The 57671-nt window shown below is 56.1% G+C and carries 40 protein-coding genes (1 of these 40 running past the window's edge); 24 read left to right on the top strand and 16 right to left on the bottom strand.

What is annotated here, in order from left to right:
• Nucleotides 1-774: the 3' portion of an ATP-dependent RNA helicase DbpA gene (dbpA, locus tag HNR75_RS14300; RefSeq protein WP_188027667.1), read on the top strand. The gene continues 636 nt to the left of window position 1, outside the view; the window shows 774 of its 1410 coding nt (coding positions 637-1410); its start codon lies off the left edge, out of view; its stop codon occupies nucleotides 772-774.
• A gap of 68 nt (nucleotides 775-842) precedes the next feature.
• Nucleotides 843-2291, top strand: a complete 1449-nt coding sequence (locus tag HNR75_RS14295; RefSeq protein ID WP_188027666.1) for a DEAD/DEAH box helicase — start codon at nucleotides 843-845, stop codon at nucleotides 2289-2291.
• 40 nt (nucleotides 2292-2331) lie between these two features.
• Here HNR75_RS14295 and HNR75_RS14290 read toward each other — a convergent pair whose 3' ends face one another.
• A complete protein-coding gene (locus tag HNR75_RS14290; protein WP_188027665.1) occupies nucleotides 2332-2820 on the bottom strand; it encodes a MarR family winged helix-turn-helix transcriptional regulator in 489 nt (162 codons plus the stop codon).
• A 132-nt stretch (nucleotides 2821-2952) separates the two neighbouring features.
• Here HNR75_RS14290 and HNR75_RS14285 point away from each other — a divergent pair, with 132 nt between their 5' ends.
• Entirely contained in the window at nucleotides 2953-4107 is a 1155-nt protein-coding gene (locus HNR75_RS14285; RefSeq protein ID WP_188027664.1) for an aminotransferase-like domain-containing protein, read from the top strand.
• Between the two features lie 88 nt (nucleotides 4108-4195).
• On the opposite strand, the gene metF is transcribed toward HNR75_RS14285, so the two are convergent.
• From metF to recC, 4 genes are all read right to left on the bottom strand, one after another.
• On the bottom strand, nucleotides 4196-5089 hold the full coding sequence (metF, locus tag HNR75_RS14280) for a methylenetetrahydrofolate reductase (RefSeq protein WP_188027663.1): 894 nt from the start codon (nucleotides 5087-5089) through the stop codon (nucleotides 4196-4198).
• A 162-nt stretch (nucleotides 5090-5251) separates the two neighbouring features.
• Nucleotides 5252-7165, bottom strand: a complete 1914-nt coding sequence (gene recD, locus HNR75_RS14275; RefSeq protein ID WP_188027662.1) for an exodeoxyribonuclease V subunit alpha — start codon at nucleotides 7163-7165, stop codon at nucleotides 5252-5254.
• The gene (gene recB / locus HNR75_RS14270) at nucleotides 7162-10758 is read right to left on the bottom strand and encodes an exodeoxyribonuclease V subunit beta (RefSeq protein WP_188027661.1); all 3597 of its coding nucleotides are present in this window, start codon (nucleotides 10756-10758) and stop codon (nucleotides 7162-7164) included. The genes recD and recB overlap by 4 nt, the downstream gene beginning before the upstream one ends.
• A complete protein-coding gene (gene recC, locus HNR75_RS14265) occupies nucleotides 10755-14225 on the bottom strand; it encodes an exodeoxyribonuclease V subunit gamma (protein WP_188027660.1) in 3471 nt (1156 codons plus the stop codon). The genes recB and recC overlap by 4 nt, the downstream gene beginning before the upstream one ends.
• 238 nt (nucleotides 14226-14463) lie before the next feature.
• Here recC and HNR75_RS14260 point away from each other — a divergent pair, with 238 nt between their 5' ends.
• Nucleotides 14464-15387, top strand: coding sequence for a L,D-transpeptidase family protein (locus tag HNR75_RS14260; protein ID WP_188027659.1), 924 nt, complete (start codon nucleotides 14464-14466; stop codon nucleotides 15385-15387).
• Nucleotides 15388-15639: 252 nt separating this feature from the next.
• Here the strand turns inward: HNR75_RS14260 and HNR75_RS14255 are convergent, their stop codons facing one another.
• Together HNR75_RS14255 and HNR75_RS14250 are read right to left on the bottom strand one after the other, a co-directional pair.
• On the bottom strand, nucleotides 15640-15888 hold the full coding sequence (locus HNR75_RS14255) for an LPP leucine zipper domain-containing protein (RefSeq protein WP_188027658.1): 249 nt from the start codon (nucleotides 15886-15888) through the stop codon (nucleotides 15640-15642).
• 217 nt (nucleotides 15889-16105) lie between these two features.
• A complete protein-coding gene (locus HNR75_RS14250; protein ID WP_188027657.1) occupies nucleotides 16106-18718 on the bottom strand; it encodes an ATP-binding protein in 2613 nt (870 codons plus the stop codon).
• A 145-nt stretch (nucleotides 18719-18863) separates the two neighbouring features.
• Here HNR75_RS14250 and HNR75_RS14245 point away from each other — a divergent pair, with 145 nt between their 5' ends.
• From HNR75_RS14245 to HNR75_RS14215, 7 genes are all read left to right on the top strand, one after another.
• Nucleotides 18864-20399, top strand: a complete 1536-nt coding sequence (locus tag HNR75_RS14245; protein ID WP_246358971.1) for a sugar ABC transporter ATP-binding protein — start codon at nucleotides 18864-18866, stop codon at nucleotides 20397-20399.
• Between the two features lie 25 nt (nucleotides 20400-20424).
• Nucleotides 20425-21414, top strand: coding sequence for an ABC transporter permease subunit (locus HNR75_RS14240; RefSeq protein ID WP_188027656.1), 990 nt, complete (start codon nucleotides 20425-20427; stop codon nucleotides 21412-21414).
• Between the two features lie 73 nt (nucleotides 21415-21487).
• Nucleotides 21488-22429, top strand: coding sequence for an ABC transporter substrate-binding protein (locus tag HNR75_RS14235; protein ID WP_188027655.1), 942 nt, complete (start codon nucleotides 21488-21490; stop codon nucleotides 22427-22429).
• Nucleotides 22430-22539: 110 nt separating this feature from the next.
• A complete protein-coding gene (gene xylB / locus HNR75_RS14230; protein WP_188027654.1) occupies nucleotides 22540-23988 on the top strand; it encodes a xylulokinase in 1449 nt (482 codons plus the stop codon).
• Entirely contained in the window at nucleotides 23989-24678 is a 690-nt protein-coding gene (locus HNR75_RS14225; protein ID WP_188027653.1) for a D-lyxose/D-mannose isomerase, read from the top strand.
• Nucleotides 24679-24690: 12 nt separating this feature from the next.
• Nucleotides 24691-25554, top strand: coding sequence for a ketose 1,6-bisphosphate aldolase (locus tag HNR75_RS14220; RefSeq protein WP_188027652.1), 864 nt, complete (start codon nucleotides 24691-24693; stop codon nucleotides 25552-25554).
• Entirely contained in the window at nucleotides 25551-26576 is a 1026-nt protein-coding gene (locus HNR75_RS14215; RefSeq protein WP_188027651.1) for a carbohydrate kinase family protein, read from the top strand. Before HNR75_RS14220 ends, HNR75_RS14215 begins: the two co-directional genes overlap by 4 nt.
• On the opposite strand, the gene HNR75_RS14210 is transcribed toward HNR75_RS14215, so the two are convergent.
• On the bottom strand, nucleotides 26577-27317 hold the full coding sequence (locus HNR75_RS14210) for a response regulator (protein ID WP_188027650.1): 741 nt from the start codon (nucleotides 27315-27317) through the stop codon (nucleotides 26577-26579).
• Nucleotides 27318-27449: 132 nt separating this feature from the next.
• Here HNR75_RS14210 and mak point away from each other — a divergent pair, with 132 nt between their 5' ends.
• Nucleotides 27450-28364, top strand: a complete 915-nt coding sequence (gene mak / locus HNR75_RS14205) for a fructokinase (RefSeq protein ID WP_188027649.1) — start codon at nucleotides 27450-27452, stop codon at nucleotides 28362-28364.
• Between the two features lie 201 nt (nucleotides 28365-28565).
• On the opposite strand, the gene HNR75_RS14200 is transcribed toward mak, so the two are convergent.
• From HNR75_RS14200 to malT, 3 genes are all read right to left on the bottom strand, one after another.
• Nucleotides 28566-28949: a hypothetical protein gene (locus HNR75_RS14200; protein WP_188027648.1), complete on the bottom strand. Its 384-nt coding sequence runs from the start codon at nucleotides 28947-28949 to the stop codon at nucleotides 28566-28568.
• On the bottom strand, nucleotides 28946-31084 hold the full coding sequence (locus HNR75_RS14195; RefSeq protein WP_188027647.1) for a VgrG-related protein: 2139 nt from the start codon (nucleotides 31082-31084) through the stop codon (nucleotides 28946-28948). Before HNR75_RS14195 ends, HNR75_RS14200 begins: the two co-directional genes overlap by 4 nt.
• Before the next feature lie 540 nt (nucleotides 31085-31624).
• On the bottom strand, nucleotides 31625-34345 hold the full coding sequence (gene malT / locus HNR75_RS14190; RefSeq protein ID WP_188027646.1) for an HTH-type transcriptional regulator MalT: 2721 nt from the start codon (nucleotides 34343-34345) through the stop codon (nucleotides 31625-31627).
• Between the two features lie 256 nt (nucleotides 34346-34601).
• Here malT and malP point away from each other — a divergent pair, with 256 nt between their 5' ends.
• Nucleotides 34602-37037 carry a maltodextrin phosphorylase gene (gene malP, locus HNR75_RS14185; protein WP_223157933.1) on the top strand — a complete coding sequence of 812 codons (2436 nt, stop codon included), beginning with the start codon at nucleotides 34602-34604 and terminating at the stop codon, nucleotides 37035-37037.
• A gap of 9 nt (nucleotides 37038-37046) precedes the next feature.
• A complete protein-coding gene (gene malQ, locus HNR75_RS14180) occupies nucleotides 37047-39137 on the top strand; it encodes a 4-alpha-glucanotransferase (protein WP_188027645.1) in 2091 nt (696 codons plus the stop codon).
• Nucleotides 39138-39171: 34 nt separating this feature from the next.
• Here malQ and HNR75_RS14175 read toward each other — a convergent pair whose 3' ends face one another.
• The 4 genes from HNR75_RS14175 to malE all read right to left on the bottom strand — a co-directional run bounded on the left by HNR75_RS14175 (nucleotide 39172) and on the right by malE (nucleotide 44021).
• Nucleotides 39172-40131 carry an MBL fold metallo-hydrolase gene (locus HNR75_RS14175; RefSeq protein ID WP_188027644.1) on the bottom strand — a complete coding sequence of 320 codons (960 nt, stop codon included), beginning with the start codon at nucleotides 40129-40131 and terminating at the stop codon, nucleotides 39172-39174.
• Between the two features lie 150 nt (nucleotides 40132-40281).
• On the bottom strand, nucleotides 40282-41172 hold the full coding sequence (gene malG / locus HNR75_RS14170; RefSeq protein ID WP_188027643.1) for a maltose ABC transporter permease MalG: 891 nt from the start codon (nucleotides 41170-41172) through the stop codon (nucleotides 40282-40284).
• An 11-nt stretch (nucleotides 41173-41183) separates the two neighbouring features.
• Nucleotides 41184-42770 (bottom strand): maltose ABC transporter permease MalF, encoded by a 1587-nt coding sequence (gene malF, locus HNR75_RS14165; RefSeq protein ID WP_188027642.1) that lies wholly within the window; start codon nucleotides 42768-42770, stop codon nucleotides 41184-41186.
• A gap of 69 nt (nucleotides 42771-42839) precedes the next feature.
• The gene (malE, locus tag HNR75_RS14160; RefSeq protein ID WP_223157932.1) at nucleotides 42840-44021 is read right to left on the bottom strand and encodes a maltose/maltodextrin ABC transporter substrate-binding protein MalE; all 1182 of its coding nucleotides are present in this window, start codon (nucleotides 44019-44021) and stop codon (nucleotides 42840-42842) included.
• Between the two features lie 470 nt (nucleotides 44022-44491).
• On the opposite strand from malE, the gene malK (HNR75_RS14155) reads away from it, so the two are divergent.
• The 10 genes from malK (HNR75_RS14155) (at nucleotide 44492) to HNR75_RS14105 (ending at nucleotide 56616) form a co-directional block, all read left to right on the top strand.
• Nucleotides 44492-45601 carry a maltose/maltodextrin ABC transporter ATP-binding protein MalK gene (gene malK, locus HNR75_RS14155; RefSeq protein WP_188027640.1) on the top strand — a complete coding sequence of 370 codons (1110 nt, stop codon included), beginning with the start codon at nucleotides 44492-44494 and terminating at the stop codon, nucleotides 45599-45601.
• Between the two features lie 72 nt (nucleotides 45602-45673).
• Nucleotides 45674-46903, top strand: coding sequence for a maltoporin (locus tag HNR75_RS14150; protein ID WP_188027639.1), 1230 nt, complete (start codon nucleotides 45674-45676; stop codon nucleotides 46901-46903).
• A 66-nt stretch (nucleotides 46904-46969) separates the two neighbouring features.
• Complete coding sequence (gene malM / locus HNR75_RS14145; RefSeq protein ID WP_188027638.1) at nucleotides 46970-47845, top strand: maltose operon protein MalM; 876 nt, start codon at nucleotides 46970-46972, stop codon at nucleotides 47843-47845.
• Nucleotides 47846-47992: 147 nt separating this feature from the next.
• On the top strand, nucleotides 47993-49102 hold the full coding sequence (gene malK / locus HNR75_RS14140; protein WP_188027637.1) for a maltose/maltodextrin ABC transporter ATP-binding protein MalK: 1110 nt from the start codon (nucleotides 47993-47995) through the stop codon (nucleotides 49100-49102).
• A 99-nt stretch (nucleotides 49103-49201) separates the two neighbouring features.
• Entirely contained in the window at nucleotides 49202-50155 is a 954-nt protein-coding gene (rfaD, locus tag HNR75_RS14135) for an ADP-glyceromanno-heptose 6-epimerase (RefSeq protein WP_188027636.1), read from the top strand.
• 243 nt (nucleotides 50156-50398) lie between these two features.
• On the top strand, nucleotides 50399-51490 hold the full coding sequence (locus tag HNR75_RS14130) for an O-antigen ligase family protein (protein WP_188027635.1): 1092 nt from the start codon (nucleotides 50399-50401) through the stop codon (nucleotides 51488-51490).
• A complete protein-coding gene (waaF, locus tag HNR75_RS14125) occupies nucleotides 51490-52515 on the top strand; it encodes a lipopolysaccharide heptosyltransferase II (RefSeq protein WP_188027634.1) in 1026 nt (341 codons plus the stop codon). The genes HNR75_RS14130 and waaF overlap by 1 nt, the downstream gene beginning before the upstream one ends.
• 103 nt (nucleotides 52516-52618) lie before the next feature.
• Nucleotides 52619-53686 carry a glycosyltransferase family 9 protein gene (locus tag HNR75_RS14120; RefSeq protein ID WP_188027633.1) on the top strand — a complete coding sequence of 356 codons (1068 nt, stop codon included), beginning with the start codon at nucleotides 52619-52621 and terminating at the stop codon, nucleotides 53684-53686.
• Nucleotides 53679-55496 carry a glycosyltransferase gene (locus HNR75_RS15565; protein WP_246358969.1) on the top strand — a complete coding sequence of 606 codons (1818 nt, stop codon included), beginning with the start codon at nucleotides 53679-53681 and terminating at the stop codon, nucleotides 55494-55496. The genes HNR75_RS14120 and HNR75_RS15565 overlap by 8 nt, the downstream gene beginning before the upstream one ends.
• A gap of 19 nt (nucleotides 55497-55515) precedes the next feature.
• Nucleotides 55516-56616 carry a glycosyltransferase family 4 protein gene (locus HNR75_RS14105; RefSeq protein WP_188027632.1) on the top strand — a complete coding sequence of 367 codons (1101 nt, stop codon included), beginning with the start codon at nucleotides 55516-55518 and terminating at the stop codon, nucleotides 56614-56616.
• A 17-nt stretch (nucleotides 56617-56633) separates the two neighbouring features.
• On the opposite strand, the gene HNR75_RS14100 is transcribed toward HNR75_RS14105, so the two are convergent.
• A complete protein-coding gene (locus tag HNR75_RS14100; protein WP_188027631.1) occupies nucleotides 56634-57428 on the bottom strand; it encodes a lipopolysaccharide kinase InaA family protein in 795 nt (264 codons plus the stop codon).
• Between the last annotated feature and the right edge of the window lie 243 nt (nucleotides 57429-57671).

Raw genomic sequence — 57671 nt, 5'->3', positions numbered from 1 at the left:
TTGAGTGTACGCGTGGAATCCACCCACAGCGCGCATCAGATCGAACAACGTTTCTTCGAGCTGCCGAATCAGGAAGCCAAGTTCCCGGCGCTGATCAAACTGCTGCAGCATTACCAGCCACGCTCCGCCGTCATCTTCTGCAACATGAAACAGCAGACGCAGCTGGTCGCCGACCAGCTGAAAGCCAAAGGCTACAGCGCACTGGCACTGCACGGCGATCTGGAACAGCGCGAACGCGATCAGGTGGTGGTGCGTTTTGCCAACCAAAGCTGCTCGGTGCTGGTGGCAACCGACGTGGCTGCTCGCGGGCTGGATATCAAAGAGCTGCAGGCGGTAGTGAACTACGACATCACGCCGGATCCGGAAGTACATGTGCACCGTATCGGTCGTACCGGCCGCGCCGGACAAACCGGTCTGGCGCTGACGCTGACCACCGCTACTCAAGGTAGTCGTGTGGTGGCGGTGGAAGATTACCAGCAGAGCCGCGCCGTGTGGGGCGATCTGGATGCGCTGAAAAAGAACCCCGACAACATGAAACCGGACATGGTGACGCTGTGCATCGACGGCGGCCGCAAGAGCAAAGTGCGTCCCGGCGATATCCTCGGTGCGCTGACCAAAGAAGCCGGTTTTAACGGCCAGCACATTGGCAAAATCAATATCGCCGAACTGCATGCCTATGTCGCGGTGCACCACAGTATCGCCAACAAGGCTTACAGCTATTTACAGGACGGCAAGATCAAGGGCCGTAAGGTGAAAGTCCGCAAACTGGTGTGATGCCTTATCACTGTAAACCACCGGCTTTGACGACTTTCATATTTATATAAAACAGGAATTTTTTATTAATGTCATTTAACGAACTGGGTTTAAGCGAGCCGCTGCTGCGGGCGATTCAGGATAAAGGCTACGACACGCCTTCCCCCATTCAGCAACAAGCTATCCCTGCCGTACTGTCTGGCAGTGATGTCATGGCGGCGGCGCAGACCGGTACCGGGAAGACCGCCGGTTTCACCCTGCCATTGTTGCACCGCTTATCCCATGGCCATCCGGCCCGTGCCAACGCGGTCCGAGCGCTGGTGCTGACCCCGACGCGTGAACTGGCGGCGCAGGTTGCCGACAGCGTCACCACTTACGGTAAATACCTGCCACTGAAATCGGTGGTGGTGTTCGGCGGTGTGAAAATCAACCCGCAGATGATGGCGATGCGCAAAGGCGCGGACGTACTGGTGGCGACACCGGGTCGTCTGCTCGATCTGTATAACCAGAACGCGCTGCATTTCCGCCAGCTGGAAGTACTGATTCTGGATGAAGCGGATCGCATGCTGGATATGGGCTTTATCCGCGATATCCGCAAGATCATTGATCTGCTGCCGAAACAGCGCCAGACGCTGATGTTCTCGGCCACCTTCTCCGATGATATCCGCACCCTGGCGCAGGGCCTGCTGAACGAGCCGCTGCAGATCGATGTGGCGCCGCGCAACACCACGGCAGAGACCATCAAGCAGACCATCTGCCCGGTGGACAAAGGCCGCAAACCGGCGCTGCTGACCCATCTCATCAAGAGCAACAACTGGCAGCAGGTACTGGTGTTTACCCGCACCAAGCACGGCGCCAACAAGCTGGTACAACAGCTGGAAAAAGCCGAGATTCAGGCGGCCGCGATCCACGGCAACAAGAGTCAGGGCGCACGTACCCGTGCACTGGCCGGCTTTAAAGATGGTTCGGTGCGGGTGCTGGTGGCGACCGATATCGCCGCGCGCGGTATCGATATCGCCCAGTTGCCGCAGGTGGTGAACTATGAACTACCGAATATCGCGGAAGATTATGTGCACCGCATCGGCCGTACCGGTCGTGCCGGTATGGAAGGCCATGCGATTTCGCTGGTCTGCGCCGAGGAACAGCCGCTGCTGCTGGATGTGGAAAAACTGATCAAGCAGATCCTGCCTCGGGAAGAGTTTGACGGCTTCCGTCCGCAGAATCCGGTGGCGATGACCACCGAAGCCCAGATCAGCAAGGCACCGAAGAAACCGAAAAAGCCGAAGATCAAGGCAGAGCAACCACAGACAGAACGGGAACCGCGCCAGCAGGCGGCGCATGGCGAGCAGTCGCACGAAAAACGCAAGGTGCTGTCGGTGCACACCGGTCAGCCACGGCCGCATCAGCCGAAGAAAGCACCGGAAGGAGCCAAAATGTCATCTCCGCGTGCCGGCACCGCCAGAAACGGCCAGCAGAAACGCAAACCGAATCCGGCAACGGGTCGTCCGGCGCAACCGCGTTCGGCACCGAAAGCGTAACTTGCATCCATCCTGCCGGGAATGTTGTTCCCGGCAGCGTCTATTCCTCTTCCGCCGTCTGCAGCATGGGGCTGTCCGGCTGCAGCAAACCGGCAAACTGCGTCTGGGCCAGCTTCATCATGATCGCCCGCCAGTGCAGTTCTGCATCCTCACCCACGTCATTGAACACGGCCGTCATCAGTTCCCGCTGACTTTGCGACAGACGATTTTCCAGTTCTCGCCCCTGCGGACTGAGCATCAGCCGTTTAACGCGCTTGTCACTGGCATCCGCGGTGGCGGTGATCAGCTGCAGGTCTTTCAGCGCCCGTAACGGCCCATTCAGCGCCTGCTTGCTGACGCCCAGGATCCGCAGCAGCGCATTGACGCTGATCGCCGGATTGCGCCCGACAAAATAGAGAATACGGTGATGTACCCGCTGCAAGCCCTGCTCGGCCAGAATGGTATCCGGACCGGTCGTGAAGGCCCGGAAGGCGAAATGGAACAACTCTAACGCTTCGTTGAGCGACTGCTGATTATTTGGGTCAACCATATTGACTTAACTTAGTGTGCTGGCAAGATAGGTCAACCTTGCTGACGTATTTACCGGTAATGTCGTAAAATTTATCGTCATGCATCCGAAATAGCAATTAAACAAACTCATGCCGGCATGACAGGAGGTCGCATGTTCGCTCAGCGTATTCAACACCTAACATCCTCAATCATCAGGGAAATCCTGGCCAGTGCCCAGAAACCGGACGTGATCTCTTTCGCCGGTGGCCTGCCGGCCGAAGGCAGTTTTCCGGATGTGGACTGGTCGGTGTTGCCGAATAAAGTCAGACAATACGGCATGAGTGAAGGTGAGCCGGAGCTGCGTGAAGCAATTGCGGCAGAAGCCCGGAAAAAAGGGATCGCTTGTGATGCCAACCAGGTACTGATCCTGTCCGGCTCCCAGCAAGGGTTGGATCTGGTTTCCAAACTGTTTATCGACCCGGAAAGCAATGTGCTGGTCGAGTCACCGACCTATCTGGCCGCCCTGCAGTGCTTCAATCTGTTTCAGGCGAATTGCCGTGGCGTCAAACTGGGCAGCAAGGGCCCGGATATCGCCAATTTTGAACATCAGATCCGCGATTACAAACCGCGTTTTACCTATCTGATCCCGAGCTTCCAGAATCCGTCAGGAACCTGTTATGACGTGGCCTCCCGTCAGGCCGTGGCCAACCTGCTGGATCAATACAATCTGCCTCTGATTGAAGACGAGCCTTATTGCGAACTGGACTACGACCAGCTGGAAAAACCGCCGATCTGTTCTTTCATGCAGAAAGCGCCGTGGATCTATTTCGGCTCCTTCTCCAAGGTACTGATCCCCGGCCTGCGTATCGGTTATCTGATTGCGCATCCCGATCTGATCACCCATCTGGTACGCCTGAAGCAGGCTTCGGATCTGCATACCAACCGTCCGGGACAGTGGCTGGCACTGGAATACATGAACTCGGCGGATAAACCACAGCGTCTGGAGCGGCTGCGCGAGTTTTACCGGGTGCGTCGTGATGCGTTTGCCGCGGCGCTGGAGAGTGAGTTCGCGGATCTGGCCGAATGGCAGGTGCCGTCCGGTGGTCTGTTCTTCTGGCTGAAGCTGAAGAAAACCGTGGATACCCGCCCGTTGCTGAAACGCGGTCTGGAGGCCGGCGTTGCCTTCATGCCGGGTGAAGCCTTCTTTGCCGAAGAGAATCCGCCGCACGGCTATATCCGCCTGAACTTCAGTCACACCGAACCGGAGAAGATCGTGGAAGGGTTGCGTCGTCTGCGTAAAGTGCTGGAAGAAGCCGACAACGCATAACCTGCGCGGTCAGCCCGGCCCGCCATCCGGCGGGCATTAAAAAAGGCGCCATCCGGTTAGGTATGGCGCCTTTTTTGTCACTGCGGTATTACGCTTTCGGACGTACCCCCAGGGTATGACAGATGGCGTAAGTCAGTTCAGAGCGGTTCAGCGTGTAGAAGTGGAAATCCTTCACCCCTTCGCGGGACAACACGCGCACCATATCGATCGCCACGCTCGCGCCGACCAGATTACGGGTGGTCTGATCGTCATCGGCAATACCTTCGAAACGCTGATGCAGCCACTGCGGGATCTTCACATTGGTGAAACCGGCGAATTTGACCAGTGTCTTGTAGTTCGAAACCGGCAGAATGCCCGGCACGATTTCCGCTTCGATGCCAATCGCGGCGCAGCGGTCACGGAAACGCAGGTAGCTCTCCACGTCGAAGAAGAACTGGGTGATCGCCCGGTTCGCACCGTTGTCGATTTTACGCTTCAGGTGCAGCAGATCCGCCTGGGCGCTTTTCGCTTCCGGATGCACTTCCGGATAGGCCGCCACGGAGATGTCGAAATCCGCCACGCTCTTCAGCAGTGACACCAGACCATCGGCATACATCGCCGGTTTGTCCGCGCCCGGTGGCAGATCGCCACGCAGTGCCACGATGTTGCGGATGCCGTTGTCCCAGTAGTCCTTCGCGATGGCACGCAGTTCATCCGGCGTGGCATCCACACAGGTCAGATGCGGCGCCGCTACCAGACCGGTGCGTTCCTTGATGTCCTTGATGATGCTGTGGGTGCGGTCACGGGTACCGGAGTTGGCGCCGTAAGTGACCGAAACAAACTTGGGCTGCAGTTTGCTCAGGCGTTCAATAGAGTTCCACAGCGTCTGTTCCATGCTCTCGGTGGTTGGCGGGAAAAACTCGAACGATACGTTAATGTCGCCGCTCAACTCGGCCAGATTCTGGTTCAGGGCTTCTACCTGACGTGCGCTATCAAAACTCATGATTACTCCTTGCCTGCCTTTCGGCCTGTTGGACGGAAGGCTCCGCTTCCCGCGTCATCGCAAACAGATGTTTGGACGTCTAAATGTCCATACATCTTATTTGAACCGTTCAGAATGTCAACATTCCTGAAATAAGGATATCCGACATTCCGTTCAGCGTCGTTATTCTGCGTCATGCAATCGCTGCATTGTCTCCAGCATGGTGACCAGCCCGCTGTAGCGTTCCGTCGCTTTGCCGGCCATCCGCGTCAGCACGTCCGGCGTGGCAAACAGATCCAGCCGCTGCCGCGCCCGAGTGATGCCGGTATAGAGCAGCTCGCGGGTCAGCAGCGGATTCATCTCCGGCGGTAGCAACAGCAGGGTATGACTGAACTCCGAGCCCTGCGATTTATGCACCGTCATCGCCCAGGCGGTATCGTGGGCCGGCAGGCGGCTTGGCAGGAAACCGTGAATATGGCCATCCGGCAACTGGAACCAGACCCGCAACCGCTCGCCGTCACTGGCCGCCACGCCGATATCACCGTTATACAGGCCGAGGCCGTAATCATTCTCGGTGATCATCACCGGCCGTCCGGCATACCAGTCGCCTTCGCGGACCAGATCCCCCTGCTGATGCAGTCGCTGCGCGATCGCTTCATTCATGCTGTTGATCCCCCACGGACCATCGTGTACCGCACACAGCACGCGAAGATCGTTGAAATCAGCCAGTAGCGATACCGCCCGCGTGGCATCCATCGGCTGATGCAGATGGGCGAGATAGCGCTGATAGCCGTTGGCAGCCAGTGCCACCGCATGGGCCAGACGCTGTTCATCGCTATGCAGCCGGATATCGGAAAAATCCTGTGACCATATCGCCTGTACCGCTGCCGCATTGCCCTGATTGACGGCTGCAGCCAGCTGACCGATCCCGGAGCGGGCATCAAAACGATAACTTTTGCGCAGCAGACAGAGCCGGTCGCGTAATGGATGGCCTGCAGTCTGTACATACGCCTGCAGCGCATAACCCGTGTCTTGCTGTAACCGTCCGGCCTGCGCCGCGCTGATCCCCTGCGTCACAAACTGACAGATATCACCCAGCACCGCCCCCGCCTCTACCGACGCCAGCTGGTCTTTATCCCCCAGCAGGATCAGTTTCGCCCGGGGAGGTAACGCTGCCAGCAGCCGCGCCATCATCGGCAAATCGATCATCGAGGCTTCATCGACCACCAGCACCTCCAGCGGCAACGGATTCTCGGCGCGGTGACGAAATTCCGGTTGCCCCGGGATCACCCCCAGCAAGCGGTGGAGCGTACTCGCTTCGGTCGGAATACCCGCCAGCCATGCGCCCGGAATGGTCGCGGCCAGGGACTGCCGGGCCTTGCTGATCGACTCGGTCAGTCGTGCCGCGGCCTTCCCGGTCGGCGCCGCCAGCCGGATCAGCAGCGGCTGTTCACTCTGCGCCACCAGCAGCGCCAGCAGCTTGGTTACGGTCGTTGTTTTGCCGGTACCAGGGCCACCGGAAATCAGGGTGAAACGACCCCTTGCAGCCGTCGCTACCGCAATGGCCTGCCAGTCGGTTTCGGTTTGGGGAGCAAACAGCTTTACCAGTTGCTGTGACAACCCCGCCGCCGCGGACGTCTCGTTCGTGACCGCCGCCCGCTGCAGCCAGCCCGCCACAAACTGCTCAAAGGCATAATAGCGGCTGAGATAAAGCCGTCCGGCAAAGAGAGTGAATGGCCGGCCATGTGCCGGTAATTCGGCCGGAGAGGTCACCGGGTACACCAGCGCACTGTCCGCGAACCGGGCTGACAGCACCGGCTCCGGGTGCGCAGCCACCTCTCGCGGCAGCAAAGAGGCCAGTGCCAGCGCCAATTCGGGTACCAGCGCCAGCCACTGTGTCAGCCGTTCCGGCCAGTGTGATAACGCCAGACAGACATGTCCCCGTCCCAGTTCGTTGCTGACCAGCGCGACCGCCAGCAGCATCATCGCATCCGGCTCGAACCGGGCGCAGGTACGGGCCAGTTCGATATCAATGTCACGCAACAAGCGCTGTTCCCGAAGCACCGGAAACAGCTGGCGGAATAACAGTTCGCTCATACGGCCACCTCCTCACCGGCAAACAGACGATCCAGCTGTTCGATATGCGCCTTCTCCGGTTTGGTTGCATAGACGCCACTGCCGGTTTCGCCCGTCATCCCGCGCAGGAAGAGATAACACACGCCACCGAACTGCCGGTCATAGTCATAACCGGGGATGCGGGTTTTCAGATAGCGGTGCAGCGCCAGCGTATAGAGCTGATACTGCACGTCATAACGGTGTTCAATCATCGCCTCTGCCATTGCCTCCCGGGTATAGGCCTGCGGCTGATCGCCGAGGTAGTTTGATTTGTAGTCCACCACGTAGAAACGGCCATCTTGTTCAAATACCAGATCGATAAAGCCCTTCAGCATGCCCTGCACCTCCTGGAAACTCAGCGGAGCGGCACGGGCAGAGAGCGGATCTCCCGCCGCCAGACACCGGTTCAGTGCCCCGGCCGACACGGTCGACAACGGCAGGAAAAACTCCATCTCGCTCAGGCACTGCGACGGCGCCAGCATCGCCAGCGATAATCCCGGGAACAGCTCGCTGTGCAGCATCTGGGTGAGCCAGCCTTCCAGCGTCGGGAACCAGTGTTCCGCCTGCCAGTCACGACACAGCTGCACTCCCTGCAGATGCTGTTCAATCCACTGGCGACGCGTGTCGGCATCACTGCGAAAATCCAGATCTTCCAGCAGACTGTGCAGGAAGGTCCCGGCGCGCGCGCCTTTCGGGAAATGGTAGACGTCGTATACCGGCGCGTCAGGTTCGGCCGCCATGACGATAACCGGTTCTGCCGTGTCCGCAGACGCTGCCGGCGGATTCTCTATTAGTGGACGCTCTTCCAACGGGCGCTCTGCCGATGGACTCTCTGCCGACGTACTGTGCGGCGCGGCCGCATGCTGCACCGTGAGTGCCGAGTAGGAAGTGACCCGCCAGTTGCGTTCAATCGTACCGGTGAAGCGACGCGCCTGCAGTACCGGTGTATTCTCTGCCAGCGGCTGATAGCGGATATCCGGATACGGCAGCGGATCGACCTCACAAACCTCATCCAGCCGGTTGTGCTGATGGATCCAGCGCTGCAGCCGCGATGTCAGCGGTGTCGCCGAGTCATCGGCAAACAGGTAATCCAGCGCCGCCGGCCGGTCATCCTTGCCTTTTTTCGTTATTTTCAAATCGGCCAGCCCCAGCCAGGTGACATAGATACCACGCGTCAGGGCGACGTAGAGCAGCCGCAAATCTTCTGCCAGCCGTTCTTCGGCGGCGCGCTCCCACGACGCATCCTGTTCGGACAGATCCCACACCACACCCTGATCGTCCGTGTGATAACGCGCGATGGCATTGGCGCGATAGGAACAGATAAACGGCAGCAGCACCAGCCCGTACTGCAGGCCTTTCGATTTGTGGATGGTGACGATCTGGACACGCTGCCGTTCGGAATCCAGTCGCAACTGCTGTTCGTCGGTATCGCCGTTCGGGGTCTCGCACCGATCCAGCAACCAGCGCAGCAGCGCATGTTCGCCATTTAACGTATTCGCAGCCGTCTGCAGCAATTCGCCGATATGGAGCACATCGGTCAGCATGCGTTCGCCCTGGGTCTGATTCAGCAACCGTTCCGGGATCTGATACCAGAACAGCCACTGGCGCAACATCGGCAGAATACCGCGTTGCTGCCAGATCCCAGCCGCTGTGCGCATGCGCTCGACGGTGTCCTCCCACAGCGTTTCATCATCATTGAGCTGCGCCAGTTGTGTCACCGTCCAGCCCATCAGAGTGGTTGCCATCGCCGAGCGTATCAGCATGTCATCCTGCAGATTGAGGCAGGCTTCCATCAGCCGGGCAATATCCTGCGCTACCGGCTGCGCAAACACCGACTCCCGGTTGGAGAGATAGACACTGGCAATACCACACGCCGACAGCTCCTGCTGCATCAGGCGGGCTTCATAGCCGCTACGGACCAGCACCGCAATGTCATTCGGCCGCACCACCTTGCCATCCAGCATCGCCTGTTGCGACTGGGCACAGGTCAGCCACTGGTGGATCTGCGCGGCGGCAGCTTTCGCCATCGTGGTCTGATATTCGCCCCCGATTACCGCCCCCTGTCCGGCCAGCGGAAAACAGCATTGCAAGGCGGGTTGCGGCCGCTGCAGCAACACGAACCCTTCCTCCTTGCCATTGGCATGCACCGCTTCAAACGGAATGCTGTGCTGATAGATGAAAGGAGCCGCCGATTGTGCAAACAACGCATTCACCCCGGCGACCAGCTCGGTGGTCGAGCGGAAATTCGTTTGCAGGGTGTAATGCGCTTGCACCTGCTGTTTGGCATGCATGTAGGTAAAAATGTCGGCACCCCGGAAGGCATAAATCGCCTGTTTCGGATCACCGATCATGTAGAAGCCGCACTCGGGATTGCGCTCATAGAGTGTCGCGAAAATCTGATACTGCAGCGGATCGGTATCCTGAAACTCATCGATCATCGCGACCGGATAGAGTTCGCGGATCTGCTCGGCCAGCGCCTGCCCGCGCTCACTCTTCAGCGCCCGCGCCAGATTCGCCAGCAGGTCATCGAACGAGAGTTGCTGTTTGCGCTGTTTCTGCTTCTGCAACCGTTCACGGATCGCGGTCAGCGCCTGTGCCAGCACGATGTCATCAATATCGCCGGGTTCAGCCAGCAACGTATCAATCAGCCGGAACAGGGGGTGCGACGGCGCTGTACCGGATTTGCTCTTCTCCGCCATGTCCGCAGTCGAAAAACGCCGGAGCTCTTTTTCCGGAAAGGCATACCCCTGTTGTGGCGTACTGGCCCAGGCGGTAATGGTCTCAACCCATTTCGCCACATAATCCTGGCGGTAACTCTGTTTTTTCAGGTCAGAATCCGCAATCAGCGCTTGCAGCGCCGCCAGATCGGTCTGCAACCAGGTACGGCGTAATCCGTCCAGGCGCTGCACAATCGCCTGATGACGCTCTGCCAGTGTTTCTGTGGTACGGACGCGACAGGTGATGTCCGGTAGCGCAAGCTGGGCACTGAGGTCACGCAATAAATCCGCCGGCCCCTTCCAGTGTTTCAGCAAACCCTCGGCCAGCGTTACTTCCGCCTGCCAGGTGATCTGGCGCCAGAAGTCAGCGACGGTCTGCGCCCGGAGTTGCTGTTCTTCGGTCAGAAACTCGTTATCAAACAATGAGCCGGATTCGAACGCATTTTGTGTCAGCATCCGCTGGCAGAAACCGTGAATGGTAAAGATCGCCGCTTCATCGATCTGCCGCTCGGCTGTTAACAGCTGTTTCAGTGCCAGGTCACGATGATCGGCACAGCTTTCCATCAGCGCCCGATGCAGTTTATCCCTGGTTTCACCCGTCTCGATGGCGCGACGCAACTGGCGGATGGCCTTGAGAATACGTTCCCGCAACTCGGCCGTCGCCGCTTCGGTAAAGGTCACCACCAGGATCCGGTCCACCGGCAAGGGTGCGCCAAAGCCGCTTTCCGCCGTCCCGTGTCCGAGCAGCAGGCGCAGATATAAACCGGCAATGGTGTAGGTTTTGCCGGTCCCGGCGCTGGCTTCAATCAGCCGCAAGCCACTGAGCGGGAAGGTAAGAATATCTAACGGCGTACTCATGCCTGAATCTCCTCACAGTGGTTATACAGCGGTACCAGCAGACGGCGGGCTGTGCTTTCCAGTTGCTCCCAGGCGGCATCGTCAAGGGTCGGGAAGACCCGGCCAAAGTAGATATCCTCCCCCTCACCCCGCTGGTAGTCGCCATTGCCAGCATAGATTTTCTCCGCCGCTTCCCGGGCTTTCTGCAAAACCGCATCCGCGCCGCACACCCAGTCCCCCTCATCGGCCACATCCGATTTTTCCAGCCAGGTCCAGGCCGTATCCAGCGGCAGGCAGAGTGGAGCCTGCAGGCCATCACGGAACGCCTGCCACCAGGCTTGCAGCGTCTCTCGCGCAAGTGCCACCGGTACGACCGCCAGCTGATACTGCTGTAACTGATCCTTTTCCAGCGTGAACAGCCGGGTTGGCAACGACAGCAGGCCCGCAGCCGACAGCGCCAGATGTTCCAGCCAGACCGGCACCAGCCAGCGGGCTTTCAGCGCACTGACCCGGTAACGGACCAGCTGCCCGCGATAGACATCGCCGACCGAACCCAGCAGCTGCCAACGGCCAAAATCCATATGGAAGGTGGGTCGCTCCGCCTGTTCCGGCGGCCAGCCGGCCAGCGCCGTCACCAGTTCCGCGAGATTTGCAGCGTCCTGTTGCAAGGCCAGCTCACCGAACGCGCCATCGGGTAACACCCCCTCTGCCAGCAGACGGGAGCGCCAGAACGCCTCCGGCACCCGGGCACGCTGATACTGCAACAACCGGGTCCGCAACTGATACTGATCCAGCTTGTTGACCCAGAACGGCTCTTCATCGGCCAGCGCTGTCTCCCGTTCCAGAAACTGTACGCGTAGCCGACGGCGGAAAAAGCCGGCTACCGGATTGCGAAAGAAACGCAGCCAGTCGGCCAGCTCGATTTGCGCGATGTGCTGCGCATCCAGCTCTTCCGGCAGCGGCAGTTTCTGATCAAGGAAGGTCACGTCTCCGCTGGTGGTGCTCTGCAGCGCCGGCAACCACTCCCGGGCGTAACTGAAATAACGCGCGGCAGGTTGCATCGCCTGCGGCTCATAATAACGGGCGTCGTAGGCCACCAGCGGATGTTCGGTCAGCAGGGCGCCCAGCAGGTTCTCTTCCTGATCGGTTTCCGCCAGGCCGCTATCGCTTTCCAGACAGAAACTGCGCTGGCAATACTCCAGCAATTCGGTCACCAGGACCGACGGCATCCGGCTGCGGTTGTCCACCGCGCTGTGCGAGACATAGGAAATATAGAGTTGTTGCAGGGCCGCCAGCAGCGCCTCCAGAAACAGATAACGGTCATCTTCACGACGGGAACGATCACCCTTGCGCGCCTGATTGACCATCAAATCGAAGCCGAGTGGTGGCTGACTGCGCGGATAGAGCCCATCATTCATGCCCAGCAGACAGACCAGCCGGAACGGAATGGCCCGCATCGGCATCAGCGTACAGAAATTGACGCGGCCAGCGAGGAATTGCTGCCCGCCCCGTACAGCATTGAGCTCTCCCTGCAGGTGATCATGGAACACCGTCAGCGGCAGAGTGTCGGTAAACGGCATCGCGGTGAGACGCGCCAGCCACTGCTGCATCGTGGTACGGATGAGTTGCAGCGCCTGGGCATCCTCGTCGCTGAGCTGATCTTCCGGCAGATAAAAATTGAGTAAGATCCGCTCCACCCTTTCCTGCCAGCCGACAATGGTGGCCGACCCGGCCAGTTCATCTCTCAGCTCGATGATGTCATGAATAAACCGCGCCAGCTGACCGAGTTTGACGGCGCTTTGCCCCTCCACGGCCGTATAGGGTGCCACGCCGCCAAACAGCTGTTCGCTGCCGGAAGCATACCCCAGCAGCATCCGTTCCAGCCCGAATGACCAGGTATGCCGCTCGCGCGGAGGCACGTCAAAATGCACGCCGTCCTCTGCCGCCAACCCCCAGCGAATGCCGGATTCCTGCGACCAGCGGCGCAAGGTGGTCAGATCCGCCTCTTCCAGTCCGAACTGGCGCAGCAACGCCGGCACCGCCAGCAACTCCAGCAGTTCCGTCGCCGTACAGCGCAGATCCGGTAACGCCAGCAGCGTCAGGAAGCTCTGCAGCAGCGGGCTCTCCTGCGTTGCCGCGCGATCCGAAATCGAGTAGGGAATAAACCGCTCTTCTCCGAGACTGCCGAAGACCGCCTGAATATACGGGCCGTACTGGTTGATGTCAGACACCATCACCACCACATCTTTCGGCGATAGCGTCGGGTCATCCGCAAAGCGCTGTAGCAGTTGATCATGCAGCACTTCCACTTCCCGCAGCGGACTGTGACAGCCATGGATAGCCAGTGAGCGATCATGCAAATCGACCGTCCGCTTCGGCCGTGCGTCGGGATTGGTCCCATCACGCAGCTCCAGTAAATCCTGCTGGATCCGATGCAGCAGGTTATCTTCCGGCAACGGGGCAAAGGCTTCGATTTCCGCCGCGTCAATCTCGGCAATCAGCGCCAGATAGTCGCGTCCCTGCTTACCCATCGACACCAGCAACGGATTGCCTTGCTGTTCTCCTTCGGCATTAAACAGCCGCTGCCAGTCGCTTTCCGGCAGTAACGGGGTCTGCTGATGTTCGGCCTGCCAGTGTGCCCGCCGCTGCGCCAGCAGCTTGTCGAGAATACGGCGGTTCACCTGATGTTCTTCCTGGACATCGCCCCAGTAATACTGGCACGGATTGGTCAGGAACAGATGAACATCGCAATGCGCGCCAAGCGCGACCAGCGCTTCGAGATAATGCGGCGGTAAGGAAGAGATACCGAACACAAACAGGCGCTCCGGCAACGAGGCCCCCGGCCGCCCCTGTTGCAGGGTTTCAATAAAACGGCTGAACAAATTGACACGATGCAGATGGCTGGCCTGCCGTTCGGTCAGCGCCACCAGCTGGCGCCATAACACTGGCTGCCACGGCTGCGCCTCCGCGCCGAGCGCACCACCGCGCTCCCAGTCCACAATCCAGTCCGGACGGTACACTAGATACTGGTCGAACAGGTCGGCGATACGACCGGCCAGCTGATAACAACGGCGGCCATCGGGATCCTCCGCCAGATAGCCGCTCAGCGATGCAAACAACGCATCATCCAGACACTGCGGCAGCAACTGCATCAGCCGCCACAGCATCGCCGGCTTGGTGTAGGGATTTTCCTGCGGCACCTCCGGCAGGACCTGATGAAACATCTGCCAGATAAAGCTCGACGGCAGCGGGAAGACGATATTGGCCGCAATCCCCATCTCCTGCGCCAGCGCCTGCTTCAGCCACTGCGCCATGCCGGGACTTTGTACCAGAATGGTTTCCGCCGCCAGTACCGGTTGCAGTGGCGACCTCTGAATCAGATGCGCTAACAGACTTTTAAGCACATCCAGCTGATTGGAATGATAAACCCTGAACATGGCGGTGACCTGTATCCGTACTAATCCTTCGATAATAGAGGAAAGCGACACCGCATCACTATCCGCTGCGACATAATCTTCGGAAAAAACGATTTTTTAACCATGAAAGATGAAGATAGAGTCTCATTTTGCCGTGATCGGTATCATAAAGTTGAAATATTGCACAGACAGGGCAAAATGCGCACCTTGGTTGGGATCAGATTCCGGCCAATAGACTGAGCATCAAAAAAGACCAACAGAAAAGTACTAACCCAATCAGTTTTGATAAAGAAATAACTACAGGATCTCTATGAACATCATGCGCAACGCCATGCCAGCTCTGCTGTGTGGTCTGATGCTGACCAGCCTGTCCGCATCAGCTATTGAATACGAGCTGCCAGAAGCCAACAGCCGCCTCATCGGTCAGAACGTGGAATATGTGGTACCGGCAGACAGCAAGCAACCATTAGAAGCAATCGCGGCCAAATATCAGATCGGCCTGAGCGGCATGATGGAAGCCAATCCGGGTGTTGACCCGTATTTACCGCATCCGGGCAGCACGCTAATCGTCCCGCACCAGCTGATCCTGCCGGATACCCCACGTCAGGGCATCGTGATCAACGTGGCGGAAATGCGTCTGTATTACTACCCGAAAGGCAAAAACACCGTGGAAGTCCTGCCGATCGGTATCGGCCAACTGGGCACCGACACACCGGAAAACTGGGTCACCTCGGTACAGCGCAAAAAAGCTAACCCGACCTGGACCCCGACCGCCAAGGTACGTCGTGAATATGCGGAAAAAGGTGAGCCGTTACCTGCCGTATGGCCTGCCGGTCCGGATAACCCGATGGGGCTGTTCGCACTGTATATCGGCAACCTGTATGCCATCCACGGCACGAACGCACCATTCGGTATCGGTCTGCGTGTGAGCCACGGCTGTGTGCGTCTGCGTAATGAGGATATCGAGCATCTGTTCAACTCAGTGCCTGTCGGTACCCGCGTGCAGTTTGTGAATCAGCCGGTGAAAGTGACCCATGAGCCGGATGGTCGCCGTTACATCGAAGTACATCAGCCACTGTCTCGCACTTTTGAAGAACTGAACTCCCCGGCACCGTCAACCCTGACTCTGTCGCCGGCCGTCAGCCGTTTCATTGCCAAAGCGGATACCGATTCCCAGGTGGTAAAACAGGCGCTGGAAGATCGCTCCGGTATGCCAACCCAGATCAATCCGTAAGCGCTACGCTGCGTGTTATAAAAAGACAAGACCTCGCTGCGGCGGGGTTTTTTTATCCATGCAGAACGCAGAACGCAGAACGCAGAACGCAGAACGCAGAACGCAGAACGCAGAACGCAGAAACACATTATCAGACAGAAGGCACAGAGGAAGTGTACAGATGGCAGAGCAGAGGGAAATTTTCAGACGCCGGAAAATGATGAGGCACCGATAAACGGTGCCACATCAAGAGGATTATTCTTAAAGAAATAATTATTTCTTGTAAGAAGTAGCCAGGTTGTCCAGACGTGCGTTAGCGCGAGCAGCTTCTGCTTTAGCGTCAGCAACGTCAGCAGCCAGTTTGCCCTGACCGTCTTTCAGAGAACCGATTTCAGTAGCCAGCTGGTCAACTTTACCAGTCAGGGTCTGAACGTCAGATTCGATTTTAGAGGTGTTTGCACAACCAACCAGCAGGGTTGAGCTCAGAGCGATGGTGCCCAGCAGTACTTGATACTTGTTCATGATAACTCCTTTGACTTTATTAGGATGGCTTCAAGCCTAAATAGTATGACACAAAAACGGCCATACGAATCAATACTCACGGATATTTTTTTGCATTTTGCACTAAAAAGTCCAGTACTGATCCACGGCGCTATCTTCTCCGATTTATGCGTGGCAAACAATCTCTATAACAGGACTCAGAAAGAAAAAACTTGAAAAATACCTGCTGAAATCAATTTCAGGTCGTTTTTTTCTGCCAGAGCCGGGTTAACTGGTTGATCAAATCACCGCGAGTGTATGGTTTAGTCAACAATGGCCAGCTGTGTGACACGGCCTGTTCACTGAAATCATGTCCGCTGACCAGTAACAATTTCAGTGACGGTCTCAGTTGTTGTGCCTGCTCAGCCACGGCAATGCCACTGGCCTGCCCCGGCAGCACGATATCACTGATCAGTAACTGCACTTCCGGAATAGACCGGACCCAGGACAGCGCCTGTTCGCCGCAGTCGGTATCCATGGTCAGACAGCCCATGCTGTGCAGGTATTCACACAGCGTCTGCCGCACATCCGCCTGATCTTCCAGCACCACCACCAGCGGCATGTCATCGTCGGCCCAGACCGGGGCCGATTCCGACGTGGCCGGCAACGCGACCGGCTCCGCTTCGGCGCAGGGTAACTGCAACCGCACGCAGGTACCATGCTGGGGCTCCGTGTCGATCTGAACCCGTCCGCCCGACTGACGGACGAAACCATAGACCATCGACAAGCCGAGGCCGCTGCCCTTGCCGGCGGCCTTGGTGGTGAAAAACGGCTCAAACACCCGCTGCAGGACTTCCGGTGTCATACCGCAACCCTGATCGATCACCTCAATGGTCACCATATCCTGTTCACGGCCACTGGTCCGCTGGACATGCTGATTAAACAGACGTAACCGGATCGCGCCACTGCGGCCCTCCATCGCGTCACGGGCATTGACCACCAGATTGAGCAGACTGTTTTCCAGCTGGTTGGCATCCATCCACGCCGGACGCAAACCGGGCTGAATATCCAGTTCCAGCCGCAGTGTCGCCGGCAGCGAGTGTTCCATCAGCTCGCGCAGGCTGGTGACCAGCTCCGCCAGATCAATCGCCCGCGGCCGTAACGCCTGCTTGCGGGAAAACGCCAGTAACCGCTGCGTCAACTGGGCTCCCCGCTCTGCCGCTTTATAGGCGCGCTCAATGCGCTGTCGGGTACGATCTTCCAGCTCATCGGTCTGCAATAACTCCAGATTGCCCAAAACCACCGCCAGCAGGTTATTAAAGTCATGCGCAATCCCGCCGGTCAGATGGCCGACGGCCTTCATCTTCTGACTGTGGATCAGCTCGGCCTCCAGCGTCTTGCGGTCGGTGCGATCCAGCACCATGCTCGCCACACTCATGTTCGCCAGCCGGTTGAGACGCAGTTCCACATACCGTTCCCCACCCAGTTGCAGCTCGAGTGTCAGCACATTGTCTTCGGCGCGCCATAAATGATCCGGCGACAGCGGTTTACCGTCACTGCGCTGGGCACCGCTTTGCTGCAGCCGCTGCAAGACCTCGCGGAAATGACTGCCGGGCATGATCTGATCAAGTTGCAGCAGGGAGGCATACTGCGGGTTGGACACGACCAGGGCGCCGCTGGCATCAAACAGCGCAAACCCGTCACGGATCGAGAGGAAGGTGGTTTCCAGCTGAATGCTCTTCTCTTTGAACAGCCGGGTCACCCGCGCCAGTGACGCCGCATTGTTGGCAAATACGTTAAACGCCCGTGCCAGATCGCCCAGCTCATCCTGCCGGTTCAGGGCCGGCACCTGCACCGTCCGCTCCCCTTTGGTCAGCCGGGTCATGGCATCGGCGATGGCGCTCACCAGCACCCCCATGTTGTCATAAATGTAATTCCCGGCCAGGGCGGTGATCACCACGGCCAGCAGCGCAAATATCTGGATCGTGAAGGTGCTGGTCTGCAGCTCCCGGTGGGTGCGCTCGGCGCGGGAACCGGCCGAGTCGACCACCAGCTGGACATACTGATTGATATCCTGATCCAGCAGGTTGACCAGCGCCTTGATGCGGAAGGTGTGATAGGCAATCGCCAGATCACTGTTTTGCAGTTGCTGATTCAACTGCGCGACCGGTAATAAGGTATCGCAGAGAGCCTGCAGGATTTTCTGCCGGGCCGGCACGGCCTGCGGGATCGCCTGCTGCCACTGCAGACTGATGTGCACCAGCTGGCTTAACACATCCGGTGACGCCGGGATGGTCAGCGTCATTGCCAGCATATTGCGGAACACATCCTGTTCCGGCGCGCCCGGCCAGCCGAGGCTGTCATCTTGTGCCAGTAAATCCAGCTGTGACTGCGCCTGGTAAATTACCCCGAGCAGACTGTGCCGTTCCAGATGGCGTTGCCGGGTCAGGTCCAGCAGCTTGCGCACACTGTCTTGCAGTTCGTTACTGCGCTGATGAATCCGGTCAATCAACTGCGGTTGCTGCCGGGCCAGCGGCGCTGCCGCCATTTTCGACAACGAATTTCGCAGCGCCGCCATCGCCGTTTTCAGCAAATCCGATTCGCTCTGGTACTCCATCGCGCCGATGACCTGGGTCAGACTGACGGCCACCGTGGCCACTTTGGCCGTTTTGACCCCGACCTCCATGCCGCTGTTCATCTCGGACAGCGTACTTTCCTGCATATCGGTTAGCAGCCGGCCGGCATTGTTAAAACCAAACACCGCGATCACGCCAATGACCAGCGTCAGCAGCACCACCAGCAGGTTAAAGGACAAAAGACGGCCTCTGACACCGGAAAACAAGGGCTTACGATGGGAATACGACGAAGGCATAACAAGAATCCCGCAACAGACAAGAGGCTCAGAGTAGCCGCTCACTGCCCCGAACAAAAGCGCCGTTAACAATATGACAATTGTGAATCACACAAAACATACGCCATTTACACAGCGGTGTTTTACTGCTGCCATGAAACTTCACATGAGGCAGATGATGAGCGAGCAACAACCCATTCTGGAGATGCGAAACATCGCCAAACGCTTCGGACAGTTCTATGCGCTGAAAGATGTCAGCCTGACAATCTATCCCGGCGAAGTGCATTCGCTGATGGGAGAAAACGGCGCGGGTAAAAGTACCCTGATGAAAATCCTGGCTGGCGCCTATACCGCGACCGCCGGTGAGATCTACATTGATGGCAAACCCTTTACCATCAACGGTCCGAAAGATGCGCTGAATGCCGGTATTACCCTGATTTATCAGGAAATCAATCTGGCACCGAATCTGACCGTCGCCGAAAACATCTTCCTCGGTTCGGAAATCACCCGTAACGGGATGGTCAACCGGCAGAAAATGGAAGAAGAAACCCAAATCGTGCTGGATCGTCTGGCCGCCCGCTTTAAAGCGTCGGCCAAAGTCTCCCACCTGAGCATCGCCGAGCAGCAGCAGGTCGAAATCGCCCGCGCCCTGCATCGCAAGAGCCGGGTACTGGTGATGGATGAGCCGACCGCAGCCCTCTCCTCCCGTGAAACCGACATGCTGTTTGCGCTGATCAAGAAACTGCGCAGCGAAGGGCTGGCCATCATCTATATCAGCCATCGTATGGCCGAGATTTATGAACTGTCGGATCGCGTCAGTGTGCTGCGTGATGGTCAGTACATCGGCAGCCTGATGCGTAATGAACTCTCTGCCAGTGAACTGGTGCGCATGATGGTAGGCCGTCCGCTGAATGATCTGTTCAACAAGGACCGTACCATTCCGAAAGGTGACCTGGTGCTGGAATGCACCGATCTGACCGATGAAGACAAAGTGCTGTCCGGCACCCTGAATGTCCGCGCCGGTGAGATCGTCGGCCTGTCCGGTCTGGTCGGCGCCGGCCGCTCTGAGCTGGCCCAGATGATTTTCGGTGCCCGTAAAATCAGTGCCGGCAACATCAAGCTGAAAGGCAAGCCGCTGGAAATCCGCAGCCCCCGGGATGCGATTGATTGCGGCATCGGCTTCCTGACCGAAAACCGTAAAGAACAGGGACTGTTCCTGGAAATGACGGTGCACGACAACATCGTGATGGCCACCATCGAACGGGATAGCTTCCACGGCGTCCTGAACGAGAAGAAAAACCGTGCGATCAGCGATACCGCCATCAAAACCCTGAATATCCGCGTGCCGCACAGTCAGGTGGCATCCGGCAGCCTGTCGGGCGGCAACCAGCAAAAACTGCTGATCTCCCGCTGGGTCGCCATCCATCCAAAGCTGCTGATCCTGGACGAACCGACCCGTGGGGTCGATGTCGGTGCGAAAAGCGAAATCTACCGGATGATGACAGACATGGCGCGTAAAGGCGTGGCCATTCTGATGATCTCCAGCGAGTTACCGGAAATTGTCGGTATGAGCGATCGCGTCTATGTCATGCGCGCCGGCAGCATTGTCGGTGAACTGGACGGTGAAGCGATCACCCAGGAAAACATTATGGAGCTGGCTACCGGGGCAACCCACCACATGGCCGGCGCGGAAGTGGCATGAGAGAGAAACAGGAATGAGTAACGCTATGAGCACACCCAATACCAACGCCGCGGCCGCAGGCCCGAGCAAGAAATTTACGCTGCACAGCGTCATGCAGTCGGTAGGGATCTTACCCGTTCTGATCCTGATCTGTATCGGCTTCGCTCTGATGACGCCAAACTTTGCTACCGAATCCAACCTGATGAACATCGTGCGTCAGTCCTCCATCAACATGGTACTGGCAGCCGGGATGACCTTTGTCATCATCACCGGCGGGATCGACCTGTCGGTCGGCTCCATCCTCGGTACCACTGCGGTGATGGCGATGGTGACCTCGCTGGATCCGTCACTCGGCATGCTGGCGATTCCGGTCGCGCTGATGGGCGGCCTGCTGATGGGTACCCTGAACGGTATCATGGTGGCGTATATCGGCTTGCCACCCTTCATCGCCACATTGGGGACCTATACCGCACTGCGCGGGGCCGCTTATCTGCTGGCGGACGGCACCACGGTGATCAACAACAACATCAGCTTTGAATGGATCGGTAACTCCTATCTGGGCCCTATCCCATGGCTGGTCGTGATCGGCTTTGTGGTGATTGCCGCCTGCTGGTTCATTCTGCGCAAAACCACGCTGGGGATGCACGTCTATGCTGTGGGTGGCAATGCCAACGCCGCACGTCTGACCGGTATCAAAGTCGGTATGGTACTGACCTTCGTGTATGCCATGAGTGGTCTGATGTCAGGTCTGGGCGGGATCATGAGTGCTTCCCGTCTGTACAGCGCCAACGGCAACCTGGGCGTTGGCTATGAATTGGATGCCATCGCGGCCGTGGTTCTCGGTGGCACCAGTCTGTCAGGTGGTATTGGTACTATCACCGGCACATTAATCGGCGCATTGATTATTGCCGCCATGAACAACGGGATGACTCTGATGGGCGTCTCCTACTTCTGGCAGCTGGTAATCAAGGGCTGTGTGATCATCATTGCAGTTCTGATCGACAAATATCGTACCCGTAAACATGCGGGCGCCTAATACACACACGGGCGTCTAACGGCGCCCACCATAACGCAACACCCCCTAACAACAACGGCGGAGTACAACAATTATGCGTTTGAACAAACTGATGTCCACCTTACTCGCAGCAGCAGTCATTACCACCGCACCACTGGCACAGGCCAAAGACCTGAAATCCATCGGTGTTACCGTGGGCGATCTGGCTAACCCGTTCTTCGTGCAGATCACCAAGGGTGCGGAAATGAAGGCGCGTGAACTGGCAGGTCAGGACGTCAAGGTAACGCTGGTATCCAGCGGTTATGACCTGGGTCAGCAGGTCACTCAGATCGACAACTTCATCGCAGCCGGTGTCGATATGATCGTACTGAATGCGGCCGATTCCAAAGGGATTGCGCCGGCGGTTAAACGTGCCCAGCAGGCAGGTATCGTGGTCGTCGCAGTTGACGTAGCGGCAGAAGGCGCAGATGCCACTGTAACCTCCAACAACACTCAGGCCGGTGAACTGGGTTGCCAGTACATCGCCGACAAATTGCAGGGTCGCGGTGACGTCGTGATCATCAACGGCCCACCAGTATCTGCGGTGACCAACCGTGTTGACGGTTGTATGAATACCCTGAACAAGTACAAGGATATCAAGGTTCTGTCTTCTAACCAGAACGGTAAAGGCAGCCGCGAAGGTGGTCTGGAAGTGATGACATCACTGCTGGCCGCACATCCGAAAATTGATGCGGTATTCGCCATCAACGACCCGACCGGTATCGGTGCGGATCTGGCGGCCAAACAGGCACAGCGCAATGAGTTCTTCATTGTCGGTGTAGACGGTTCACCGGATGCGGAAGAAGCACTGAAACGCGATAACAACCTGTTCGTGGCTACTCCGGCACAGGATCCACAGGTCATGGCGTCCAAAGCAGTAGAAATCGGTTACAACATTCTGCAGGGCAAACCAGCACCGAAAGAACCAGTACTGATTCCGGTAACCCTGATCGATCGCAACAACGTGAAGGATTACAAAGGCTGGACTGTTAAATAATTCACTCCGTATGACACGCCGCCGCGAGGCGGCGTTTTTGCCACTGCGGTCAGCCTTCCCGTTTCCCTCGGGAGCGTTGACCAGACTGGCAATTTTCTGGGAGCCACCCCATGTTCCTTGGTATTGATTTAGGTACATCCAGCCTGAAAGTCGTGCTGCTGGATAACGAAGAAAATCTGCTCGATAGCGCCACGGTGCCACTGACGGTACAGCATCCGCAGCCCGGTTTCAGTGAACAGGATCCGGAGGCGTGGTGGCTGGCCCTGCAGCAGGCCATGTTACAACTCAAAAGCCGTCAGGCACCGGCGCTGCTGCAGTTACGCGCCATTGGCTTCAGCGGTCAGATGCACGGCGCCACGCTGCTGGATGAACACGGCCGTGTACTGCGCCCCTGCATTCTGTGGAACGACGGCCGCAGCGCCGATGAGTGCCGCTGGCTGGAGCAGCGGGCCGATTTTATCGGCATCACCGGCAACCGGGTCATGGCCGGGTTTACCGCGCCGAAACTACTCTGGGTGCAGCGTCACGAGCCGGCTATTTTTGCCAAAACCGCCCACATTCTGCTGCCAAAAGATTATCTGCGTTACCGCATGAGCGGAGATTTCGCCAGCGACATGTCTGACAGTGCCGGAACGCTCTGGCTGGATACCGCCCGCCGCGCCTGGAGCGAAGAGCTGCTGGTGGCCTGTAACCTCACCACCAGCCAGATGCCGGCACTTTACGAAGGTAATCAGATCACCGGTACGCTGTATGACTCGCTGGCCGATGCGTGGGGTTTGCCGCGCGGCACTCCTCTGGTTGCCGGGGCTGGTGACAATGCGGCCAGCGCGATTGGTCTTGGCGTGATCAAGGCCGGTGACGGGTTTGTCTCGCTCGGCACGTCCGGCGTGATCTTTGTCGCCGCCGATCAGCACTATGCCAATCCGGCACAGGCGGTGCACAGTTTCTGCCATGCCCTGCCCGGACGCTGGCACCAGATGGCGGTGACGCTCAGCGCCGCCTCCTCGCTGAGCTGGTTTGCGTCGATCACCTCAATATCCGAGGCGCAACTGGCACAGGAAGCCGAACAGCATGAAGCCGGTGACGTCCTGTTTGCCCCCTATCTCAGCGGAGAACGCACGCCATGGAATGCGCCCCATGTCCGCGGTGCTTTCTTTGGTCTGTCCAGTGACAGTCAGCGCGGCCATCTGGCCCGGGCCGTGCTGGAGGGAGTTGCCTTTTCACTGGCCGATGGTTACCGCGCGCTGCAACAGGCCGGCTGCGCCCCCGCTCAGATGATCGCCACCGGTGGTGGTGCCCGCAGCCATTTCTGGCTGCAGCTGATCGCCGATCTCACCCAGTGCCGCATCATTGTGCCGACCTATGCCGATGTCGGCGCCGCCTTTGGTGCCGCCCGTCTGGCGCGGCTGGCGTTGGAACCGGGGGCGCTGCAACATCTGATGGCACACCACATTCCAGCCACCGCGGCCATCATCCGTCCCCAATCCCAACCAGCGCTGCAGGCGCGTTATCTGCGCTATCAGCAATATACCCGCTGGTTATGCCAACAGGAGGTGTAAATGCGTCGCTCTCAGATCAATGAAATCCTTGCCGAAACACAAGCGATCTTCGCTCAGAACAATATCTACCTGCCGCCGTTTGCGCATTTCACCCCCCACGAGTGGGCCACCCGGGAATTAGACCGTTTTCAGGAAGTATTCGATCTGCAATTAGGCTGGGATGTCACCGATATGGGCAGCGGCGATTTTGCCAATACCGGACTGACGCTGTTTACCCTACGCAACGGGTCGGTTGGCGGCAAACCCTATCCGAAACCCTATGCGGAAAAAATCATGATCAGCCGCGAAGGTCAGCAGACCCCGCTGCATTTCCACTGGTACAAGATGGAAGACATTATCCACCGGGGCGGCGGCAAGCTGATTATTGAACTGTATAACCGCACTCCGGATGAACAGTGTGACACGACCGATGTGGAAGTCGTCCTTGATGGCGAACGCCAGCGACACAAGGCCGGTAGCCGGTTGTGCCTGAGCGCCGGACAGAGTATCTCGCTGACCCAGGGCCTGTATCACTCGTTCTGGGCCGAGCCCGGACAGGGTCCGGTGATCCTCGGTGAAGTGTCGATGGTAAATGATGATCGTCGCGATAACCGCTTCCTGCAGCCGCAATCCCGGTTCAGTGAAATCGAAGAGGACACTGATCCACTACACTTGCTGTGTAACGAATATCCCCGTTTTCTGCCACTTTAAGGAGCTACTGTTATGCCACTGATTTCTCTTGCTCAGGGTTTATCCCACGCGCGTGAACATGGTTATGCGCTGGGCGCCTTTAACGTGCTGGATACCCACTTCCTGCGGGCGCTGTTTGCCGCCGCAGAAGCGCAACGCTCGCCGTTCATCATCAATATTGCCGAAGTGCATTTTAAATACGTTTCACTGGACGCGATCTGTGCCGCCATCAAAGCCGAAGCAGCCCTGCACAATATTCCGGTGGTGCTGAACCTCGATCACGGCACCAGTTTCGATGCCATCATGAAAGCCATCCGTCTGGGCTTTACCTCGGTGATGTTTGATGGCTCCGGGCTAAGCTATGAAGAGAATATCCGCCAGACTGCGGAAGTGGTAAAAATGTGCCATGCACTGGGCATTTCGGTCGAAGCGGAACTGGGCGCGGTCGGTGGCGATGAAGGCGGTTCGCTCTACGGTTCCTGTGACAGCAGCAAGTTTACCGATCCGGCCAAGGCCACCGATTTTGTCACCCGTACCGGGATTGACGCGCTGGCCGTCGCCATCGGTAACGTCCACGGCAAATATCGCGGCGAACCTCAGCTCGACTTCCCGCGTCTGCAGGCGATCCGCGAACAGACCGGGCTGCCGCTGGTACTGCACGGCGGTTCCGGCATCAGCGATGCCGATTTTCGCAAAGCGATTTCGCTCGGTATCCACAAAATCAATTTCTACACCGGCATGTCACAAAGCGCGCTGGTTGCCGTGGAACAGGCCATGCAGCACCGCGAAACTGCCTATGACGAACTGGCGCACATGCTGATGGATATTGAAGCGGCCATTCAGCAAACCGTGGAAGGACAGATGCAAGTGTTCGGCAGCGCAGGGCAAGCAACATGACTCCCCCCCGCTACGGCATTCTCGCGGCCGGCACCCTGCTGGTCGATCATGTCCATCTGATCGATGACTGGCCGGAACAGGGACGACTGGCCACCATTCTGCACAGTGAAAGCGCGACCGGCGGTGCGGTACCGAATGTGTTGCGGACCCTGGCGCGGATGAAGACCGGCCTGCCGCTGGCCGCTGCCGGACTGGTCGGGGATGATCTGGATGGCGAGTTTATCCGCCAGTGTCTGCTGGAGGACGATATTGACTGCCGCTGGCTGCAAACGGCGGCCTTGCCGACCAGCATGACGCAGGTGATGACCAATCACCGCAACGGACAGCGGACCTTCTTTCATGCCCACGGCTGCAACGCCGCGTTTGATCCCCAGATCCTTTACGGCTTGCACAGTCAGCACCGGATTGTGCATCTGGCCTACCTGTTACTGCTGCAACAGCTGGAAACCGCCGATCCGGACTATGGTGTAACCGCAGCCCGGCTGTTCCATCAGTTACAGCAGAAAGGCTATCTCACCGCGCTCGATCTGGTGTCTGTCGATGATCCCGCCCGGGCGCAACGGGTAGTTTTGCCGACGCTGCCGTATGTGGATTATCTGATCATCAATGAGCTGGAAGCCGCGACCCTGACCGGGCAGTCATTACGCACGCCCGACGGCACGCCGGATCTGATCCAGATCCCGCATGCGGCCGGAAAACTGCTGCAACAGGGAGTGAAACAGGTGGTGGTGATTCACTGTCCGGAAGGCGCCTGGGCGGAAAATCGTCAGGGCGAAAGTCTGTTTATACCGTCGTACTGGGTGGAACCGCAGGAGATTGCCGGCACGGTCGGTGCCGGCGATGCCTTCTGTGCCGGGGTGTTATACGGTCTGCATCAGCACTGGGGACTGCGCGAAACCCTGCAACTGGGCAACGCCTGCGCCCGTTTCAACCTGCGCAGCACCAACGCCATTGACGGCGCGGCGCCACTCGGTGAACTGCAGGCCTATATCGCCGCCCAAGCCACCGACCATAACGGGTGATCAGGCCTTATGCACAACCGTGACTTCCCGCGACATGACATAACCCGCGCCACGGATGGTACGGATGTATTCCGGCTGTTTCGGATTGGGTTCAATTTTGCGGCGCAGACGCATGATCAGCACATCGATAGTACGGTCAAACACGTCGAGCGCATCACTGTGGGTCATTTCCAGCAACTGATCGCGTGTCAGCACCTTGCGCGCGTTTTTCAGCAGTACCGTCAGCAGCGAATACTCGCCCTGCGTCAGCTCGATATCGTCGCCATCCGGTGTATGCAGCCGACCGGTATGGGTGTTAAGCAGCCAGCCGTCAAAACGGTAACCGGGGCCGCTGACCGGCACCACCACCCGGCGTTGCGGATTTTCACTGACCGGCGTACGTCGCAACACCGCTTTCACGCGGGCCACCACGATACGGGGGACAAACGGTTTGGCGATGTAATCATCCGCGCCCATTTCCAGACCGACGATCATGTCGGATTCCGTCGCCAGACCGGTGAGCATAATCACGGGCAGATCGGGGAATTGCATGCGGATTTGCTGTAACAATAACAGTCCGCTCATGTCGGGCAACATCAGATCCAGCAGGACCAACGCGATATCCGGTTCCTGCTGCAATGTCTGCAACGCGGATTGGGCACGATGACAGGTTCTGACGTCGAATACATGCTCGCCGAGCACGTCCGTCAGCAGTTCGCAGATCGCGATGTCATCATCCACAACCAGAATTTTGGTTTTCATTTTTTATGCAGGCCCGTACTGAAAATCAATGAAACAAATTGTAGTCATTTGTGATTGCGAGACCAGAGAACAAACAATGAACTGTGAGCTGACCTGCGTCAGCCGGCAACAAACAAGACGAGGAAATGAAAAGTGCGTATCGGAATTGATTTAGGCGGCACCAAAATTGAAGTCATCGCGCTGGACAGCGATGGGGGTGAATTGTTCCGCAAGCGGGTGCCAACCCCGCGGCATGATTATCGGCAAACACTGGAAGCCATCAAGGGGCTGGTACTGGATGCCGAAGCGGCCACCGGGAGAAAAGGCTCGGTCGGTTTGGGCATTCCCGGCACCATCTCGCCGTTCACCGGCAAGGTGAAAAACGCCAACTCCACCTGGCTGAACGGCCAGCCGCTGGATAAGGATCTGGAAGCGCTGCTGGATCGTCCGGTCCGCGTCGCCAACGATGCCAACTGTCTGGCCGTGTCAGAAGCCACTGACGGTGCCGGCGCCGGCGGCAAACTGGTATTTGCGGTGATCATCGGCACCGGTTGCGGTTCCGGCATCGCCATCAACGGCCATGTGCATGCCGGTGGTAACGGGATTGCCGGTGAATTCGGCCATAACCCGCTGCCCTGGATCGACGAGGAAGAGTGGAAGTATCAGAACGCGACGCCCTGCTACTGCGGCAAAAAAGGCTGCATCGAGACGTATGTTTCCGGCACCGGCTTCGCCAACAGCTATAAATTCGACACCGGCAGGGAACTGAAAGGCGCCGAAATCATGGCGCTGGTGGCACAGGGCGATACCGCCGCGATCAAGGCAATTGAGGACTACGAGCGTCGTCTGGCCAAGGCGCTGGCCCATGCCGTCAACCTGATGGACCCGGACGTGATCGTACTGGGCGGCGGCATGAGTAACGTTGACCGTATCTACGACAACATCCCGCGCCTGATGAAAGAGTATGTCTTTGGTGGTGAGTGCGAAACCCCGGTACACAAGGCGCTGCACGGCGACTCCAGCGGCGTCCGCGGCGCCGCCTGGCTGTGGCAGCGCGACGATCTGTAATGCGGGTTTTGCCGTTGCTGCTAGATGAGGTGTCCGAGAGGGCACCTTTTCTTTATCACTGACATCCCAGCGATGAACTTCTATCGCACTGTAATTTTGATTATTTTTAACGTATCACATAAGAACACAATGCATGTGAAAATCAAATGGCGCTCGCAAATATGAGCACCACCAATATTTAATTATTATATTGAAATTTATTTAACCTGCATTATGCATCTCATAAAAATCATTTAATAATTTCTTGTATGTCAATAGTTCATCCAGCTCACACTGAGCTTCACTTATACTACCCCTATCGCCATCTAATAAAAAATAAACATTGCATTTATCTGATATCGCTGAGTCTAAAGATTTATTATATTTCTCTAAAGACATAAACATCGATTTATCTTGTTTGAAATTTTTAATAATGAAGTTTTCAACTTGCTTTCTTTGGTCTGCGTACTCACTCTTAATACAAGTCAATATGTTTTCTGTGGAACCATCACTTTCTTTTATACATGTTGTATAACCAACCCCATATTCACTTGAGTGACATGAAAAACTTAATAATATAGCAAGTAATAAAATGTCTTTTTTCATAGATCCTCTATCATGTAATCAGTGGAAGCCAAGTAGATTAATCGCTCTTTTTCTGTTACAGCTCTACTTCTTAAACTATCCCAAAGTGTAGGCGAACTTCTGAATATAGATTCAACATTATCAGCCTTATAATCTTGAACCAATGATATTATTTCCACATCATTTAAGGTGTTAACATTTTTATTTTCAAGTGCTCTTAGTATTAACTTTGTATTCTGCCCCATTTGAACGCTTGTTGACCAAACCATATCGTGAATAGCAGCCCGCTTATGGTTTATAAGCACCCCTTTTTCACTTAATATATTTATCTGGGTTTTATATGTTGTATTCCTTATGAAGTTGTGTTGTTCTTCTTTAAATTCATCGGCATATTCTCTGGCAATCTTTTTCCACATTAAATTAAATGATTCAGAACATAAATCTAATGTATCAAAATTCTCTTTGAATTTTGAGTAATTGATGTATTCCTGCAGCTTTCCCATCCGAGATGACAACTGATATATTCCATAGGACGCTCCGCCATGATCACCATTACCTGAAGATATTGTCCCAGGACCTCTTCCACCTGATTCAAAATACTCTGATGTTTTACCTAATGGCCAATATCTTATATTCTTTATAATTGAGATTAATTGCACCGGATGAAAATGCCACAACTTCTGCGTTAGCCCTTCAATCTGGCTAACAAATTCACATTGCAGAAACCGTTCAACTTCAAACTGGTTGGTGTTTTTATATTCTTCTGCATTATCGGTGTTCTGTTCATCCGCATGTGCCTTCATATTGTTTTGCGTTGCCTGGTGCCACTCGCTCGGGTGACCGGCGATCATTTTATACAGATCGCTTCTCAGCTCTTTATCCTGCTGCAGGGCATTCCTGATTTCGGTGCCCGTCAGTACACCATCGCCCTGCCCATTTCGGCTATTAATACCGTCAACCCGTTTAAAAATATCCTGAAATAGCGGGGATGTAATTTTTTCCGGATTGATATAGCCATCCGAGTCATCATTGGTTTCTTCGATGGTCGTAAAACCGAGTGCTTGCCAGTCATGCTGAGTGACTAGTTTGATGTTCCCTTCTAGTTTGACGTGCGCAAAATCAACCGGGCCGGTGGCCGCTTCACCGGTTTTGATCCCTTTGAGATGATAGAACACCGTACCAGCCGTATCTTTTACCTGTCGGCAGGCCGATTCCTCAAATACATAATCACGAGCCGCATTCAGTAATGGGTCCGGATTGACGAAGTTGCCATGTCCGTCACTGCTGTAAAGTTGGCTGCCTTTCGGGACTTTCAGATATTTTTTCCCCGTCGTCAGCCCTGCGCTGTTACTGAGAAACGCTTCCAGCGCGGTTTTGTCATCGGTGGTAAACAGTTCAATGTGCATTTGATGACGGGTTTTCGTCATCCCGGTTATAAAGGGCGGTTCCGGGCTTTCCCAGATCCCCATCAGGCCAATGGGGTCACCGGCTGCAATCGGCATCGGCTCGGTAAATTTCACAATCGAATCAAATTCGGTCGGTTCGACTCTTTCCCACGTCACCTGACTTTCATCGACAATCATCCAGCCGGATGAAATCGGATCGCCCCGGAAGGTAGCGGAAGCTGGAAACTGACACTTGGCAATGGAATGCGATTTCCCTTTGATAGCGACATTCTTGATGATTTTTTCCGTCTGAAAAGTACAGGGTTGTTCCGGATTTAATACCGTTACCGGCGGCACATTCCGCTGCATACAATGCGCTTTGGAGTCATAGATCCGCATGGGTTCTTTCGATTTCCCGGTCACCGTCGCCTTCCAATAACCGGGAAGTTTTGGTTTTTCCACCGCGGTGAAGGTGTCGGCAGGAAAACAGCCGGCATAGAGATAAACCCGCATGCCGGTAGTGACCGTAGGGGCAGAATCTGCTGCCGGCATCTGTACCGTGACCAGATAGAAATGGTATCGACGGCCACGGGCGGTTGCTTGTATCGGACTTTGCTGTGAATCGAGCTGTACCGTACTGCCCTGTTTCAGCGTGCCAATGACATTGGCGATAGCGGCAGCATCCCGGGCATTGGTGTCTTTGGTGATCGTAATGGTTTTTACAGACTGTGCGGTGTCGGCGGTATAAGTGCGGTAGTCGGCCAGATGCATATACAGACTGTAAAAAGTCAGTGTATTGGTTTTGCCGTTATGTTCGCCGTCCTGCTGATTGACCGGACTCTCATAGTCATGTCTGACCAAACAGAATCCGTTGCTGAATTTGAGATCTTTGGCCGCTAAATCACCTGTCGGCTGCCACTTCTGGGTCGGGTATTGTCTGTTCAGGCGATAGGCGACAACCACGCCGTCCATCATGCAACGGACGGGATGCTCGTTCTGATGCTGGGCGAATTTCTCGCCGGTGATGTGAATGCCGCCATGCCAGTAATTGTTTGCCCCCAGCAGATAATAACCGCCTGATTGCGCACCTAAATCGTTCAGCAATGTATCGAGATCGCGGTAGTCCTGGCCGGACTCAGTAACAAACGGATATTTTACAGCTAACGGCTTCTTGGTCGCTGGCGGATTGGGTGTACTCATGTCCCGTACTCAATAAGAAATAAGTACCATGGTATAAAAATGAGTCCACATCAGGTTCTGTTAATACTGACAGTAAGCCGTCCGTCCGGACGGGCATACCGTTCGCACTGATTACACCCCATACCCCATCAGTTTCAGCAGCTTCTGTGCCTGCTCGACCGCATCCTGCCGGTGCAGAATGCCGAGTTTCTGGTAGAGATTGCGGATATGCGTCTTGATGGTGGTGGCCGCGACATCCAGTTCCACCGCGATCTGCTCGTTGCTGTAGCCGGAGTAGATCAGCCCCAGTACCTGCCATTCGCGCTGCGTCAGCGGGCTGGTGCGGATCAGTTCCGGCACATGCGGATGGTTCAGCAGTTTCTCGACAAAGCCTTCGTCAAAATGGGCGAATTTGTGGCGATGATGTTGATTGATGTCTTTCAGCAGACGCTGCGCCTTGTGCTGCTCCATCTCGGAAAGCGTATTAAGCTGCAGTAGCTGACGCAGCAGTTGCGCCACAATCTCGCCTTCAATCACGAAATGGCTGACAAAACCGGTGCGGTTGGACAGCGTCAGCGCCTCCATCAGCGCCCGTTGTGCCTCGCTGCGTTCATTGCGCTGCCAGTGCAGCACGGTGCACAGCAGCAGGTTGCGGTTGAGATCGCTGTACAGATTGAGCCGCCGCGCTTCACTGTTCAGGTGCTGTAACACCTCTGCTGCCTGCTCGTTTTCTTCGAGGATCAGGTGTGCGCGGGCAATGTTGCGCCACTGCCCCTGCAGGAAGTGGTTGCAGGCCGCCTCGGGGCGTTCCGCCTGCGCCAGCCAGCTGCGCACGGCTTGTTTGTCCCCGGTCATCTGCCAGTAGAGCAGCCGCGGAATATCGGCGTTGCTGATCCAGTCGCTATGATAATCGGCATTGTGCAGCAGCACTTCGCAACGCTGCAGATGCTGACTGGCATTGTCGATGTCGCCGCGGGCCAGCGAGACTTTGGCCAGCATGGCAACACACTGCAGCTGCTGCTTCGCCTCGTAACCGGAGAGCACCTGCAGCCCCTGCCGGGCACAGCTTTCGGCTTCATCCAGCCGGTACCACGACCAGAGGATCTGGGCACGGATACGCAGCAGAAACTCATGCAGCGGCAGCTGTTCCAGATGCTGGGTCTGTACCAGTTCCAGCGCCTTGTCCTGCACCTCATACGCCGCCTGCAGGAAACCCTGTGCGATCAGAATTTCACTCTGCTGCAGCAGCGCCCACAGCGCATAGTGGTAGGTGCCGTGGCGCCGCGCCATCTGCTCGGTACGTTGCATCATCGGCAAGGCACTGCTCAGCTGGCCTAGGTAATGGTGCACTTCGCCGATCACCGAGGTGGCGACAATGCGGCCGTAGAAGTTGGTTTGCGGCAGCTGCGCCAGTGCCTCGCGCGCCAGATGCAGCGCCTCTTCCGGCCGGTTGGCATTCAGCGCCACCTGCGCACGCAGGGCATTGAATTCGCCCTGCAGCGCGTCGTTGAGCCGTACCTGATGTTCCGCCATCGCCTGTTTCGCCCGCTCCAGCAGCGCATCCACCTGCGTGTAACGGTGCTGACTCTGTGCCAGCCACGCCTGCAGCAGCACCAGATTCGGGCTCTGGATCAGCTCGTTATACGGCAAGGCCTCCAGGCAGTCTGACAGCAGGACCAGTTCGCCGTGATGGAACAGTGACCAGCCATATTGCAGCAGGATCTCTCGCAGTAATAATGCGTCACTGGCCGCCAGGGCATGGTGGATCGCTTCCGACGGAATGTTCAGTGCCTGCCAGCCTGCCGCCGCCCGGCGGTGCAGCTCGGGCAGTTCGGCAGAGAGTTGCTGCTGACAGCAATGCTGCAGGAAGGAGGCAAACAGCGGGTGGAAGCGGAACCAGATGGTGTCACCGTCCATGTCCATGCGCTGCACAAACAGCCCGCGCCGCTCCAGCTCGCTCAGCTGCGCCAGCCCGTCCTGCCGGCCAGTGAGTTTCGCCACCAGCGAATCATTCATCGAACGCAGTACCGAACAGCGCAGCAGAAAATCCCGTGTCGGCGCATCGATGCGATCCATCACTTCTTCCGCCAGATACTCCCACAGATAGCTGGTGTTCAGCCCGGAGAGTTTGCGCGCCGACTGATGTGCCGTCGCCCGGGAATCCGGTGACGACAGGGCGATCAGCTGCAGCGCCGTTGCCCAGCCTTCGACCTCATCACACAGCGTGGCACTCTCCTGCTCGTCCATCGGCGTCGACAGACGGTTACAGAAAAACTGCTGTGCTTCCTGATGGTTAAACGCCAGCAACTGGTTATCCAGCTCCAGCAACTGTTCGCGCACGCGCAGATTGGCAATGCCCAGCGGCGGCAGGGCGCGCGAGATCACCACCAGCGTCAGATTATCCGGCTGATTACGCAGGAAGAAGCGCATCGCCTCATGGATTTCTTCGTTATCGATCAGATGGTAATCGTCGATGATGAGATAGGTCGGCTCCGTCCAGTCGGCCAGTTCGGCGAACACCTGACCGAGCAGTGACGACAGCCGGGCATACTGATGCTTCTGACTGAGCGACTCGCTTTTGACGCAATGCCCCCCGGTCGCATGCTGCAGCGCCGCCACCAGATAACGGGCAAAACGTTCCGGCTGATTGTCACTGTCATCCAGCGAAAACCAGCCGACATGCGGCAGCGTCGCCGCCCACTGGGCGATCAGCGTGGTTTTGCCATAACCTGCCGGACCGTGCAGCAACACCAGACGATAATCCAGCGCTTTTTGCAGACGCTGCAGTAAACGGTCACGGATGATGGCATTTTGCAGGCGAACCGGACGGCTCAGTTTTGAAGGGATCAGCATAACGTCGTTTCCAGTTATCTGTGGTCTTGCTACAGCCACAATATGAAATTTTCAGCTACGGTACACGGTGCCTGCAGGATGATCTTTTTTCAATGCAGTCATTCTCAAAACCATACTAACCGCTCACTAATCACCTGTCCTACGCCCTGCTCATCCTCCTCACTAATCTTTTTTCGGGATGAGGTGACGGCTGATTTTTCACTTCAGGATGGATATCAATCGATTTAGGTTTTCCTGATGACGAAGGACAAAACGAATGACCAGCAAAAAACCAATGAAGAAACCGGCGCTGTTTTCAGCCGCCGAATTTGATGCCGCCCTGAGCCGTCAGTGGCAGCGTCTCGGATTGCAATCTGCCCGTGAGATGACCCCGTATCAGTGGTGGCTGGCAGTGAGTGCCGCCGTCAACGAGCAGGTGGCAGCACGCCGTGCGGAAGGACAACTGCGCGCGGCGACTGGCGCTGAGCGCCATGTGAACTATCTGTCGCTGGAATTTCTGGTCGGCCGCCTGACACTGAACAATCTGATCAGCCTCGACTGTGCCGATGTGGTACGCGAGGTAGTCAGTAAATACGGTCGCGAGCTGAACGACCTGCTGGAGCAGGAGGTCGATCCCGGCCTCGGTAACGGCGGGCTGGGTCGTCTGGCCGCCTGTTTCCTCGACTCGATGGCGGCGGTCGATCAGCCAGCCACCGGTTATGGCCTGAGCTATCAGTATGGTCTGTTCCGTCAGTCATTCCGCAATGGCGAGCAGCAGGAAGCGCCGGATGACTGGCACAGCGAACATTACCCGTGGCTGACCAGACACGTCGGGCTCACACTGCCGGTCGGCTTCGGCGGCGAAGTGTGCACCGATGACCAGGATCGTCAGTACTGGGTACCGGCCCTGACCATTCAGGGTGAAGCCCATGACCTGCCGATCCTCGGTTATCACAATCAGGTGGTACAAACCCTGCGTCTGTGGCACGCCAGCCACCCGACGCCACTCGACCTGCAGCAGTTCAATGACGGCGACTATTTGCAATCGGTGGAAGCCGGTGTCACTGCCAGCAAACTGAGCAAGGTGCTCTACCCGAGCGATAATCATCAGCCGGGCAAAGAGCTGCGCCTGATGCAGCAATATTTCCACTGCGCCTGCTCGATTGCCGACATTCTGCACCGCCATCTGGCGGCTGGCCGCAGCCTGCTGTCACTGCCGGATTACGAAGTGATCCAGCTGAACGATACCCATCCGACCATCGCCATTCCGGAGCTGATGCGGGTGCTGCTGGATGATCACCAGATGTGCTGGGAAGATGCCTGGTCGATCTGTACCCGTCTGTTTGCCTACACCAACCACACCCTGTTGCCGGAAGCGCTGGAGTGCTGGCCGCAGGATCTGGTGGCTACTCTGCTACCACGTCACTATTACATCATCGATGAAATCGATCGCCGCTTTATGGCACAGGCCCGCCAGCAGTGGCCGGACGATGACCAGATCGATGAGAAAGTGGCAGTGATTTACGATGGCAGCATCCGCATGGCCAATCTGTGTGTGGTCACCTGTTTTGCCGTCAACGGCGTGGCGCAACTGCATTCCGATCTGGTGAAGAGCGATCTGTTCCCGGAATACAATGAGCTCTGGCCGCAGAAGTTCCACAACGTCACCAACGGCATCACCCCGCGTCGCTGGCTGAAACAGTGCAACCCGCAGCTGGCTGAACTGCTGGATGAAACGCTGAAGGTGGACTGGGCGCGTGATCTCGACACGCTGCGCGATCTCGAACCGTTTGCCGCCAAAGCCGATTTCCGCCGCCGTTACCGCGACATCAAATTGGCTAACAAGCAACGGCTGGCCGACTACGTCTGGCAGACCCAGGGCATCAAACTTGATCCGCACGCCATCTTCGATGTGCAAATCAAGCGTCTGCATGAATACAAACGCCAGCACCTGAACCTGCTGCAGATCATCGCCCGTTATCAGCAGCTGCGTGCGCAGCCGAATCTGGCCGTACCACCACGCGTATTCCTGTTCGCCGCCAAAGCGGCACCGGGCTATCACCTGGCGAAGAACATCATTCTGGCGATCAACAAGGTCGCGGAGTGCATCAACAACGATCCGTTCGTCAATGACAAGCTGAAGGTGGTATTCCTACCGGATTACCGCGTGACGCTGGCGGAGCTGCTGATCCCGGCCGCCGATGTTTCCGAGCAGATCTCCACTGCCGGTAAAGAAGCTTCCGGTACCGGCAACATGAAACTGGCGATGAACGGCGCACTAACCGTCGGTACGCTGGACGGCGCCAATGTCGAAATCTCCGAGCAGGTCAGCCGCGACAATCTGTTCATCTTCGGTCATACCGTCGATCAGGTGAAAACACTGCTGGCCGCCGGTTATAACCCGTACGATTACGTCCTGCAGAGTCCGCGCCTGAAAGCGGCACTGGATGAGCTGATGAGCGGCTACTACACCCCGGATAACCCGCAGGCGCTGCAACCACTGTGGCACAGTCTGCTGGAAGGCGGTGATCCTTATCTGGTGCTGGCTGACTTCGATGCCTACTGGGAAGCACAGCAACAGGTCGATGCCCTCTACCAGCAACCGGAAGCGTGGCTGCGGCGCTGCATTCTGAACACTGCCCGTACCGGCATGTTCAGCTCCGACCGTTCCATCCGTGACTATCAACGCCAGATCTGGCAACCAGCCGTATAAGGATGCCTTATGGATATCTCTGCTATCGAAACGGCCGCAAAAGCGGCCGGTATTGCCGACAGTTACATCAGTGCCCACGGTGAGCCGATACACATCAAAGTCAGCACCCAGGAAAAGATTCTGGCGGCGCTGGGCGACCTCACACCGGACAGCGGTCTGCTGCCGCCAGTCTGTGTATTCCGCCAGGATGACCTATTCCGCATCCTGCTGCAGGATGGTGTCACCGACACCTGCCACTGGCGCCTGCAGCCGGAAAACGGCAAGCCGCTACGCGGTTTGGTCGCGCAAGGCTTTCTGACACTGCCCGAAACATTACCCATCGGCTATCACAAACTCTGCCTGCTGCAGGGGCGTAAAGTAGTTGCCGAAAGCCGGGTGATCATCGCACCGCGCCGCTGTTATGAGCCGGATGCGATCCAGCAGGGCAAGAAAACCTGGGGCGCCTGCGTACAACTGTATACGCTGCGTTCCGAGGAAAACTGGGGTATCGGTGATTTCGCCGATCTGAAACAGATGGTCACCGAGCTGGCCGCACAGGGCGCGGATTTTGTCGGCCTCAACCCGCTGCATGCGCTCTATCCGGCCAGTCCGGACAGCGCCAGCCCGTACAGCCCCTCATCCCGCCGCTGGCTGAACATCATCTACATTGCCGTGCACAAACTGCCGGACTTCCAGCTCAGCTCCGCCGCGCAGCTCTGGTGGCAGAGCGCGGAAACCCGGCAACAGCTGCAGGCCGCCCGTGACTGCGACTATATCGATTATCCGCAGGTCACCGCGCTGAAACTGACCGGCCTGAAACTGGCCTATCAGTACTTCGCTTCGCTGCCGCACGATATTCCACGCGTCACCGAATTCGAACAGTTCTGCAAACAGCAGGGCGAAAGTCTGCAGCAGCAGGCTACCTACGATGCGCTGCATGTCTGGCTGAAACAGCAGGATGCCAACGCCTGGGGCTGGCCAGCCTGGCCGGCGGACTATCAGCAGTGGGACAGTCCGGCGCTGACGTCGTTCCGTCAGGAGCATGCCGATGAGATCCGCTTCTATGCCTGGCTGCAGTGGCTGACGCAAGGTCAGTTGCAGGAGTGCCAGCAAAGCGCGCGTGATGCCGGCATGCTGATCGGCATCTACCGCGATCTGGCGGTCGGTGTCACCGAAGGCGGCACGGAAACCTGGTGTGATCGTGAACTCTATTGCCTGAAGGCATCGGTGGGTGCCCCGCCGGATATCCTCGGTCCGCTCGGCCAGAACTGGGGGCTGCCGCCCATGCGGCCGCAGGTCATGCGTCAGCGTGGCTATCAGCCGTTCATCGATCTGATCCGCTCGAACATAAAAGCCTGTGGTGCGCTGCGTATCGATCATGTGATGAGTCTGTTGCGGCTGTGGTGGGTACCGCAGGGCTCGACCGCAGTCGATGGCGCCTTTGTCAGCTATCCGGTGGATGATCTGCTGGCAATACTGGCACTGGAAAGCCAGCGATATCAGTGCATGGTCATCGGCGAAGATCTCGGCACCGTGCCGGCGGAAATCGTCACCAAGTTGCGCGAGAATGGTGTCTACTCCTACAAGGTATTCTACTTTGAGCGCGCCCCGGCACCGGACAGCGGTTTCTATGCACCGCAGGATTATCCGGCACAGGCGATGACCACACTCTCCACCCACGACATGCCGACACTGTACGGCTACTGGCAGGCGGACGATCTGACGCTCGGTCAGACACTGGGGCTGTATCCGGACGCCGAGGTGCTCAGCCGCCTCTATGCGGACCGGGAACATGCCAAACAACGCATGCTCGACAGCCTGCACAGTCAACACAGTCTGCCGGACGAGTACAGCCGGCATGCACAGGGCATGCAGATGAATACGGCGCTGAACCGCGGCATTCACTACCACGTCGCGCAAAGCAACAGCGCCCTGCTCGGCCTGCAGCCGGAGGACTGGCTGAATATGACCATGCCGGTCAACATTCCCGGCACCACGCACGAGATTTACCCCAACTGGCGCCGCAAGTTGAGCACTACGCTGGAAGCGATGTTCCGTGATCCAGAAGTCACCTCGCTGCTGGCGGAAATAAACCGGCGCCGCCGACAGTTATCCCGCTGAGCGGCATTTTTGGGACTGCATGGCAGTCCCTTTTTTATTCGGCCGATAATGCCATGGAGAGATCGAGCCGCGGAAACTCCAGCGTCTGTCCGATGGCAGGAATTGCCAGTCGTCCCTGCGGCAACTGCAATTTATGCCACAGATCGCGCAACCGGATCGGTGGTTCATTCAGCGGTTCATCGGTGAGCTTGAACGTGCCCCAGTGCATGGCGACAAACAGTTTCGCCTCCAGCGCGACAAAGGCCTTTAATGCATCGTCCGGATCCATGTGCTGATGACGCATAAACCAGCGCGGCGCATAGGCACCGATCGGCAGCATTGCCACATCAATCGGACCGCACCGCCGGCCGATGTCGCGGAAACCCTCAAACCAGGCGGTATCACCGGCGTGATAGAGGCGAAAGCCGTCATGTTCCATGACAAAACCGCCCCACCAGCTGGTATTCATGTCCATCAGCCCGCGACGGCTCCAGTGCTGTGCCGGCACGAAGGTCATGATGGCATTGCCCACCTGTGTCTGCTGCCACCACTCCAGCTCCTGCACCTGCGGAAAACCGTTTTTCAGGAACCAGTGCCGCATGCCGTGCGGCACCAGATACAGCGGATGCGGCCCCAGCTTTTTCAGCGTCGGCACATCCATATGGTCACGGTGATTGTGGGTGATCATCACCACATCAATTTTCTTCGGCAGTGCCGACCAGCTTAAGCCCGGTGCCACATTGCGCGGCACCACGCCGCCCAGTGATGACGACATCACCGGGTCGATCAGCATGTTGAGTCCGCCGAGTTGCAGTAAAAACGAGGAGTGACCGATCCAGGTCAGCGTATCGTGCTGGTACTGATGCAAATCGGCACCGTCATTATGCACCACCGGCACCGGTATTCCGGTACGTCCCGAGCGCGGTTGCCGTTCGCCATGCCAGCCGGTCTGGCGGCGCAGGACATGTTTGAGTGGAAAGGATCGCTGACTGCCATCCTGATTGGTGTAACGCATCGTCACACTCCCGCCGCAGATAAAACCGCGGCAATAGACCTCTCCCTTAAAAAAGCGTAGCAGAAAAAAATGCCAGTCTGGCAACTGGCATCCGGGAATAACTCCGTCAAAACAAGGAAAGATAAACGAACACAACCATAAAAAGTGAAACTACCCTTTGACCCCCCCGGCAGTCAGACCGCCGACCAGCCAGCGTTGTGCCAGCAGGAACACCACGGTGATTGGAATCGCGGATAACACCGCCGCTGCGGCAAAATCGCCCCACAGATAGTTCTGCGGATAGAGATATTGCTGCATACCCACCGCCAGCGTGTAGCTACCGACATCACGCAGCAGCAGCGAGGCGATAGGTACTTCGGTGACTGCACCGATGAACGACAGAATGAACACCACCGCCAGGATCGGCACCGACAACGGCAGCAGTACCAGGCGGAATGCCTGCCATGGGGTCGCGCCATCCAGCGCCGCCGCTTCTTCCAGCGAACCGTCGATGGTTTCGAAATAGCCCTTGATGGTCCAGACATGCAGCGCGATACCGCCTAGATAGGCGAAGATCAGCCCGCCATGGGTGTTGAGACCCAGGAACGGAATGTACTGCCCGATACGGTCAAACAGGGCATACAAGGCCACCAGCGACAGCACCGCCGGGAACATCTGGAAAATCAGCATCCCTTTGAGCAGCGCGCTCTTGCCGCGGAACTTCATGCGGGCAAAGGCATAGGCACAGGTGGTAGACAGTGCCACGATGCCGGTCGCGGTGACAAATGCTACCTTGACCGAGTTCCACAGCCACAGCAGCACCGGGAACGGCGGCGGGGTCACCGAGCCATCCGGATTGGTGATGCTGAAACCCAGCGCCAGTTTCCAGTGATCCAGCGACGGGTTGGACGGGATCAACTCGCCGGTAGCGAAGTTGCCGCTACGCAGTGAAATCGCAATCACCATCAGCAGCGGAAACATGATCAGCGCGATAAAGCACCACAACCCGGCGTGCGCCGCCCACAGGCGATAACGTAATGCTTTGGTTTGCACGATAGCCATACTGCAGCTCCTTATTGTTCCACGCTTAATTTACTGGCTTTGAGGTTAAGGACCGCCAGCGCGCCCACCAGCAGGAAGATCAGTGTCGCAATCGCCGCCGCCAGACCGAAGTCCTGTCCGCCACTGCCCTCAAACGCGATGCGGTAGGTGTAGCTCACCAACAGATCGGTATTCCCCGCCGGCGTACTGGTGCCAATCATGTTCGGCCCGCCGTTGGTCAACAACTGAATCAGTACGAAGTTGTTGAAGTTGAAAGCGAAACTGGCAATCAGCAGCGGAGTCAGCGGCTTGATCAGCAGTGGCAGCGTGATGCGGAAGAAATTCTGCAGCGGGGTCGCACCATCCAGCGCCGACGCTTCGTACAGATCGTCCGGAATGGCTTTCAGCAGCCCCATACAGAGGATCATCATGTACGGATACCCCAGCCAGATGTTGACGATCAGGATCATCGCCTTCGCCAGCATCGGGTTGGTAAACCATTCCGGTTTCAGGCCGAACATCTGCTCCAGCAGCATGTTGATCTCACCGAAACTCTGGTTAAACAAACCTTTGAAAATCAGGATGGAGATAAAACTCGGCACCGCATATGGCAGGATCAGCAGCAGACGGTACATCGCCTTGCCTTTCAGCGGTTGCCACTGCACCAGGCAGGCCAGCACCATGCCCACCGCCAGCGTAAACAGCACGGTCAGCCCGGAGAACAGCACTGTCCAGATAAAGATTTTGATGAACGGCTGCTGGATGCCTTTATCCTGTAACACGCGCAGGAAATTATCCCAGCCGATGGTCACGGTATAACCGGGGCTGAGCTTGCTGTCGGCCACCCAGTTCCCGCTCTGATCTACCGCCTGATAATAGCCGCTCTCGTCATTTGGCAGGTAAAGCTCACCACTCTGGTTATTGCGCAGAGCACGGCCGTCACTTTGCAGACTATACAGTGGCTTGATCGCCGAGAACTGGCGCAATGAACTCATCACCAGCTCGCTGCCATCCGGCAGTACCGCGGTCAGCTGTCCCAGTGCCTGACGGTTTTTGGTGATCACTTTCAGCGGCGCCTTGCTCAAACCGGCATCACCGGCTTGTGGCATCATGGTCAGGCGCTGCGGCTGGTTATCCAGCGCAAACGGTGCCGATAACAGCATCTGCCCGGTTTCACCGTCCTGCAGTTGCAGCTGCCAGTGGCCATCGCTGCCCAGCAGAGTAAAACCCAGTGTATTACCACTCTGGAACTGGCGCTGCATGATCACCGACTGCGCACGTTCAAAGCTGAGCTGATGCATCGCACTGTAGTTGGTAAACGCAATGCCAATGGTGCAGAACAGCGGGAACAGCACAAACAGTCCCATGCCGACCAGTCCCGGATAGACATAGCGCCAGGAGTAGGCTTTGCGGCTGGCAAACAGGTAAATCCCGGTTCCGGCCAGCAATAACGTCAGCATCGCAAACAGATATTCGCGTTGCGCGTACATCTGCACAATCAAATAGCCATTCAGTATGGCCACCAGACCAAGTAAGGAACGGGTAAACATCGCGCTGCGCCACCACTTCTTGTTCTGTGGCAGGCGCGGCGGAGTGGTATGGGCAACAGATAACTGCATGAGACACTCCGTCTGATTACAACTGAGGGCGGCAACCCGCCCTCTTTTACGACTGTTGACGAGCGGGAATTACTTCGTCATTTGCTTGGCCACTTCGTCCAATGCTGCTTTCACCGGCTGACGACCGGCAGTGGCATTCACGATGGCGTTTTTCTCGGCATACCAGAACGCGGTCATCTGCGGAATGTTCGGCATGATTTCACCCGTCTGCGCGTTCGCCATGGTGGCCGCAATGCGCGGATCCGTTTCCAGTTTCTTCTGGAAGGACATCAGCGACACCGCACCCAGTGGTTTGTCCTTGTTCACCTTGTCCAGACCTTCGTCGGTCAGCAGATAGTTCTCGAGGAACTCCGCAGCCAGATCCTTGTTCGGGCTGGCCGAGTTGATGCCTGCGGTCAGCACGCCGACAAACGCCTTGGATGGCTTACCCTTGAAGGTCGGCAACTGAGTGACACCGTAGTTGATGCCGCTCTTGTCCGAGTTGCTCCATGCCCACGGACCATTGATGGTCATCGCGGTTTCACCCTTGTTGAACGCGGCATCAGCGATGGAGTAATCCACGTCAGCCGAAATATGCTTGTTCTTCACCAGATCGACGATGAACTGCAAACCGGCCTGCGCCCCTTCGTTATTCACACCAACATTCTTCGCATCATAGCCGTCTGCAGTCGTTTTGAAGGCGTAACCACCGGCAGCCGCCAGTAATGGCCAGGAGAAGTAAGGTTCCTGCAGGTTCCACATGATGGCACTCTTGCCTTTGGCGCGCAGTTCCTTGTCCAGCGCCGGAATTTCTTCCCAGGTCTTAGGCGGAGTCTTGATCAGGTCTTTGTTGTAAATCAGCGACAGCGCTTCCACCGCCACCGGATAGCCAATCAGTTTGCCGTTGAAGCGTACTGCATCCCAGGTGAACGGGAACAGCTTGTCTTTCAGCTCTTTGGAAGGATTCACCTCGGTCAGCAAACCGGACTGGGCATAGCCGCCAAACCGGTCATGCGCCCAGAACACGATATCCGGACCGTCGCCGGAAGCGGCCACCTGCGGATATTTCTCTTCCATCTTGTCCGGATGCTCGACCAGCACCTGCACCCCGGTATCCTGCTCAAACTTCTTACCGACTTCTGCCAGACCGTTATAACCTTTGTCGCCGTTGATCCAGATAACCAGTTTACCTTCCTGCAGCTTGGCCATTGCCGGAGCCGAAATCACCAGCGCAGCTAACGCGGTCAGGGCCAGGTTTTTTATCTTTTTCATTGTCACGTCCTTCTTGAATGGCATAACTCTTCACATGATAGAGATATCGCATGAATCGATGTCGCATGGATAAATGTTGCGGAAAAGCGGGCTAATTACAGTCACAGCGCACAGGGAATACGCAGTCTCTTCCGGCAGCGGTACACAGTCTGCAGTGGTGTAGCCAGTGCAGCATCCTCCTCCTCTCTACGCCCCTCCCCCTGTTTTATGTGACACAACCGACACAACCATAGATTTTGTGCGCTGGCGCAACAAAATCTCGTCGTCAGATTGCGGTCAGCCTCACACTATTTCGTCTGCACCACCGCGCCCGCCCTGATTCCGCATTTCCTCCTCCACCCGTCTCATCCCCCCCAAAAAGATTTTTCGCGGAGGATTTCCTCCTCGCTAACCCGCCGCACTATTGACCGCAGTCAGTAATCCGGTTGCCACGGGCAATACGGGAAAAGTCAGGTGGTAAGGAGTAACTCATGGCGGGCGTGACACTGCGAAATGTATGCAAAACCTACGGCGAGGCAGCGATTTCCAAAGACATCAATCTGGAGATCCATAACGGCGAGTTTGTGGTCTTTGTCGGCCCGTCCGGCTGTGGCAAGTCCACCCTGCTGCGCATGATTGCCGGACTGGAAGATATCACCTCCGGCGAACTGATGATCGGCGAACGCCGCATGAATGACGTGCCGCCGGCCGAACGCGGCGTCGGCATGGTGTTCCAGTCCTACGCGCTCTACCCGCATCTGTCGGTGGCCGACAACATGTCGTTCGGTCTAAAGCTGGCCGGCGCCGACAAACCGCAGATCCAGCAGCGGGTCAATCACGCTTCGGAAGTGCTGCAACTGGCGCATCTACTGGATCGCCGGCCCAAAGCGCTCTCCGGCGGTCAACGCCAGCGTGTCGCCATCGGCCGCACCCTGGTCGCCGAACCGCAGGTGTTCCTGCTGGATGAACCGCTGTCCAACCTCGATGCCGGCCTGCGTGTGCAGATGCGCATCGAGATCGCCCGTCTGCACAAGCGGCTGCGCAGCACCATGATTTACGTCACTCACGATCAGGTCGAAGCGATGACGCTGGCCGACAAGATCGTGGTGCTGGAAGGTGGTCGCATCGCGCAGGTCGGCAAACCGCTGGAGCTGTATCACTACCCGGCCAACCGCTTTGTCGCCGGTTTTATCGGTTCGCCGAAGATGAATTTTCTGCCGGTGAAGGTCATCGCTGCCGAAGCCGGACGTGTACAGGTCGAACTGCACGATCAGCAACAACTCTGGCTACCGGTGGAAGGTCACGATTTACAGCCCGGCACCATGCTTTCCCTCGGTATCCGTCCGGAGCATCTGTTGCCCGGCGAGCATGCCGAATACCGCCTGCGCGGCGAGGTCAGTGTGGTCGAACAGCTCGGCAACGAAACCCAGATCCACGTGCAGATGCCGAGCATCCAGCAAAACCTGGTGTACCGCCACAACGATGTCGCGCTGGTCGAAGAAGGCTCCGCCATCGAAATCGGCCTGCCGGTACACCGCTGCCATCTGTTCCGCGAAGACGGCACCGCCTGCCGCCGGTTGCATAAAGAATTGGGCGTCTAGCCCTTAGCTGGCCCGGAACCCTCGCTCATCTCCCGGGCCATCTCAACGCCAAGTGCAAGGAGAAAAACTACAATGATGCATCATCTGCAAAAACTGCCGCTGGCTCTGGCCATTGGTGCGGTACTGACCTCCGCCTCCGCGATGGCGGTCGATTTCCACGGTTATGCGCGTTCCGGTATCGGCTGGACCAGCGATGGCGGCGAACAGCAGTGCCACCAGCTGGCCGGCGCCGGTGCCAAATACCGTCTGGGTAACGAATGCGAAACCTATGCCGAGCTGAAGCTGGGACAGGATCTGTACAAGGAAAATGATCAGGTCTTCGCCCTAGATACCAACGTGGCCTACTCCGTTTCCCAGCAGAACGACTGGGAGTCCACCAGCCCGGCATTCCGTGAAATGAACGTGCAGGGCAAGAACCTGATTGCCGCACTGCCGGGCGCCAACCTGTGGGCCGGTAAACGCTTCTACCAGCGTCATGACGTGCACATGATCGACTTCTACTACTGGGATATTTCCGGTCCGGGTGCCGGTCTGGAAAACATCGACCTGGGCTTCGGCAAGCTGTCTGCCGCCGTTACCCGTGATACCGAAAGCGGCGGTTCCACAGCATGGATTGATGGCAAAGAAACCACCAAAGACACCAACAACGATATCTTCGATTTGCGTTTAGCCAGCCTGGCCACCAACACCGACGGTACGCTGGAACTGGGTGCCACTTACGGCCACGCCAACACTGCTGACGGTTACGAGCTGGCGGACGATGCCTCTGAAAGCGGCGTCATGTTAACGGCCGAACACACCCAGAGCATGCTGAACGGTTTCAACAAATTCGTGGTGCAATATGCGACCGACGCCATGACCTCCTGGAATAACGGCCATGCCCAGGGCGCCTCCGTCAACAACAACGGCAGCATGCTCCGCGTCATCGATCACGGTGCCATCAGCCTGAACGACAAGTGGGATCTGATGTACGTCGGTTTGTATCAGGACACCGATCTGGACAATAACAACGGCAGCACCTGGTACAGCGCCGGCGTGCGCCCGATGTACAAATGGACGCCGATCATGAGCACCCAGCTGGAAGCCGGTTATGACCATGTCAAAGATCAGGCCTCTGACGAAACCAACAAGCAGTTCAAAGTCACGCTGGCGCAGCAATGGCAGGCCGGTAACAACCAGTGGGCCCGTCCAGCGATCCGCCTGTACACCACTTACGCCAAGTGGGACGAGAACTTCAATGCGGGCGCTGCCGCGGATGACAACCAGCTGACCTTCGGCGCGCAGTTCGAAGCCTGGTGGTAATGGTTCTGAGCCGGCTCGGTTGAGCCGGCTGTTTGCTTTGCTGTTATCTGAAATAAGGTCGCCTTTATGAAATACACCACGCTCGCCTTTTTGCTGTCCCTGACATTCGGTGGTCTGGCCACACCGGTTTTCGCCGCAGAAGATAACCAGACTGCGCCGGCCATCACGGCATCGCATCTGCAAGCCATTCACTGGCAACCGGTTCAGGCCGGTGAAAATGCCGAATTCGACATGGATGCCTCAGGACAAACCATCCCCCTGAACCAGATCAGCGGCAAAGTGCTGGCACTGCAACTGCCGGCAGGTCACGGCACGCTGACATTGCGCTTACGCAGTCTGCTGGATGGCAAACAGGTGTTCGCACCTAACGTCCTGGTGCTGGATCAGAACCAACAACCTGCGGCGTTTTACTCCAGCAACCAGTTCAGCTATCAACCCGCGTCGCTGCTAACCGCCGATCGGCTGGAGGGCACATTGAAACTCGCTCCCGCACCGGACCAGAAAAGCATTTATCTGCTGATCTACACTACCCCACAGGATGTGGCGCAACACACCACATTGGAAGGCGCCGCCAAGGCATATGCCAAAGCTACCGGCAACCAGCCACCGAACATCCCCGATCCGATCGCGCAACACAGTACACAGGGCCATCTCAGCCTGAAAATCACGGCGGAACGGAATAACGATGCCGTCACCATTGGCAGCGGTCACCCGGATGCCACCTCCGCAACCGGACTGGCCCTTACGCCGGCAAAAGCCGGAACGACCAAAACTGCCATGAAGCCATTACCGGATACGGAACACTATTTTAACCAGCAGATCGAAAAAGCCGTGAAACAGGGCAACCTGGCGCAGGCCATGACACTGGTTGAGGAAGCAGAACGACTGGGTTCCACCAGCGCACGGCCAATCTTTATTAACAGCATTCAGCCCCGCTCATAATGTCGCATCTGGCCTGATGTGTATCAGGCCTCTTACGAAAACCGCTTAAACTTCGCAAAAAAGCACCTTTGTGATGTTCACACCCGACAACCGCAGGCACACTCTCTGATCTCGGCCAACCGCATAATGTCGTAACAGGAGTCTGTGATGGCGGGTGTAACCCTGCGTAATGTCTGTAAAACCTTCGGCGATGTCACCATTTCCAAAGACATCAATCTCGATATTGAAGACGGCGAGTTTGTGGTTTTCGTCGGCCCGTCCGGCTGCGGCAAATCCACCCTGCTGCGCATGATCGCCGGGCTGGAAGATATCTCCGCCGGCGATCTGTTGATCGGTGACCAGCGCATGAATGACATTCCGCCCGCCGAACGCGGCGTCGGTATGGTGTTCCAGTCGTATGCTCTTTACCCGCATCTCTCCGTTGCCGATAACATGTCTTTCGGCCTGAAACTGGCCGGCACCGGCAAGGCCGAGATCCGGCAACGGGTACAACAGGCAGCCGAAACCCTGCAGCTCGACCAGTTGCTCGATCGCCAGCCCAAGGCCCTCTCCGGCGGACAACGCCAGCGGGTTGCCATCGGCCGCACCCTGGTCGCCGAACCCCATGTTTTCCTGCTGGATGAACCGCTCTCCAACCTCGACGCCGCCCTGCGGGTGCAGATGCGCATCGAACTGGCTCGCCTGCATAAGCGCCTCGGCTGTACCATGATTTATGTCACCCACGATCAGGTGGAAGCCATGACCCTGGCGCATAAAATCGTCGTGCTGGACAAAGGCCACATTTCCCAGGTCGGTAAACCGCTGGAGCTGTATCACTACCCTGCCAACCGTTTTGTCGCCGGTTTTCTCGGCTCGCCGAAAATGAACTTTCTGCCCGTCACCGTACTGGCCGCAGAAAGTGAACGGGTACAGGTGGAGATCGCCGGGCAAACCGTCCTCTGGCTGCCCGTGGATGGCTCGACCGTCTCGGCCGGCGATCAGATGACCCTTGGTATCCGCCCCGAACATCTGCTGGACGCCGACAATGCCACTCATCATCTTTGCGGCGACATTCAGGTGGTCGAGCAGCTCGGCAACGAAACCCATATTCATCTGCAGCTGGCCGGGCAGGATTCCGCGCTGGTGTACCGCCACCATGATGTCGCCGTCGTCGAAGAAGGCACCGCGCTGAACATCGGCTTGCCGGCAGAACGCTGCCATTTATTCCATGCCGACGGGCGGGCCTGTCCGCGGCGATATCCTGAGCGCGGCGTCTGATACGGAAGCCGCTGCAGTGCGGATTAAATATGGTAAACTGCCGGCATATTCCCGGACATGCCCGGGCAACATTGGATAACGTCTGCGAGGCGATAGCACATGATCATCGTAACTGGTGGCGCCGGTTTTATCGGCAGTAATCTGGTAAAAGCATTAAACGAAGCAGGTCGCAAAGACATCGTGGTGGTCGACGATCTGACTGACGGAACCAAGTTCATCAATCTGGTCGACCTGGATATCGCCGATTACATCGACAAAGACGAATTCATTGCCCGCATCGTTTCCGGTGATCATTTTGAGGAATGGGGCGGCATCAGCGCCATCCTGCATCAGGGCGCCTGTTCTGCCACCACCGAGTGGAACGGCAAGTTCGTCATGGACGTCAACTACGAATATTCCAAAGACCTGCTGCATTACTGTCTGGAATACGGCGTGCAGTTTATCTATGCCTCCTCTGCCGCCACCTATGGTGGTCGCAACGACAATTTTATCGAAGAACGTCGTTTCGAACAGCCGCTGAACGTGTACGGCTACTCCAAGTTCCTGTTTGACGAATATGTGCGCCGCATCCTGCCGGAAACCGATCTGCAGATCGTCGGTCTGAAATACTTCAACGTCTACGGCCCGCGGGAACAGCACAAAGGCAGCATGGCCAGCGTCGCCTTCCATCTGAACAATCAGGTACTGAAGGGCGAAAACGTCAAACTGTTCGAAGGCTGCGATGGCTTCCCGAACGGCGGTCAGACCCGTGACTTCGTCTACGTCGAAGACGTGGCCAAAGTCGTGCTGTGGTTCCTGAATCACCCGGACAAATCCGGCATCTTCAACTGCGGCACCGGCAACGCAGAACCGTTCCAGAACGTCGCGGAAGCAGTATTGAAACACCACGGGAAAGGCGAAATCGAATACATCCCGTTCCCGGATCACCTGAAAGGCCGCTATCAGAGCTTCACCCAGGCCGACCTGACCAAATTGCGCGCGACCGGCTGCGATGTTAAATTCCGTACCGTCGCCGAAGGTGTGGCTGAATACATGGCGTGGCTGAACAAATAAACGTTCTCCGGCTATTAACCCAATAAGCAAATCCAGAAGCATAGTCTTACTCAAGACTATGCTTAATTTTTATGCGGAACACACATGCCAGTAAGCAGTGAACAGATAAAATCCCTGATAATTCAAAGTTGTTATCTTTTGTTCGGTGTACTCTGTATCAGTACGAGAAGTGGCTACTCTTACGCGCCTGCGGTACTGCTGCTTATGTCATTGCCCCTGCTTTTCAGGAAACGGAGCTATCAGATGCTGGATAAAAACAGCTGGTTACTGTTTGGCATTCTCCTGATTTATCCGCTGATCCACGGTCTGTCGATTCTCACCGATGGCGGAACACTCCGGGAGTTTGACCGTCCGAGCAAAGTCATCATGGGTGCGGCGGTCTTATTGTTCTGTCTGCGCAATCCCCCCCGCTTCAAATGGCTGATGACAGGGATCGCGACAGGGGCCATCACCGCCGGCGGCCGGGCATTATATGATCGCCTGGTAACCGGTTACGGCCGGGCCTTTGAATGGATGGTGCCGATCCAGGGCGGCGATATCAGCATGACGCTGGGATTGATCAGCCTATGTGGCGTGATGTGGAGCATAAAAACAGCCAACCGGGGTCTGACTGTCTATTTTGCGGCAGCATCCGCGTTTGGCGTGCTGGGCAGCATCCTTTCCGGCTCCCGCGGTGGCTGGGTATTATTTCCGGTGATCCTGTTTGTGCTCTACCGTATTTTCAGGGACTGGTTCTCACCGAAAGTAAAACTGGGTATGAGTCTGGCGCTGACGTTATTAGTCATCTTCTGCCTGACGCCACAAAGTGGTGTACCCAAACGTATCGAAGCGGCGAAAAGCGATATCAGTCTTTATTTTTCCGGAAAAAATAAAAACACCTCGCTGGGACACCGTTTTGAAATCTGGAAAAGTTCGGTCGACAGCTTCCTGGAAAAACCGCTGTTTGGCTGGGGTCGCCATGGTGTGCGCCTGTCACAGGAACAGCAATACAAACGAGGCTTGATCACCAAGGAAGCCTACGATTTTAACAGCCACGCTCACAACCAGTTCCTGGATGAAATGGCCAAACGAGGCATCATCGGGTTAGGCGCTCTGCTGGCACTGCTGCTGATCCCGCTGTATCTGTTTAAACAATATCTGAAACCGTCATTTGCACCGGAAGTTCGCACATTAGCGGCCGGTGGCGTTATAGTGGTGCTTTCCACGATCGATTACAGCCTGAGTCAGGCCTTTTTGTACCACAGCTCAGGCATCGTGTTTTATTGTGTTTCGGTCATATTCTTATATTCCGCGCTCCGTTCTCAACAATTGATGACAGACAAGAGCTTACTGTAATGTCAAATATGCTTATTATCGGGCCGGCCTGGGTCGGCGACATGGTGATGTCACAAAGTCTCTATATCACCCTGAAGCAACAGCATCCACACATGAAACTGCATGTTATGGCGCCCCGCTGGTGTCTGCCCTTGCTGGCGCGGATGCCGGAAGTAGATAAGGCGATAGAAATGCCGTTGGGCCATGGCGATTTCAATCTGGCTGCGCGCTGGCGACTCGGCCGTCAACTGAAAAACAATAAGTACGGCCAGGCGATCATTCTGCCCAATTCGCTGAAGTCCGCCCTGATCCCGCTGTTCGCCGGTATTCCACTGCGTACCGGCTGGAAGGGTGAATCCCGCTACGGTCTGCTGAACGATCTGCGTCGCAACAAAGAAAGCTTCCCGCTGATGGTCGAGCGTTACTGCGCATTAGCCTTCCCGCACCGGAAAATGCATTCTGCCAAGGATTTACCCGCCATACCGTATCCATCCCTGCAAGTCGACACCGCGCAGCAGACCGCCGTCAAAGAACGGCTCTCTCTCACCACCGAAAGAGCGGTTTTAGGCTTATGCCCTGGCGCCGAATTTGGTCCGGCGAAACGCTGGCCGGAACAGCACTATGCGGCGATCGCGCAACGCTGGATTGAGCAAGGCGGTGATGTCTGGATTTTCGGTTCCGCCAAAGATCAGCCCGTTGCCCGCGCCATCCACGCGCATCTGACGCCAGAGCAGCAGGCACATTGTCATCTGATCGCTGGCACCACCAGTCTGACCGAAGCCCTCGATTTACTCGCTGCCTGCCATAAAGTGGTGAGCAATGACTCCGGTCTGATGCATATCGCTGCTGCAGTCGGCACCCCGCTGGTCGCAGTTTATGGCTCCACCTCTCCCGGCTATACCCCGCCGCTTTCGCAGAAGGTAAAAGTGGTGCAAACTGACATCAGCTGTCGTCCCTGCTTCAAAAAGCAGTGTCCGCTGAAGCATCTGAAATGTCTGACCGAACTATCACCGGACATGGTCTGGCAGGCATTAGCCGCGTTATAAGATTCATCACAGCAGAAGGAAAAGTCACATTCTGCTGTGGTGATTTCCCTATTCATCCTTTGTAAAGCATAATATCTGCATATTCCGCCCAAGCGATAACACTATGCCTTTGTTTCTCCGCGCGCCTGAAGCGCTGTGTCTTATCCGCCTTTCTGCGATTGGTGACTGCGTACACGCCGTGGCCATGGTGCAGGCCATCCAGCGCCAGTGGCCGCAGACTAAAATCACCTGGATCATGGGCAAAGCCGAAGCCAGCCTGCTGCATGATCTACCGGGCGTTGAAGTCATCATATTTGATAAAGCCGCCGGGCTGCGGGCGTACACCTCCATCTGGCAACAGCTACGTCATCGCCGTTTTGACGCGTTATTGCATATGCAATCCGCGCTCAGAGCCAGCTTACTAAGCCTGGGTATCAAAGCCGGTAAAACCCTTGGATTCGACCAACAGCGTGCAGGGGATGGTCAGTCGTTATTTACTAACCACAAAGTCCCCTCACCACAGTCACCGCATGTCCTGGATGGCTTCATGGCCTTTGCCGCTGAATTGGGCGTGCATGATTTAACACCGCAATGGCATATCCCTATCACTGAAGCCGATCATGCTTGGGCAAAGCAAACCGTCAGCGGAGAAAAACCAACGCTGCTGATCGCGCCCTCGGCCAGTAAAGCCTATAAGAACTGGACCCAGGAAGGCTATGCCGCGTTGGCTGACCATGCTGCAACACAAGGATTCCATGTGATCCTGTGCGGAGGTCCGGCTCTTCAGGAAAAACAGTTTGCCGAAGCGATCTCGGCACTTTGCCAACACAAACCGGTTAATCTGGTCGGACAAACCACCCTGAAACGCTTACTGGCGCTGATTCAGCAGGCGACCGTGGTTCTGGCGCCTGACACCGGACCGGCACATATGGCGACGGCGGTCGGCACCCCGGTCATTGGTCTCTATGCGCACCACAATCCGGAAAGAACCGGCCCCTATTTCTGCCGGGCTTACATCGTCAGCGTATATCAGACGCTGATTGAGGCGCAGACCGGAAAACCCATGGCGCAGTTAGCCTGGAGAACGCGGCTAAAACAAGCCGACGCCATGCAGCACATCCGGATCGCTGACGTTAAGCAGCGTTTTGATGAAGTGGCCGCAAAAATCAAAGAGAGCCGAAGCCATGAATGAAGATGTCCTCATTTCCGCCATTCTGATCGTCAAAAACGAAGAACAACATCTGGCAGCCTGTCTTGATACGATTAAAGACTGGGTCAGTGAAATAATCATTCTCGATTCAGGCAGTACGGATGACACATTGAAAATAGCCGAACGCTATCAGGCAAAAGTGTATCAGGACAGCGACTGGCAGGGTTTCGGTGTCCAGCGGCAACGCGCTCAGCGTCTTGCCAACGGAACCTGGTGCCTCTGGTTAGATGCTGACGAGCGTGTCACACCGGAGCTGCGGGAAGAAATAGAATCCGTTATCGCCAAACCCGCTGATAACACCGGTTATTCGATACCCCGCCTGAACTGGTACTTCGGCCGCTATATCCGCCACTGTGGCTGGTATCCCAAACCGGTTCTTCGCTTATATCCCAGAGTTCTGACCACGTACAACGACAGCTACGTCCATGAAAAAGTGATTATCCCGCAGGATATGGCGGTAAAACGCCTGAAAAACGATCTGATCCATTATCCCTACAAAAGTCTGCGGCATCATGTTTCTAAATCCTCCGGCTATGCCCATGACTGGGCCCTGGCCAAATATCAGCAAGGGAAACGTACCACTCTTCTCGCTGCCTCCATGCATTCCCTGCTGAGATTCTGCCGGATGTATTTTTTCCAGCGCGGCTTGCTGGATGGATCGGCGGGCTTCCTGTTATCCGTGATCTCTGCTTATTACACCTTTCTGAAATATGCCGAGTTATGGGTGATGCAACGCAGTACACCCAAAGGATCACCGATGACACCGACCATCATGCATGTCAACTTAGCGAAAGGCTTCCGGGGTGGAGAACGACAAACAGAGTTATTAATCAAAGAGCTGGCACAGCATGGCCTGAAACAGTATCTGGTCTGCCGGGATAACTCGCCGCTGCGGGAGCATCTGAAAGGCGTCAGCAATCTTGAGTTTATTGCCGCCAACCATCAGTTGATGGGGCATTTTGCTACTCACCCGAAAATAGACCTGATCCATGCGCATGAAGCAAAGGCCGTCCATTGGGCATGGATTGAAAACCGCTTGCGAGGTACGCCTTATATTCTGACCCGCCGGGTACCGCAGCCAGTAAAACAGAATTTATTCAATAAACTCTGCTACAAACAGGCCAGCCAGGCGGTAGCCATCTCCTCGCCAATCGCCAATTATCTTGCCGGATTGCAACTCACTCCGGTCACAACGATCCCCAGCGCATTGGCGCATCTGCCTCATCACCCGGAGATCAGCAAAAAGATCCGCCAGCAGTATCAGGACAAATTTCTGATCGGACATGCCGGCGCATTAGTTGATAAGCACAAGGGACAACGCGAAATCATCAAGGCAGCCGTGCTGCTCGAAAATAAGGTGCCCAATATTCACTTTATTATGTTGGGTGATGGTCCGGATGGTGAACAATTCAGGGAAGAGAGCCAGCATCTGCGCAATATGGAATGGTTAGGGTTCAAAAAGAATCCGGGTGACTATTTTGCCGCTCTGGATCTCTTTGTCTTTCCATCCCGAAATGAAGGCTTGGGTTCGACCCTGCTGGATGTGATGGATTTCAGAGTACCCATCATTGCCAGTGATGTGGATGGAATCCCGGACATCGTAAAACATGAAGAAACCGGCCTGCTCATCCCGGTGAACAATGCCGACGCCTTGGCTGAAGCCATCCTCCGTTTGTTTAATAACAAGCCATTAAGAGAAGGTCTGGCGATAACTGCCAAAGAAAAACTGGATAATTTCACTCCTGCCTCCATGGCAAAGCGTTACCTTGCGCTTTATCGTTCACTACTTTAAAAAACTGAACTAGGCAGCGATGATTGATAACACTATGGGATCTGACAAATTGAGTAACGACAGCATGACAGGCATCAATATCATTTACCATACCATCAAGCCTGGTGGCGGTATGGAACGATATGCATTAGATCTCATAGAAAACCTGTCCGCCAGAAATATTCCTTTGCGGGTTATCGCCCGTAAAATCAGCTGGCCAGGAATTGCCCCATCTAGTGTAGAATTTGTCAAAGTTCCTGATTTCACGCCATTTTCCAGAATCAACAAGCACCTGTTTGATATCACCGCATTAAAATATATTAATAATGCGTGGCCAACTATTGGCCTGACACGTGTATCAGGTCCAACCGATATCGCGGTCGTTGGCGGTACCCATAAAGGTTTTTTAAATGCGGTAAAAAAGACACATCATGGAATTTTTGATTATCTGACAATAAAGAGAGAAACTTCTTTTTATAAACACGCAAAATGTATCGTTGCTCATTCCAGACAGGTCGGCCAGGAAGTTATCGATCATTATCAAATCGACAAAGATAAACTACACATTATCTACCCGCCAGTCAGCTTCAGTTCCTTTTCACTAGATGCGAGAAAAGAGAGAGCACAAATAAGAAAAGAACTGGGCATTCAGCATGACCAGATCCTGCTTTTATTTCCATCGAATAACCATGATCGGAAAGGGCTGGATCTCATACTGGGTGCACTGGAAAAAGCGGATAAACGTTTTGTTCTGGCAATTGCCAGTCGGAAAGCAGTCACACATCCGCGAGTCATCAATCTTGGTTTCCGTAATGACATGCCTGCGTTGTATGCAGCAGCAGATGCCGCCATTCTGGCGTCAAAATACGAACCTTTCGGACTGGTAGGACCTGAAGCTGTGCTATGCGGAACACCTGTTATATTGGCCAATACCGTAGGCGCCACTGAGGTTATTGCAGAACCAGCCTGTACCCGCTTCCAGCGCACAACTGAATCACTGACAGAGGCACTGGAAAAATTCCTCCGGATGCAGAAAAATGCGCCGCTGATTCTCTCGCAACCGGATCAGTTCATGCCACAAATTACGGATGTCGACCAGCACTGCAGCGAGTTATTGAAACTCTTAAAGTATAAAGATTAAAACCGTCAGAAAGGTGATTAAATAGCAATATAGCCTTTCTGTCCCCATCGGATCAGTTTCTGTTCTGTTTCCAGATTCAACTGCTCAAAAAAGACAGCATCCGTCATGCCAAAATTGTAAATACTCAGCACAGACAAATACATTGCTTTCAGCTCATCATTACTGAGCATCTCGACCTGAGCTTTTTTTGCCGTCATAAAGAGATGCGCATTAAGATTCACAATATCACGGAATTGTTTTTGGGGTTTATTAGTTATGTTATCCACGTCAATGAGAGAGACGGATATTTTTTCATCCTGGACATCCACAATAAACCCGCCAAAATTCATATCCCCATGAGAAAAACCCTTAGAAAACAATTCTGCGATTAAAGCACCTATTTTTTTAAGTACGGTATATCTCTGACTTTGGTTATGGGAATTCTTTATGAAAAATTCTTCTGCATCAACACCCGGTATTGCCTCATGAACCACCAGACTACGTAAGCCACCCAGATAGGACATGGCTAAGACAGGTGTCGCCGTTGAAACGTTCTCATTAAGCAAACGGATACTTTTTTTATAGCCATGAATACCATGAGAATAACGAAAAAGATGTTTGAAATATTTAAGCGGATTGGAAAAAAAATAAAGCTTTATATAGAAAACCCGTTGTTCGAAAGAATAACAATAAACAGCTCTATTCGCTGTTATCTTGATCATTCTGAATGTGTCTGGATAATGCGCAAGATCATTCCGCACCATTGCATTCATCTGGGCGATGAAAGAATCGACAACATTCGCTTCATTATTAATAAACTTAACAACAAACATTTCGTTTTCTATTACACTTTATTGGAGTCGATAGGAATGATTTTAATAACAATAATCATACATACAAAAGGAATTTATGATTATTTTATAAACAGACACGCAGGATATTTGGCATTACGGTTCTGCTGAACATCCTGAATCAGGATGTAAAACAAAAAGCCCTGAGCAGTTGCTCAGGGCTTCTCTTTTTCAGTGGCGGAGTGGACGGGACTCGAACCCGCGACCCCCGGCGTGACAGGCCGG

It is taken from the genome of Tolumonas osonensis, from assembly GCF_014202415.1.
Lineage (GTDB): Bacteria > Pseudomonadota > Gammaproteobacteria > Enterobacterales > Aeromonadaceae > Tolumonas > Tolumonas osonensis.
This window is presented reverse-complemented; position numbering and strand designations above follow the sequence as displayed.

What these genes read in the sequence shown, in the direction of transcription:
- HNR75_RS14175 (WP_188027644.1), bottom strand. Translation starts at nt 40,131, where the DNA reads ATGCGTTACACCAATCAGGATGGCAGTCAGCGATCCTTTCCACTCAAA.
- malQ (WP_188027645.1), top strand. Translation starts at nt 37,047, where the DNA reads ATGGATATCTCTGCTATCGAAACGGCCGCAAAAGCGGCCGGTATTGCC.
- HNR75_RS14200 (WP_188027648.1), bottom strand. Translation starts at nt 28,949, where the DNA reads ATGAAAAAAGACATTTTATTACTTGCTATATTATTAAGTTTTTCATGT.
- HNR75_RS14235 (WP_188027655.1), top strand. Translation starts at nt 21,488, where the DNA reads ATGCGTTTGAACAAACTGATGTCCACCTTACTCGCAGCAGCAGTCATT.
- HNR75_RS14195 (WP_188027647.1), bottom strand. Translation starts at nt 31,084, where the DNA reads ATGCATCTGGCCGACTACCGCACTTATACCGCCGACACCGCACAGTCT.
- HNR75_RS14290 (WP_188027665.1), bottom strand. Translation starts at nt 2,820, where the DNA reads ATGGTTGACCCAAATAATCAGCAGTCGCTCAACGAAGCGTTAGAGTTG.
- HNR75_RS14100 (WP_188027631.1), bottom strand. Translation starts at nt 57,428, where the DNA reads ATGTTTGTTGTTAAGTTTATTAATAATGAAGCGAATGTTGTCGATTCT.
- metF (WP_188027663.1), bottom strand. Translation starts at nt 5,089, where the DNA reads ATGAGTTTTGATAGCGCACGTCAGGTAGAAGCCCTGAACCAGAATCTG.
- waaF (WP_188027634.1), top strand. Translation starts at nt 51,490, where the DNA reads ATGTCAAATATGCTTATTATCGGGCCGGCCTGGGTCGGCGACATGGTG.
- HNR75_RS14245 (WP_246358971.1), top strand. Translation starts at nt 18,864, where the DNA reads ATGAGGCAGATGATGAGCGAGCAACAACCCATTCTGGAGATGCGAAAC.
- HNR75_RS14255 (WP_188027658.1), bottom strand. Translation starts at nt 15,888, where the DNA reads ATGAACAAGTATCAAGTACTGCTGGGCACCATCGCTCTGAGCTCAACC.
- xylB (WP_188027654.1), top strand. Translation starts at nt 22,540, where the DNA reads ATGTTCCTTGGTATTGATTTAGGTACATCCAGCCTGAAAGTCGTGCTG.
- HNR75_RS14210 (WP_188027650.1), bottom strand. Translation starts at nt 27,317, where the DNA reads ATGAAAACCAAAATTCTGGTTGTGGATGATGACATCGCGATCTGCGAA.
- HNR75_RS14215 (WP_188027651.1), top strand. Translation starts at nt 25,551, where the DNA reads ATGACTCCCCCCCGCTACGGCATTCTCGCGGCCGGCACCCTGCTGGTC.
- recB (WP_188027661.1), bottom strand. Translation starts at nt 10,758, where the DNA reads ATGAGTACGCCGTTAGATATTCTTACCTTCCCGCTCAGTGGCTTGCGG.
- malT (WP_188027646.1), bottom strand. Translation starts at nt 34,345, where the DNA reads ATGCTGATCCCTTCAAAACTGAGCCGTCCGGTTCGCCTGCAAAATGCC.
- rfaD (WP_188027636.1), top strand. Translation starts at nt 49,202, where the DNA reads ATGATCATCGTAACTGGTGGCGCCGGTTTTATCGGCAGTAATCTGGTA.
- HNR75_RS15565 (WP_246358969.1), top strand. Translation starts at nt 53,679, where the DNA reads ATGAATGAAGATGTCCTCATTTCCGCCATTCTGATCGTCAAAAACGAA.
- HNR75_RS14225 (WP_188027653.1), top strand. Translation starts at nt 23,989, where the DNA reads ATGCGTCGCTCTCAGATCAATGAAATCCTTGCCGAAACACAAGCGATC.
- malE (WP_223157932.1), bottom strand. Translation starts at nt 44,021, where the DNA reads ATGAAAAAGATAAAAAACCTGGCCCTGACCGCGTTAGCTGCGCTGGTG.
- HNR75_RS14260 (WP_188027659.1), top strand. Translation starts at nt 14,464, where the DNA reads ATGAACATCATGCGCAACGCCATGCCAGCTCTGCTGTGTGGTCTGATG.
- HNR75_RS14285 (WP_188027664.1), top strand. Translation starts at nt 2,953, where the DNA reads ATGTTCGCTCAGCGTATTCAACACCTAACATCCTCAATCATCAGGGAA.
- HNR75_RS14150 (WP_188027639.1), top strand. Translation starts at nt 45,674, where the DNA reads ATGATGCATCATCTGCAAAAACTGCCGCTGGCTCTGGCCATTGGTGCG.
- HNR75_RS14250 (WP_188027657.1), bottom strand. Translation starts at nt 18,718, where the DNA reads ATGCCTTCGTCGTATTCCCATCGTAAGCCCTTGTTTTCCGGTGTCAGA.
- malK (WP_188027637.1), top strand. Translation starts at nt 47,993, where the DNA reads ATGGCGGGTGTAACCCTGCGTAATGTCTGTAAAACCTTCGGCGATGTC.
- HNR75_RS14130 (WP_188027635.1), top strand. Translation starts at nt 50,399, where the DNA reads ATGCTGGATAAAAACAGCTGGTTACTGTTTGGCATTCTCCTGATTTAT.
- malF (WP_188027642.1), bottom strand. Translation starts at nt 42,770, where the DNA reads ATGCAGTTATCTGTTGCCCATACCACTCCGCCGCGCCTGCCACAGAAC.
- malG (WP_188027643.1), bottom strand. Translation starts at nt 41,172, where the DNA reads ATGGCTATCGTGCAAACCAAAGCATTACGTTATCGCCTGTGGGCGGCG.
- malP (WP_223157933.1), top strand. Translation starts at nt 34,602, where the DNA reads ATGACCAGCAAAAAACCAATGAAGAAACCGGCGCTGTTTTCAGCCGCC.
- malK (WP_188027640.1), top strand. Translation starts at nt 44,492, where the DNA reads ATGGCGGGCGTGACACTGCGAAATGTATGCAAAACCTACGGCGAGGCA.
- malM (WP_188027638.1), top strand. Translation starts at nt 46,970, where the DNA reads ATGAAATACACCACGCTCGCCTTTTTGCTGTCCCTGACATTCGGTGGT.
- HNR75_RS14295 (WP_188027666.1), top strand. Translation starts at nt 843, where the DNA reads ATGTCATTTAACGAACTGGGTTTAAGCGAGCCGCTGCTGCGGGCGATT.
- HNR75_RS14220 (WP_188027652.1), top strand. Translation starts at nt 24,691, where the DNA reads ATGCCACTGATTTCTCTTGCTCAGGGTTTATCCCACGCGCGTGAACAT.
- recD (WP_188027662.1), bottom strand. Translation starts at nt 7,165, where the DNA reads ATGAGCGAACTGTTATTCCGCCAGCTGTTTCCGGTGCTTCGGGAACAG.
- HNR75_RS14120 (WP_188027633.1), top strand. Translation starts at nt 52,619, where the DNA reads ATGCCTTTGTTTCTCCGCGCGCCTGAAGCGCTGTGTCTTATCCGCCTT.
- HNR75_RS14105 (WP_188027632.1), top strand. Translation starts at nt 55,516, where the DNA reads ATGATTGATAACACTATGGGATCTGACAAATTGAGTAACGACAGCATG.
- HNR75_RS14240 (WP_188027656.1), top strand. Translation starts at nt 20,425, where the DNA reads ATGAGCACACCCAATACCAACGCCGCGGCCGCAGGCCCGAGCAAGAAA.